Genomic DNA, 55,921 nt, shown 5'->3' with positions numbered 1-55,921 from the left:
AGGCCGGTGAGAATGGCCATCACAATGCCCAGCACGTAGAGCGAGAAGACCGCCAGCGCGCCGTTCTGACCAAAGAAGGCGGCCGCGAAGACGGCGAAGATCGCCAGCCGCGCGCCGCAGGACATAAACGGCGCCATCATAATGGTCATCAGACGTTCGCGCGGGGCGTCGAGGGTGCGGGCGCCCATCACCGACGGCACGTTGCAGCCGAAACCGACAATCAACGGGACAAAGGATTTCCCCGGCAGGCCGAGAGCTTGCATCAGGCGGTCCATGACAAAGGCGGCGCGCGCCATGTAGCCGGAGTCCTCGAGGAAGGAGAGGAACAGATACATCATGCCGATCTGCGGCACCAGCGGCAGTACGGTGTTGATACCGCCGCCGATCCCCTGGGCGAGGAAGACGGTCAGCCAGTCCGGGAAGTGCAGGGTGTAACCCAGCCATTGAATACCGTGAATAAAGACCGCGACCGAGCCGGCGTCGAAAATCGGCTGCAGCGCGCCGCCGATGTTGATGGCCAGCAGGAACATCAGGTACATAACAAAGAGAAAAATCGGCAACCCGAGGAAGCGGTTGAGGATCACTTTGTCCATCGCCGCGGTGAAACGGCTCGGCTCGGCGGTCAGGGTGTTGCTGACGGCGTCGCAAATGGCGGCGATGGTCTGATAGCGCGCGTCAGCGATATGCAGGGCCGGGTCGTCGATCTCGTCGCTGAGATTCGCCAGGGCGATATCCAGTTTATCGGCGGCGTCGCCGGCATAGGCCCGGCTGTAGATGTCGCCCTCCAGCATCTGCAGACCGAGCCAGCGCCGCTGCCGGGCCGGGATCTGCGCTGACATCTGCTGCGCCAGCAGGTCGGCTTCGCGCAGCAGCGGCTGTGGATAGTGGACCAGCTCGATATCGCTGTTCGCCTGATGACGGTCGAGGGCAATCTTCAGCGCTTCGATCCCGCGTCCGCGGGTCGAAACCAGCGGAATGACCGGGCAGCCGAGGCGTGCGGCGAGGGCATCGATATCGATACGCACCTGCTGCTTTTCGGCAATATCCAGCATGTTCAGCGCCACGACGCAGGGGATCCCCAGCTCGAGCAGCTGCAGCGTCAAATAGAGGTTTCGCTCGAGGTTGGAGGCGTCGACCACGTTAATCAGCATGTCGGCGTCGCCGCTGAGGATGTAGTGGCAGGCGATCTGCTCGTCCAGCGAGGTTTGCGAAGAGATGGTGGTCAGAGAGTAGGTTCCCGGGAGGTCGACCAGCGTGACCTGGTGGTCAGTGGTGGCGAACACGCCCTCTTTACGCTCAACGGTGACCCCGGCCCAGTTGCCCACGCGCTGGCGGGCGCCGGTCAGCTGATTAAACAGGGTAGTCTTGCCGGAATTAGGATTACCAATTAAACCAACGGTTAATTTTTTCATATTTCAAACTCTTGTGCCGGGTCAGCCGTTATTGTGCAACCGCTTCCAGTTCGATTAAGGCGAGATCTTTTTTGCGTAATACCAGACTGACGCGTCGGGTTTCAATATGAACAGGATCGCCGAGCGGCGCCACGCGCACCACATGAAAAGAGGATCCGGGCAGCATGCCGAGGGAGAGCAATTTCTGACGGTATGCTGGGCTAATATCGCGGGAAAATCCGGTAATTTTCCACGCACTATCAGGTGTGAATTGCATAGGGCCTACTTGTCTATCGCTAACCGAAGAAGAATTTTCCGGACGCCTGGAGGCAGTTGCGCCGGGGACCGTAGCCAACGAAAAAGAAAAAACATTCTGCAAGCGATGATAATGAGAATGGTTTTTATCATCAATACATATGATGCGCTTTATGCCATTTTTAAAGTGAAATTCACCTTTTTATTGATATGCCGCAAAGTCCGCCTGTGATCAAAAATATGCGAAATATTATTTCGTCGCTCTAATGTTTAATTAAGGTTTCTTAAGTTAACGAAATGAAAATATTAATTTCGCTATCTGCCCGGCGCGGAATAAATGCAGGTTATCAGAAATAACTGAGAGCCATTTGCGCGAAAAGGCGGCTATAGGTCAGTGACAATGAAAAGGAAAACTGCCCCTGAAAAGGGGCAGGGAGGGATTAGCGTTTTTTACCCATCGCCGCGGCGAGGGCATCCATCATCGCGCTGTTGCCGGCAGGCTGCGCGTCGCGACCGCGGGGTTTGGCGGCTTTCGCGGCCGGGCGATTGCCCTGCGGGCGATCCTGACCGCCGCCGCGGCGGGCGTTGCTGTCGCCCGGCTGCTCGTCGAGACGCATGGTCAGGGCGATACGCTTACGCGGCAGATCGACTTCCATGACCTTGACCTTCACGATGTCGCCCGCTTTCACCACCGTATGCGGGTCTTCAACGAACTTGTTCGAAAGGGAAGAGATATGCACCAGGCCGTCCTGGTGAACGCCGATATCAACAAACGCGCCGAAGTTGGTGACGTTGGTCACCGCGCCTTCGAGGATCATCCCCGGCAGCAGGTCGTTCATAGTCTCCACGCCGTCGGCGAACTGAGCGGTTTTGAACTCAGGACGCGGGTCGCGGCCCGGTTTTTCCAGCTCTTTGATAATGTCGGTAACGGTCGGTACGCCGAACTTCTCATCGGTGAAATCGACGGCTTTCAGGTTCCGTAGCTCGCTGCTGTTGCCCATCAGATCTTTCAGCGCCTGCTGAGTCGCCGCCAGAATGCGCTCGACCACCGGATAGGCTTCCGGGTGAACGGTGGAGGCGTCCAGCGGGTTGTCGCCGTGGTTGATACGCAGGAAGCCGGCGCACTGTTCAAAGGCTTTCGGCCCCAGACGGCTGACCTTCAGCAGCTGCTGGCGGTTCTGGAACTGGCCGTTCTCGTCGCGCCAGGCGACGATGTTCTGCGCCATCATGCGGGTCAGGCCGGCAACGCGGGTCAGCAGCGGCACGGAGGCGGTGTTCAGGTCAACGCCGACGGCGTTCACGCAGTCTTCCACCACCGCGTCCAGCTTACGCGCCAGCTGGGTCTGGCTGACATCGTGCTGATACTGACCGACGCCGATGGATTTCGGGTCGATTTTCACCAGCTCGGCCAGGGGATCCTGCAGACGGCGGGCGATGGAGACCGCGCCGCGCAGCGACACGTCGAGGTCCGGGAACTCCTGCGCCGCCAGCTCGGAGGCGGAGTAAACGGAAGCCCCGGCTTCGCTGACGATCACCTTCTGAGCGGTGACCTTCGGGAACTGCTTCTGCACGTCGAGGAAGAAACGCTCGGTTTCACGCGAGGCGGTACCGTTGCCGATGGCCACCAGCTCAACGTTGTACTTCTCACACAGCGCGGCGACGGCGACGGCCGCTTTGGCGGCCTGGCCGGTGTGGGGGTAAATGGTGTCCGTCGCCACCAGTTTGCCGGTACCGTCAACCACGGCCACTTTCACCCCGGTGCGCAGGCCCGGGTCAAGGCCCATGGTGGCGCGCAGCCCGGCGGGCGCGGCCATCAGCAGGTCGTGCAGGTTGCGGGCGAAGACGTTAATGGCTTCGTCTTCGGCGCGCTCGCGCACGGTGCCCATCAGCTCGGTTTCGAGGTGCATCAGGACTTTGATCCGCCAGGTCCAGCTGACGACGCCTTTACGCCAGCTGTCCGCCGGGGCGTTGTTCAGGCGCAGGCCCAGGTGGTCGATAATAATCTGCTCGCCGTGGCTCTCTTTCGGCGGCTCGTCAAACTGCGGGTCGGCGTTTAAAGAGAGCTGCAGGACGCCTTCGTTGCGGCCGCGGAACATCGCCAGCGCGCGATGCGACGGCACGGCGGCGATCGGCTCGTGGTGATCGAAGTAGTCGCGGAATTTGGCGCCTTCCTCTTCTTTGCCGCTGACGACGGTGGAGACCAGGTGGGCGTTTTTCCACAGATAGTCACGGACCTTCGCCAGCAGCGCGGCGTCTTCGGCAAAACGCTCCATCAGAATATAGCGCGCGCCATCCAGCGCCGCTTTGCTGTCGGCCACGTCTTTATCGGCGTCAATATATTTTGCGGCTTCCGTTTCCGGATCGTGGGACGGTTCGTTCCACAGCAGGTCAGCCAGCGGCTCCAGCCCGGCTTCGATGGCGATCTGTCCGCGGGTACGGCGCTTCGGCTTGTACGGCAGGTAGAGGTCTTCCAGTTCGGTTTTGCTGAGCGTGGTATTGATGGCTTTTTCCAGCGCGTCGGTCAGTTTGCCCTGTTCAGCGATGGATTTGAGGATCGCCTGACGACGGTCTTCGAGTTCGCGCAGGTAGCCGAGGCGGGTTTCCAGATTACGCAGCTGCGTGTCATCCAGACCGCCGGTGACTTCTTTACGATATCGTGCAATAAACGGCACGGTGTTCCCTTCATCAAGCAGGCGAACGGCAGCTTCTACCTGTTCGGCTCTGGCCTGAAGTTCACCCGCAATAATGCGGCAGAGCGAATCATTCATCATGGCTTTTAATTCATCTTTAGGGTCAAAAAAACAGGGACTAGTTATACGGACTGGCGGCTGAAAATGCCAGCCGCGCCCGGCGTCTCTCGGAAAGTTCTTGTCTATTTTACGTATTCGATCTCGTTGACATACCAGCTGGCTTCCCCCGCCGGCGTGTTAACGATGGCCAGATCGCCGACCTCTTTTTTTAACAGTGCGCGCGCCATCGGCGAGTCGATGGAGATATAGTCTTTGCGGCCAAAAATTTCATCGTAACCGACGATGCGAAAGCGCTTGATATCGCCTTCATCGTTTTCAATTTCTACCCAGGCGCCGAAGAAGACTTTGCCCTCCTGCTGCGGGGAGTAATCGACGATCTTTAACTGTTCCAGACATTTGGTCAGATAGCGGACCCGGCGATCGATCTCGCGCAGGCGCTTTTTGTTGTACTGGTAATCCGCGTTCTCGCTGCGGTCGCCAAGGCTGGCGGCCCAGGTCACCTTTTTGGTCACTTCCGGGCGCTCCTGGCGCCACAGGTAGTCCATCTCCTGCTTCAGTTTTTCATATCCCTCGCGGGTGATCAGCGGCGTTTTCATCGTGAGTTCAACCTTCTGACAGTCTGTCGTTGCGCACAATTTGTAGCGCGCAATAATACCGACAGGATAAATACTGTGTCTTATGATTAAATGTATACTTAACCTGCTGTTAAATATGCTTTGTAACAATTTAGCCTGGAATGTATACCAGATTTAGCTGGTGAGCGCGCCGGGCTTTTTTGAGAATACGCACTGACTATTGCAGTGAACCTTTGGGAGTACAAACAATGCAAGAGAATTATAAGATTCTGGTTGTGGATGACGACATGCGCCTGCGTGCGCTGCTCGAACGTTATCTGACCGAGCAGGGCTTCCAGGTTCGTAGCGTGGCGAACGCCGAACAGATGGATCGTCTGTTAACCCGCGAATCCTTCCACCTGATGGTGCTGGATCTGATGCTGCCCGGGGAAGATGGTCTCTCGATTTGCCGCCGTCTGCGCAGCCAGAGCAACCCGATGCCGATCATTATGGTGACGGCGAAAGGCGAAGAGGTCGATCGGATCGTGGGCCTGGAGATCGGGGCTGACGACTATATTCCGAAGCCGTTCAACCCGCGCGAACTGCTGGCCCGCATCCGGGCGGTGCTGCGCCGTCAGGCGAACGAGCTGCCGGGCGCGCCGTCGCAGGAAGAGGCGGTTATCGCCTTTGGTAAATTCAAACTGAATCTGGGCACCCGCGAAATGTTCCGTGAAGACGAGCCGATGCCGTTGACCAGCGGCGAGTTCGCGGTCCTGAAGGCGCTGGTTAGCCATCCTCGTGAGCCGCTGTCGCGCGATAAGTTAATGAACCTCGCTCGCGGCCGCGAATACTCTGCGATGGAGCGTTCCATCGACGTACAGATCTCCCGCCTGCGCCGCATGGTGGAAGAGGACCCGGCGCATCCGCGCTATATCCAGACCGTCTGGGGTCTGGGCTACGTCTTCGTCCCGGACGGTTCTAAGGCATGAAACGCGTGCGCTTTTCGCCGCGCAGCTCCTTTGCTCGCACGCTGCTCCTGATCGTCACCTTGCTGTTCGTCAGCCTGGTGACGACCTATCTGGTGGTACTGAATTTCGCGATCCTGCCGAGCCTCCAGCAGTTTAATAAAGTATTGGCCTACGAAGTGCGTATGCTGATGACCGATAAGCTGCAGCTGGAGGATGGCACCCAACTGGTGGTGCCCCCGGCGTTTCGTCGTGAAATTTATCGCGAGCTGGGGATTTCGCTCTATTCCAATGAAGCGGCGGAAGACGCAGGCCTGCGCTGGGCGCAGCATTATGAATTCTTGAGCCAGCAGATGGCTCATCAGCTTGGCGGCCCCACTGAGGTGCGGGTGGAGGTCAATAAAAGCTCCCCCGTGGTGTGGCTGAAGACCTGGCTGTCGCCCAATATCTGGGTGCGGGTGCCGCTGACCGAGATCCATCAGGGCGACTTCTCGCCGCTGTTCCGCTATACCCTGGCGATCATGCTGCTGGCGATAGGCGGCGCCTGGCTGTTTATCCGTATTCAGAACCGCCCGCTGGTGGATCTGGAGCATGCGGCGCTGCAGGTCGGGCGCGGCATCATCCCGCCGCCGCTGCGCGAGTACGGCGCCTCTGAGGTGCGATCGGTGACCCGCGCCTTCAACCACATGGCCGCGGGCGTGAAGCAGCTGGCCGACGACCGTACGCTGCTGATGGCCGGGGTCAGCCATGATTTACGTACTCCGCTGACCCGCATTCGTCTGGCCACCGAGATGATGGGCGAGCAGGACGGCTATCTCGCGGAGTCGATCAACAAAGATATCGAAGAGTGCAATGCCATCATCGAGCAGTTTATCGACTACCTGCGCACCGGGCAGGAGATGCCGCTGGAGCTGGCGGATCTGAATGCGGTGCTGGGGGAAGTGATCGCTGCGGAGAGCGGCTATGAGCGGGAGATCGCCACCGCCCTGCAGGCCGGCGAAATTCCGGTACGCATGCATCCTCTGTCTATCAAGCGCGCGCTGGCGAATATGGTGGTCAACGCGGCCCGCTATGGCAATGGCTGGATCAAGGTCAGCAGCGGCAGCGAAGCGAGCCGGGCGTGGTTCCAGGTTGAAGATGACGGACCGGGGATTAAACCTGAGCAGCGGGAGCACCTGTTTCAGCCGTTTGTGCGCGGCGACAGCGCCCGCAGCACCAGCGGAACCGGGCTGGGGCTGGCGATTGTTCAGCGTATTATCGACAATCACAACGGCCGGCTGGAGATTGGCTCCAGCGAACGCGGCGGGTTACTGATCCGCGCCTGGCTGCCGGTGCACCGGGTGCTGACGCCGATGAAACCGGCCAAAGAGAGCTGATCGCGCCCGCGGTTGGCTGGTCAAAACGCTGCGCAATAAAAAGCCGGGCAAGCCCGGCTTTTTCATCTCTGCGTCCGTTAGCGCTGCGGCCCTGCCGCCACCAGCGCGGCGCCCGCTGGCGTATCGGTATACTTCTCAAAGTTCTCAATAAACAGCTTCGCCAGCTGGTCGGCTTTTTCCTGCCACTGCTCCGGGGAACCATAGGTGCTGCGCGGATCGAGGATCTGGGTATCCACGCCCGGGAGCGCCGTCGGGATCTGCAGATTAAACATCGGCAGGGTAAAGGTCTCCGCGTTGTCCAGCGAGCCATTGAGGATGGCGTCGATGATGGCGCGGGTATCTTTAATCGAGATGCGCTTGCCGGTGCCGTTCCAGCCGGTATTGACCAGATAAGCCTGCGCGCCAGCCGCCTGCATACGTTTGACCAGCACTTCGGCGTACTGCGTCGGGTGCAGCGACAGGAAGGCGGCGCCGAAGCAGGCGGAGAAGGTTGGCGTGGGTTCGGTCACGCCGCGCTCGGTGCCGGCCAGTTTGGCGGTAAACCCGGACAGGAAATGGTACTGCGTCTGATCGGCGGTCAGGCGGGAGACCGGCGGCAGTACGCCGAACGCATCGGCCGTCAGGAAGATCACTTTGGTGGCGTGACCCGCTTTGGAGACCGGTTTGACGATATTATCGATATGGTCGATGGGGTAGGAGACGCGGGTGTTTTCGGTTTTTGAACCGTCATCGAAATCGATCGTGCCGTCGGCGCGCACCACCACGTTTTCCAGCAGGGCGTTGCGGCGGATGGCGTGATAGATATCCGGCTCGGCCGCTTCAGAGAGCTTGATGGTCTTGGCGTAGCAGCCCCCTTCGAAGTTAAACACCCCATCGTCATCCCAGCCATGTTCGTCATCGCCAATCAGGCGGCGTTTCGGATCGGTGGAAAGGGTGGTTTTGCCGGTGCCTGAGAGGCCGAAGAAAATGGCGACATCGCCTTTCTCGCCGACGTTGGCAGAACAGTGCATGGAGGCGATGCCCTTCAGCGGCAGCAGGTAGTTCATGATCGAGAACATCCCTTTCTTCATTTCGCCGCCGTACCAGGTGCCGCCGATCAGCTGAATGCGCTCGGTGAGGTTGAAAGCGATGAAGTTTTCCGAGTTCAGGCCCTGCTCTTTCCACTGCGGGTTGGTGCACTTCGCGCCGTTCATCACGATGAAGTCGGGCGCGAATTCCGCCAGCTCTTCGTCGCTCGGGCGAATGAACATGTTCTTCACGAAGTGCGCCTGCCAGGCCACTTCGGTAATGAAACGTACGCTGAGACGGGTATCGGCGTTAGCGCCGCAGAAGCCGTCGACGATAAACAGGCGTTTACCGGACAGCTGCTGTGTCACCAGCCCTTTCAGATGCTGCCAGGTTTCCTGCGAAAGCGGCTTGTTGTCGTTTTTACCCTTGCCTTTATCAGACCACCAGACGGTATCGCGGGTGGTGTCGTCGCGCACGAGGTACTTATCTTTCGGAGAACGACCGGTAAAAATGCCCGTGTCGACGGCGATAGCACCCAGACTGGTTAATACGCCACGTTCGTAGCCTTCCAGGTTGGGGTCGAGCTCTTCCTGAAACAACATGTCGTAGCTGGGGTTGTGGACGATATCCTGAACGTCATTGATACCATAAGCCTTGAGATCCTGCGGGGTTAAACCATGATTAACGCGCATGTCACTGCTCCTTAGCCAAGATGTACTGCTGTAAATTGTAGGGTTTATTACCGGGTATTGACCGCGACCAGGCTCATAGATTTACGTATCTCGACATTCCGCAGAATGACGAAAAAAACGGTGACTCCTGTCACGAAGTGAAGTGGATTATCTCAGGAAATGGCCGAATGGTGGGGTTAGATGTTTCTCAATGGTTAAAAAGTAATTAAAAAAACTGCTGAAATGTGAATGTAATCGCTTTCCTGGAATAAAATTACGTAACTCTTTCAGCGAGAATCGATTCAACTCGTGAATAAATAAAAGTCAGGCACCGGGCGACAAACCACATCGCCGCCCGGTGCCTGAAGAAGAAGTGAGGATTAATGGACCTGCGGGTCGGCCGGAGAGGCGTTGTTACGGATCTCGGCGATGTCCATGGCGTTGAAGATATAGTGGTTACCGCAGTAGTCGCAGTGCATATCAATCTCGCCTTCGTCGGCAAGGATGCTATCTATCTCTTCGTCCGGCAGCGTCTTCAGCGCGCCGGCGCAGCGTTCGCGGGAGCAGGTGCACTTGAACTCCACGCTCTGCGGATCGTAGACCGTGACTTCTTCTTCATGGTACAGACGCCACAGCACATCGTTCGCCGGCAGGGTGAACAGCTCTTCCGCCTTGATGGTCTCGGTGAGCGTCGCCAGGTGCTCAAAGTCGGCAGTCTGGGCATCCTGGGCCGGCATCACCTGCAGCAGCATCCCGCCCGCCATCGGCTGGCCTTCATGTTCGCCGGTGCGGATGATAAGGCGCGTCGGCAGCTGCTCTGAACGCTGGAAGTAATCTTCCAGGCAGGCGGCCAGCGTATCGCCTTCCAGACCGACCACGCCCTGATAGCGCTCACCCTCTTCCGGGGAGATGGTAATGACCAGATAACCGTTGCCGACCATCGCTTTCAGATCCGCATCGTCCGCAATCTCGCCCTGCACGCGCGCGACGCCGCGCAGCTGCTGCTGGTTATTGCCGTTGATCACCGCCAGCTGTAAAGGCCCATCGCCCTGCAGCTGCACGGTAATGTCGCCGGCAAACTTCAGGGTCGCAGTCAGCAGACTGGTGGCGACCAGCAGCTCCGCCAGCACCGTTTTCACCGGCTGGGGATAAGTGTGATTCGCCAGAATCTGTTCCAGGGTTTCCGACACCGTCACCAGCTCGCCGCGCACGGCATAGTTTTCAAACAGATAACGATGTAATTGATCGCGTTGAGTCATAATCATCTCTCTTTCTGGCGCGAGTTACTCACTCTCGCCGTGTTTAAATCTCATCAGGTCGCGGCGCTCTTTCTTGTCCGGACGTCTGTCAGGGTGCGGCATGGTCAGGGCGTTCATTTTGCGCGCCAGGGCCATTTTTTCACGCTTCTCGATACTCTCCGCCGTCTCTTCATACAGGGTGACGGCTTCGCTTGCCGGGCGGCGCTGCTCGGTGATACCGACGATGCGCACCGTCCGCTCGTCGTTGCCCTGACGCAGCGTCAGCATGGCGTCCAGTTCGACGATTTTCCCTGGTTTGCTGCGTTGTCCGTTGTAATGCACCTTGCCGCCTTCAATCATCTCCCGCGCCAGCGCGCGGGTCTTGTAAAAGCGGGCGGCCCAAAGCCATTTATCCAGTCTGACGGTTGCGGCAGGCTTCTCTTTCATCGCCTCTCCTTCGGGGTAAGCGAAGGGATCAGTCGTCGGTAATCATTCAGCCCCGGATGGCGCAGATACTGCTTTTCCGCCAGCCCGGAGTCGGGATTGGTAATGCCCAGGCAGTAGCGAATGCCAAACTCCCTCGCGGCATCCAAAATCGCCTCGCTGTCGTCGACAAACAGCGTTTTATGCGCCTCAAGGCCGGTTTCCTCCGCCACGGCGCGCCACAGACGCTGATCCTCTTTCGGATAACCAAATGTGTGGGTGGAAAGTAATAAATCAAGGTGCGCATCCAGGCCGGTGTGTTTGAGTTTCACCGCCAGATTGTGGGGATGGGCATTGGTCAACAGAATACGTCGCTTACCGCTGGCCTTGAGCGCATCAAGGAACGGCACGGTATCCTCACGCAGCGTGGCGCGCGGACCCTGTTCGCTGGTCATCGCACAAATATCCAAACCCAGGCGCTCGCTCCAGTAATCCAGACAGTACCAGTTTAGCGTATGCTGCACGGCATGATACTCCTGGTGCATGGCCTCTTTCGCCTGTTGCAGATTGAGGCCGCGGGCGGCCCCCCAGGTTTCCGGCACCAGCGTTTGCCAGAAATAGTTATCGAAAGCGAGATCCAGGAGCGTGCCGTCCATATCCAGCAGAACGGTATCGACCTCCTGCCAGGCGATATCAAAATGCATGATGACTCTCCAGCGAGCGGGAAATGGGCGACAGGGTATCACACCCTGCCGCCGGGGAAATTAATCTTGCGGGTCAGACGAGGGGAGCAGCACCGGGTTCAGGCAGCTTTCGTAATATTTCTGAATCTCTTCCATACGCTGGCGATGGCGTTGATAACGACGCAGCGCCTGCACGCCGTGGTAAGCCATGCATCCCACCATCGACAGCAGCAGCAGGGTGATGCCCAGATAGCGCCACAGGCCGCTGCGGTCGGGAATGCGGTGCAGGTTGATATGCTGGGTGCCGTTGGCGTCAGTAAACAGATTGGTGACGATCCCTTCGGCATGGAAGGGGGTATGCATCAGCATACCGGCCAGCCGCCGCAGTTCGCCCCACTGCTCATGCGCCGGGTAATCATACAGGCTTACCGCCGGCCACGGCTGATTGACCAGCACGCTGCCCTCGTCGCTGGCGATAAGGAAGCCGCCCGGGGCCGGGCTGTTGAGCGCCTGCGCCGCTCGCGAGGTTTCACGCATTACAAAGGGGGCGGTTGAGGTGGTCACCAGATTCTCCAGCGACTCGGCGCTGACTGGCCGCAGGAGCACGTTCACGCCATCCAGTTTCCCGGCGGACGCGCGCTTGATTAACGTCTCCCAGTTACGGGTATTGCCGAGATTAACCAGCGCGTTCTTCAGGCGCAGGCAATCATCGGCAGCCGAACAGAGATCGTTGGTTTTCTGAACGATATCGCCGAAATCATCCAGCAGCACCATGCCAGATTTTTGAATGGCGGAGCGCAGCGCCGGGCTGACGCGGGAGTCGTCGTCGGTTTCCGGGTGCAGCTGACGCTGGACGGACTCCATCAGGGCGGTCGCTTTGCTGACAATGTCAGACTCCGGCAGCGGCAGAGGAGGGGCATCGTTCCACACAATCTGCGAACAATCGAAAGGCAGGAACGGCGAATCCTCTTTGGCCGTCCAACTGCCCGGCGTGCGGATGTTGCACATCCCGGTACCGGTCAGGCGCAGCGTATCGCCAATGCGCACATGGGCCTTTTCCAGCTGGCTGACGGTCGTGGCTTCAATCGTCTGCGCCCCCTTCAGCCACGACAGGGTGAACTTAAACGGCATATTCAGCGGTACGCTGGCCCATAGCATGATCACCACCACCAGGGCGCCGGCGGCGATAATCGCGCTGCGCAGCCAGTACTGCAGCGGGAAATTTTTCACTTCATCATGAAGCGACAAGTAGCGTCCCTGACGGGCCACATGGCGGTTGAGATAGATATCAATATCGGTCTGCTGTCCGAGGTCCTGGGCGATCCAGGGCTGCCAGTGGCGCGGATAGATGAGATCGATAATGCCCAGCGAGATATTATTGATATGTTCCTGATCGTTTTCGCCGAACAGCCCCCAGCGCTTCGGGACGCCGCGCAGGCAGTGGATTTCGCGCAGCGCGGCGCGGCGCGGCGGGGCATAGATCCCCCACAGACCGGCGGCGAGCAGCAGCAAACCGGCGGCCACCAGCCACGGGGTAAAGACGGCTGGCCCAATCAGGCTGAAATAAAAGACCAGGAAAGAGGCGACGATCAGGATCGCTTCCCGCAGACCGTCCGGGCGATTCAGGGCGTGCTCTTCCGGGCTTTCCCGCCGGATCTGCCGCAGCTCTACCTGTTCGCTCTCTTCGCCGCGAATCGAGGCCTGGGTGGCCGAGGCGCGTTCCAGAGCGTAGCTTTGCGCTTCCTGACGATAGTCGCTCAGGGTATGACCGTTAAGGGTGATAACCAGCGGCAGGCTGTCGGTGGGGATCAGCTCGACGCTGTTTTCATCGTTGATATGCTGTTCCCAGAACGGCGGCAGATGTACCTCCACCGAATCGAGAAAATAGCGCCATTTATTCGGCGCGTCGGTGGTGATCCCGTAGCGGGTGATGGCTCGCGTCAACCCATAGACGGTATCGCTCTGTTCGTTTAGCGCCAGAGCGACGGGCGCGCTGGTGGCGCCGGACGCGGGAACCTGCAGGGCGCGGCTCAGTTCGGCAAGATACTTTTCGATGGCCTGGCGCTCATCGGCAGGGAGCGGCCGCGTGGTAGCATCGCTAAAGGCGTGCAGTAGGGGGAGCCGGCGGCGTCTGGCGTGCGAGCGATACCACCATCCAATGAGCAATACGCAGATTAGCAGAGCTGTAAGGAATATCAGAAAGGTGCCCATGCCCATCCCATCATAGTTATATTTTTCTTACGAAATCGTCGGTGAAGGTGAAGACTAACGTCAAGCTGCAGTGTTAGCGGCGCACCTGCTTGCAGGGTAGTGAATATGTCATGCAGCAGTGTATAAGCTTACCAAAAACGTTAAAGCGCAGAAATCGGTAAATTCTCAAACAGAATTCAAGCTATTGACTTTTTTATCTTTATTACTTTCACCTTTGCAGGGAAAAGGTTACAACTCTGTAAATAAGTGGCGATTTGGATTGCCGAAAGCGTGTTGCGTATCGCACAATGACTGCTTAATCACAGCATAGACCGATGACAATGAGCAAATCATTACAAAAACCCACCATTCTCAATGTTGAAACTGTCGCCCGTTCGCGCCTCTTTAATGTCGAAAGCGTCGATCTGGAATTCAGCAACGGTGTGCGTCGCGTTTATGAACGTATGCGGCCTTCCACCCGCGAAGCGGTAATGATTGTGCCGATTGTGGATGATCATATTATTTTGATTCGCGAGTATGCCGTCGGGACGGAATCCTACGAGCTGGGCTTCTCCAAAGGGCTGATTGATCCGGGTGAAACCGTTGATGAAGCGGCCAATCGCGAGCTGAAAGAAGAGGTTGGCTTCGGCGCCAATAAGCTGACGTTCCTGAAGAAGCTCAGTATGGCTCCCTCTTACTTCTCCAGCAAAATGAACATCCTGGTGGCGGAAGATCTCTATCCGGAGTCGCTGCCGGGCGATGAGCCCGAGCCGCTGCCGCAGGTGCGCTGGCCGCTGGCGCAGCTGATGTCGCTGCTGGATGAAGAAGATTTTAACGAGGCCCGCAACGTCAGCGCGCTGTTTTTAGTGCGGGAATGGCTGCAGGCCAAGGGGAGACTTTGAACGAGCGTTCACGCTAAGCAGCAATAAAAAAGCGCCCGCAGGCGCTTTTTTTGTCAGAACAGCTCGTGGGTTTCACCGCCGCCGTCCGTCAGGGTGGTGCCCACCTCATGGACCGCCTGCTGCGTGGGCTGGGTACCCTCAATAAAGTATTCCGCCCGGCTGTTGCCCCCGTTCGCCAGCTGACCGGTGCTGCGATCGATATTCACCGTGACGATTCCCGGCGGCGGCGTTAACGGCTCTTCCGCAACGCCTTCCAGCACGCTCTTCATAAAGCTGTCCCAGGCCGGCTGGGCGCTTTTGGCGCCGCCTTCGTAGCCGGAGATCTGATCTTTAATCGCCCCTGACGCGGTGGTCCGGCCAAGATCGCGACGATGATCGTCAAAGCCGATCCAAACCGAGGTCACCACGCCCGGCCCGTAGCCTGAGAACCAGGCGTCCTTCGAGCTGTTGGTGGTTCCGGTTTTGCCGCCGATGTCATGCCGCTGCAGATCCCGTCCGGCGCGCCAGCCGGTTCCCATCCAGCCCGGTTCGCCAAAGATGTTGCTGTTCAGCGCGCTCTTGATCAGGAAGGCCAGCGGGGTATTGATCACATGCGGCGCGTATTCCTGGGCGCCGCTCTGCGCCACCAGTGACTGATTGGCCTGCTCCAGCTGCGGCTGCGGCGGCACGTTGCCATTCTGCGGTTCCGTCGAGGTGGCGACATCTTCCACATCTTTGTTTTCCAGCACATTGGATTTTGGCGTATCGCCGTAAATCACCGGTAAATCACACTGCGGGCAGGCGATTTTCGGGCGCTCCTCGAAGAGGACCCCACCCTGATCATTCTCAATCTTACTGATAAAGAACGGGTTGACCAGGAAGCCGCCGTTGGCCATCACCGAATACCCGCGGGCGACCTGCAGAGGCGTAAAGGAGGCGGAGCCCAGCGCCAGCGATTCGGTGTGGACAATGTTTTGCGCCGGGAAACCAAAGCGCTGCAGGTACTCGGCGGCATAGTCAACGCCCATGGCGCGCATGGCGCGCACCATTACCACGTTTTTCGACTGCCCCAGGCCCTGGCGTAAACGAATCGGACCGGCATACTGCGGCGGCGAGTTTTTCGGCCGCCAGTCGGAGCCGGCCCCGGCGTCCCAGCGCGAGATTGGCACATCGTTGAGCATGCTGGCCAGAGTTAAGCCTTTATCCATCGCAGCCGTGTAGAGGAACGGCTTGATGTTGGAGCCGACCTGGCGCAGCGCTTGGGTGGCGCGGTTAAACTTGCTCTGGTTAAAGTCAAACCCACCGACAAGGGCAATAATCGCGCCGTTTTGCGGGTTAATGGAGACCAGCGCCGAGTTGACGTCCGGGACCTGCGACAGCCACCAGCTGTCACCCACTTTGCGAACCCAGATCTGCTGCCCGGCCTGCACGACGTCGTTGACTTTACGCGGAGTCGCTCCCTGCTGCGTATCGGAGATAAAGCGACGAGCCCAGCGCACGCCGTCCATCGTCAGTGAAACGGAGTCGCCGTTAGCCAACAGCGCGACGGCCTCCTGGGCAGTCGCGGAGGTGACCACCGCAGGAGAAAGCGGGCCTAAGCCAGGCTGGCGCTTCAGGACGTCGACGATCTTTTTCGCCTCCCACGGCGTTTCGCCGACCTTCCACAGCACGCTGGCCGGGCCGCGGTAGCCGTGACGCATATCGTAATCCAGCACGTTATTGCGGACCGCCTGCTGGGCCGCCTGCTGGTTTTTGCGGGTAATCGTGGTGTACACCCGGTAGCCATCTTCATAGGCCTGCTCGCCATAGCGATTCACCATCTCCTGGCGCACCATTTCGCTCAGATAAGGCGCTGAGAAGGCGATTTTCGGCGCGTGGTAGCTGGCGTCGATGGGTTCGCTGCGCGCTTCATCGTATTGCGCCTGGGTGATGTACCCCTCGCTCAGCATACGCGACAGCACCACGTTGCGACGGGCTGTGGCGCGATCCATCGAATAGAGCGGGTTAAAGGTGGACGGGGCTTTCGGCAGACCGGCAATCACCGCCATTTCGCTGAGGGTCAGCTGGTCGATAGGTTTGCCAAAATAGACCTGCGCCGCGGCGCCGACGCCATAGGCGCGGTAGCCGAGGTAAATCTTGTTCAGATACAGCTCAAGGATTTCATCTTTGTTCAGCAGTTGCTCGATGCGGATGGCCAGAAAGGCCTCTTTAATCTTACGCATCAACGTCTTCTCGGGGCTGAGGAAGAAGTTACGCGCTAACTGCTGGGTGATGGTGCTGGCGCCCTGCGAGGCGTGGCCTGAGAACATCGCCACGCTGGCGGCGCGGAAAATACCCACCGGATCGACGCCGTGATGCTCATAGAAACGACTGTCTTCGGTGGCGATAAACGCTTTCACCAGCTCGGGGGGAATTTGCTGCAACGTTACAGGGATACGGCGCTTTTCGCCGTACTGCGCAATAAGCTCACCGTCGGCGCTATAGACCTGCATCGGGATCTGCAAACGCACATCCTTCAGGGTTGCGACGTCGGGGAGTTGCGGCTCTATGTATTTGTAGAGGCCAAAAATCGAGCCTGCTCCCAGCAGTACGCAACAGACTGCAAGGATCAATAGATACTTTACGAACTTCACCGGTGTTTTCCCATTTAGTTTTATTTGGGCAGTTTATAAACAAACGCGCGGTAGTATAAAGGCAAGCCAGGTGCATTGATATAGCCGGACAGTTTTGCCGGATAAGGAGATCGTAAGCATGGCTTTCAGAAACTGGCGGATCGGAATGCATATCCAACAGGATAGCATTGCCATTGTCGCGCTACTGCATGAGCGCTCACACTGGGCACTGCGCCGCTGGTGGCGCATTCCTCTGCCGCCAGGTCTGGTGCGGCAGGGGATGGTGGCGGACGTTAGCGCCCTCGGCTCACGGCTGGCCGCCTGGCGGCGGGAGCTACCGGCGCAGCATCAGATCAGTATCGCCTTTCCCGCGGCTCGCACGCTGCAAAAACGCCTGCCTTATCCCCAGTTTGCCCTGCGAGAGCGGGAACAGGCGACGTGGATAGCCAGCGCCATGACCCAACAGCTGGCGATGCCCGCCTCCTCTCTATGTATTGATTATGCGCCCACCTCGCGGGATGACGGCTGGCAGGTGACGGCGGCGCAGCGGCTGGATATCAATGTTCTGCGGGAGCTGGCAGGGCGGCTGCGGCTGCGGGTGGCGGCCATCGTACCGGATGCCAGCGCACTCGGCGCCTTTTTCCCCTGGGTGACGGCAGCAGAGCAAGGCCTGGCGTGGCGGGATGAAAAGCACTGGCTATGGGCGACCCAGGAGGCCTGGGGCTGTGACGCCTGCGATGCGATAGGGTCCTTAAGCCAGCTGGCGGGGCAACTTCAGGTTCCTTTGCGCCTGTGCGCTGATGCGGGCGACGAGGCCAGTCGTTTTGATGTCTGGCAGGTGGTTCACCGCCGGCAGCCTCCGCTGCCAGCCGACGGCGATCGCTACGCCATTGCCCTTGGGCTGGCGCTGGGAGGTGGGCGCCATGACGTATGTCGTTAATCTTCTCCCCTGGCGTGACCTGCGTCGCCGCCAGCGCCTGCGCTACGCCCTGTTGTTAGCCACCGGTATCGTGCTGCTGGTGGGGACGACCCTGCAGGCGGGACGAACAGCGGGTCTACAGCGCGACGCCCTGGCGAGGATCCACACGACAGCCGACGCAGCGTTGCTCGCCTCGCTCAAACAGCGCGAACAGGCGATGCGCGAGGCATGGCAGCAGCATCAACGCCAGCGCGAGCAGCGCCAGCGCAGATCGACGATCGCCGCCTGGCAACCCCGACTAATGGCGCTCGCGGCAGGCCTGCCCGCTCAGGCATGGCTGACGCGGCTGGAGTACCAGGGGGCGCGCCTGACGCTGGATGGTCTGGCCCTCAACCTGCAGGCGCTGGCTCGGGTGGAGGCTGCTCTGGCCAGCGTCGCGGGATTCGCGCCGGCTAAAGCCGGCGGAACGCAGCGCGACGCCGAGGGGCGCTGGCGGTTCAGTTTTACCCTGTCGGGAGCGCGCGCCGATGCGGATTAACACCCGGCGCACCCGGGCGGGGCTGTTGATCTTGCTCGCGATGGGGCTGATGGGGGGCGGCGTGGCGCTCTGGCGCGATACCCGCCCGCCGCTGGCGGCGCTGTCCCGCGATGGCGCTCTGCAAACGCAGTGGCGGCGGATCATGGCGCTGCGCATCCCCGCCGGTGAAAGTTCCGGGGAACGCATCGACAAGCAGCCGTTCTCGCCCATCGCCATTCCGCTCGCCGGCGCGAAGCTAATCGCCTGGCATCCGCAGGGGAGCGGCGGTGAGATGGCGCTGGCTCTCCCCTGGCCGACGGTACCCGCCCTGTTCTCATGGCTGGCGCGCTGCGGGATGAACCCGCGTTCGTTCTCGCTGGAGCGCGAGGGGCAGGCGCTGCGCATGCGGCTGCAGCTGGAGGCGGAAGATGGGCGGTAAATGCTGGATTTTGCTGTGGTTGCCGCTGTCGCTGCTGGCGGCCGGGCGCGATCCTTTCCTGCCGGTTGAAGATCCTTGCCGCACGGCGCAGCTGTCGCAATGGCGCTATGGCGGCGCGGCCGGCGATGGCGCAGGCTGGACGGGGTTTTTGCAGGATGGAAGCGGCATGTGGCGACGGGTACGCCTGGATGAGCAATTGCCCACGGGCTGGCGGGTGAGTCGGCTGACGGCCGGCGAGCTGGACATCGTCACGCCTCCGGGATGTGAACCGCCAGCGTGGCGCTGGCAACGTGAAGGAAAACAAGATGATGCGATGGATAAGCCTGCTGCTTCTGCTGCTACCGCTGGCGGTGGTCGCCGCGCGAAATGACAAGCCGGTTTCGCTGGTCGTTGACGACGCGCCAGTGGCCCAGGTGCTGCAAGCCCTGGCCGAAATGAACCATAAGAACCTCGTTGTCGCACCGGACGTCAGCGGCACGCTCTCCCTGCGCCTGCAGAAGGTCCCCTGGACCCAGGCGCTGCGGGCAGTGGCGGATAGCGCAGGCCTCTCTTTGCAACAGCAGGGGACGGTCATCTACGCGCATACGCAGGCCTGGCAAAAGGCCAATCTGGCGCAGCGCGAAGCTGAACAGGCGAAACGTCTGCAGAACCTGCCGCTGCTGGCGGAGAGCGTGACGCTGCATTATGCCGATGCCGAGGAGCTGGCTAAAAGCGGCGGTAAGTTGCTTAGCGCCCGGGGCAACCTGATGGCGGACAAGCGGACCAATCGGCTGCTGATCCGCGATGATGCGCGGCATCTGCCGGCGCTGAAGGCCTGGGCGCAGGAGATGGATCTGCCGGTCGGACAGGTGGAGCTTGCCGCCCATATTGTGTCGATGAGCGAAACCAGCCTGCGTGAACTGGGGGTGAAGTGGCGGCTGGCGGAGGCTGAAAGCACCCCGGGATCCGGGCACATCACCACCCTAAGCAGCGATGTGTCGGTCAACGATGCCAGCACCCGCGCAGGCTTTAACATCGGCAAAATTAACGGGCGCTTGCTTGAGCTGGAGCTTTCCGCGCTGGAGCGCAAGCAGCAGGTCGAGATTATCGCCAGTCCTCGTTTGCTCGCCTCCCATATGCAGCCCGCCAGCATCAAGCAGGGGAGCGAGATCCCCTATCAGGTCTCCAGCGGTGAAAGCGGCGCCACGTCGGTGGAGTTTAAAGAGGCGGTGCTGGGCATGGAGGTGACGCCGACGGTGCTGCAGCAGGGGAGAGTGCGGTTGAAGCTGCGAATAAGCGAGAACACGCCAGGCCAGGTGCTGAAGCAGGATAACGGCGAGGCGCTGGCCATTGATAAACAGGAGATCGAGACCCTGGTGGAAGTCCGCAGCGGCGAGACCCTGGCGTTGGGCGGCATCTTTTCGCAGAAAAACAAAACCGCCCGCGACAGCGTCCCGCTGCTTGGCGATATCCCGGTACTGGGGCGTCTGTTTCGCCGCGACGGGAAAGATAATGAACGCCGTGAACTGGTTGTCTTTATTACGCCACGGATTCTGGCAGTACGTTAAGCAGGTTTTTCATGCTAAACACGTTTCAGGTGTTTGACGTGAGGACGGATTTAGCATACAAGGGGTACCGATTTGAGAGTCGGGTACGACATCAATCCTCCCTTTATTGTCCGGCGATTTTATTCAGTTGCCAAACCAGCCGGAGTATTGAGATAATTTTTAGTCTGACTCTCGCTCTATTGCATATGAGGTTTCAGTTCATGCCCTGCGGCGCTGGGTGTCTGCGAAGCGGGTTTATCATTAACGAATAGTCTTAGTAGTACCGAAAAAATGGCAGAGAAACGCAATATCTTTCTGGTTGGGCCTATGGGTGCCGGCAAAAGCACTATTGGGCGCCAGTTAGCCCAACAGCTCAACATGGAATTTTACGATTCTGATCAAGAGATTGAGAAACGCACTGGCGCTGATGTGGGCTGGGTCTTCGATGTTGAAGGCGAAGAAGGCTTCCGCGACCGTGAAGAAAAAATTATCAATGAGTTGACGGAAAAACAGGGGATTGTGCTGGCGACTGGCGGCGGCTCTGTAAAATCCCGTGAAACGCGTAACCGTCTCTCCGCCCGCGGCGTGGTGGTCTACCTGGAAACAACGATCGAGAAGCAGTTGGCCCGTACGCAGCGCGATAAAAAGCGTCCTTTGCTACAAGTCGATGCGCCGCCTCGTGAAGTACTGGAAGCGCTGGCTGACGAGCGTAACCCGCTGTATGAAGAGATCGCCGATGTGACTATCCGCACAGACGATCAGAGTGCGAAAGTCGTCGCGAACCAGATTATTCATATGCTGGAAAGCAACTGATTCTGGCTTAATAAAAGTGCGTCAGAGTAAAAGTCATTGAGGTGGATGTCGCGTTATGGAGAGGCTTACTGTTACCCTCGGGGAACGTAGTTACCCGATTACCATCGCGGCTGGTTTGTTTAACGATCCAGCTTCCTTCCTGCCACTCAAGTCGGGCGACCAGGCTATGCTGGTCACCAACGAAACGCTGGCGCCGCTTTATCTGGATACCGTCCGCTCTGCGCTGGAGCAGGCAGGGGTCAACGTTGACAGCGTGATCCTGCCCGACGGCGAGCAGTATAAAAGCCTGGCGGTGATGGATACCGTATTTACCGCGCTGTTACAAAAACCCCATGGCCGCGACACCACGCTGGTGGCGCTCGGCGGCGGTGTTATCGGTGATTTAACCGGTTTCGCCGCGGCAAGCTATCAGCGCGGCGTGCGTTTTATCCAGGTCCCTACCACCTTGCTGTCGCAGGTCGACTCGTCGGTCGGCGGCAAAACCGCAGTGAACCACCCTCTCGGCAAAAACATGATTGGCGCCTTCTGGCAGCCGGTTTCCGTGGTGGTTGATCTTAACTGTCTGAAGACGCTTCCGAAGCGCGAACTCGCTTCCGGACTGGCTGAGGTCATCAAGTATGGGGTGATCCTCGACGGCGCATTCTTCAGCTGGCTGGAAAACAACATTGATGCCCTGCTGGCGCTGGATGAAAAGGCCATGGCGTACTGCATTCGCCGTTGCTGTGAGCTGAAAGCGGAAGTTGTGGCTGCCGACGAGCGTGAAACCGGGTTACGTGCTTTACTCAATCTTGGACATACCTTCGGCCATGCTATCGAGGCGGAAATGGGCTACGGTAACTGGCTGCACGGCGAAGCGGTGGCGGCAGGTATGGTGATGGCGGCGCATACGTCCGAGCGGCTGGGGCAGTTCCGCGCGCAGGATACTCAGCGCCTTATCGATCTGCTCAAGCGTGCAGGTTTACCGGTACGCGGCCCGCAGGAAATGAGTGCGCAGGCGTATTTGCCCCATATGATGCGCGATAAGAAAGTACTGGCTGGCGAAATGCGGCTGGTGCTCCCGCTCGCAATAGGAAGCAGCGAGCTGCGCGGCGGAGTGCCGCATGATGTGGTTCTTGGCGCGATTGCTGATACTCAGCAGGCGCAACAATAAGAAGGTCTGGCCGCGTTCGCGCGGCGTTATCATTTCGGGTGATGTGCAATAATCGTGAGCATAAGCCTTTTAGTGGGGTGTTAAATGGATGATTTCAAACCAGAAGACGATATGAAAGCCGATCGCAACGATCGTCGTGCTGGTCGTTCCCGTCAGTCTTCCGAGCGTGATGCCGATCCGCAGATCAATTTTGACGATGTCGATCTTGATGCCGATGAAGGCCGTCCGACGCGCGCCGGCAAGGCCCGTCGTGAGCGTGAAGAGGAAGAGTTCGAAGAAGAACTGGATGCGGAAGATGAGGAGATGCTCGAAGAGCAGCCTGTAGAGCGTCGTCCGCGTAAGCGTAAAAAAGCGCCGGCGAAACCCGCTTCCCGCCAGTACATCATGATGGGCGTGGGGATTCTGGTGCTGTTACTGTTAATCGTAGGTATCGGTTCCGCGCTGAAATCGCCATCTTCGTCCAGCCAGCAGACCGCTTCCGGCGAGAAGAGCATTAATCTGTCTGACGACCAGTCCGCCAGCACGCCAGCTGCCGGCCAGGATCAGACAGCCGCCAATACCACCACACAGCAGGACGTCACGGTACCGCCTATTGCCGCGAACCCGACCCAGGGCCAGGCAGCGGCAGAGCCGCAGGGCCAGCAGCGTGTTGAAGTTCAGGGCGATCTGAATAACGCGCTGACCCAGCAGCAGGGCCAGCTGGACGGCGCCGTAGCTAACTCGACGCTGCCAACTGAACCGGCAACCGTCGCGCCGATCCGTAATGGCGCCAGTGGCGCCGCGGCGCCGCGTCAGACGACCGAACGTCAGACGACAGCAACGCCGCGTCCGGCCGAGCGTAAGCACACCGTCATCGAAGCGAAGCCGCAGCCGAAACCACAGGCGGTGGCGAAAGCGCCGGTAGAAACGAAACCGGTCCAGCCGAAGCATGTTGAAAGCGCGGCCACTACCGCTCCGGCGAAACCGACCGTCAGCGAAAGTAAACCGGCAGCCACCGCGCAGAGCAAACCAGCCACGACCGCAGCGCCAGCCGCAACGGCAGCCGCGGCAGCGCCGGCGGCGAAGAGCGGTAAAACGGCAGGTGACGTCAGCTCGATGAAATCTGCGCCGTCGGGTAACTATACCCTGCAGCTCAGCAGCTCCTCTAACTATGAAAACCTGAATAACTGGGCGAAGAAAGAGAAGCTGGACAGATATGTTGTCTATGAAACGTCGCGTAACGGCCAACCGTGGTACGTGCTGGTGAGCGGTATCTATTCATCGAAAGATGAAGCGAAACGCGCGGTCACCTCGCTGCCGCCGGACGTGCAGGCGAAAAATCCATGGGCAAAACCACTGCATCAGGTTCAGGCTGATCTGAAATAATGCCGTGGGGTAGTCTTAAGCGCAGGATGCTGTCGGAGCTTTCTCCACAGCCGGAGAATGTGTAATTAGTTAGGCAGCATGAAAAAGAATCGCGCTTTTCTAAAGTGGGCAGGGGGGAAGTACCCCCTGCTTGACGATATTAAAAAGCATTTGCCGGAAGGTGAGTGCTTAATCGAGCCCTTTGTGGGCGCCGGGTCGGTATTTCTCAATACCGACTTTTCTCGTTATATCCTCGCGGATATCAACAGTGATTTAATCGGCCTGTACAACATCGTCAAATTGCGCACCGACGAGTATGTCGCTGCCGCCCGCGAGATGTTTACCCCGGAAAACAACGTCGCTGAGCGCTACTACCAGTACCGTGATGAATTCAACCAGAGCCAGGATCCGCTGCGTCGCGCGGTGCTGTTCCTGTATCTGAACCGTCACGGCTACAACGGCCTGTGTCGCTACAATTTGCGCGGCGAATTCAATGTGCCGTTTGGCCGCTATAAGAAGCCCTATTTCCCCGAGGCTGAGCTCTATCATTTTGCCGACAAGGCGCAAAACGCTGAGTTTTACTGCGAATCTTATGAAGAGTGTATGCAGCGTGCGGATAGCCGCACGGTGGTGTATTGCGATCCGCCCTATGCGCCGTTGACGGCGACGGCGAATTTTACCGCCTACCACACCAACAGCTTCAACCTGGAGCAACAGGTGCTGCTGGCGCAAAAGGCGGAATCGCTGATGAAGAAACGGATCCCGGTGCTGATTTCCAACCACCGCACGCCGTTGACGCAGGAGTGGTATAAAAACGCGGCAGAAACGCATATTGTGAAGGTTCGGCGCAGCATCAGCAGCAACGGTGGTACGCGTAAAAAGGTGGACGAGCTCTTAGCGCTCTACCGTCCGCCTAAGACCAAATAAATTTCAAGGAGATGCGGATGAAGCAGTATTTGATTGCCCCTTCGATTCTGTCGGCTGATTTTGCCCGTCTGGGTGAGGATACCGCGAAGGCGCTGGCGGCGGGTGCGGATGTCGTGCACTTCGACGTCATGGACAACCACTACGTGCCGAACCTGACGATTGGCCCGATGGTGCTGAAGTCGCTGCGTAACTACGGTATTACCGCGCCGATCGACGTCCACCTGATGGTGAAGCCGGTCGACCGCATCATTCCTGATTTTGCCGAAGCTGGCGCCAGCATCATCACCTTCCACCCGGAAGCCTCCGAACACGTCGACCGCAGCCTGCAGCTTATCAAAGAGCACGGCTGTAAAGCGGGCCTGGTGTTTAACCCCGCGACGCCGCTGAGCTATCTCGATTACGTGATGGATAAGCTGGACGTGATCCTGCTGATGTCGGTTAACCCGGGCTTTGGCGGCCAGTCCTTTATTCCGCAGACGCTGGATAAACTGCGTGAAGTGCGCCAGCGCATCGATGCGTCCGGCTACGACATTCGCCTGGAAGTGGATGGCGGAGTGAAAGCGAACAATATCGGCGAAATCGCCGCGGCGGGTGCGGATATGTTCGTTGCCGGTTCGGCGATCTTCGGCCAGCCGGACTACAAGAAAGTCATTGATCACATGCGTAATGAATTAGCGAAGGTAAGTCATGGATAAATTACAGGCGATCCGCGGCATCGCGTTTGATCTCGACGGCACGCTGGTGGACAGCGCGCCGGGTCTGACCGCCGCCGTTGATAACGCCCTCTACGCCCTGGAGCTGCCGGTGGCGGGAGAAGAACGCGTCGTGACCTGGATCGGCAACGGCGCCGATGTTCTGATGGAGCGGGCGCTGACCTGGGCTCGTCAGGAGCGTGCAACGTTACGTGCGGCGATGGGCAAGCCTTCCGTCGACGATCATGATATTCCGCAAGACGAACAGCTGCGCATTTTGCGTAAACTGTTTGACCGCTATTACGCCGAAGCGGCGGAAGAGGGCAGTTTCCTGTTTCCGGCAGTGGCCGATACGCTCGGCGCGCTGCAGGCCAAAGGCCTGCCGCTGGCGCTGGTGACCAATAAGCCGACGCCGTTCGTCGCCCCGCTGCTGGACGCGCTCGATATTGCGAAATATTTTACCGTGGTGATCGGCGGCGATGACGTACAGAACAAAAAGCCGCATCCGGAACCGCTGCTGCTGGTGGCGCAAAAGCTCGGCCTGACGCCGGAGGCGCTGCTGTTCGTCGGCGATTCCCGTAATGATATTCAGGCGGCCAAAGCGGCAGGCTGCTGCTCTGTTGGCCTGACCTACGGCTATAACTATGGCGAACCGCTTGCGTTGAGCGAGCCGGACTATCTCTTCGACCAGTTTAATGAACTCTTACCCGCTCTCGGGTTACCGCACAGTGAAACTCAGGAATTGAAACATGACTAAGCCCATCGTTTTTAGTGGCGCACAGCCCTCAGGTGAACTGACCATTGGCAACTACATGGGTGCGCTGCGTCAGTGGGTAAACATGCAGGACGATTACCACTGCATCTATTGCATCGTGGACCAGCACGCCATCACCGTGCGCCAGGATCCGCAGCAGCTGCGTAAGGCGACGCTGGACACCCTGGCGCTGTATCTGGCCTGCGGCATCGACCCGCAGAAAAGCACTATTTTCGTTCAGTCTCACGTGCCGGAACATGCCCAGTTAGGCTGGGCGCTGAACTGCTACACCTATTTCGGCGAACTGAGCCGCATGACCCAGTTTAAAGACAAGTCCGCGCGCTACGCGGAGAACATCAACGCCGGTCTGTTTGATTATCCGGTACTGATGGCCGCTGACATTCTGCTGTACCAGACCAACCAGGTTCCGGTGGGCGAAGATCAGAAACAGCACCTTGAACTGAGCCGCGATATCGCCCAGCGTTTTAACGCCATCTACGGCGATATTTTTAAAGTGCCTGAGCCGTTTATCCCTAAATCCGGCGCGCGCGTGATGTCGCTGCTGGAGCCGACGAAAAAGATGTCCAAGTCCGACGACAACCGCAACAACGTCATCGGCCTGCTGGAAGACCCGAAATCGGTGGTCAAGAAGATCAAACGTGCGGTCACCGACTCCGACGAGCCGCCGGTGGTGCGCTACGACCTGAAAGAGAAAGCGGGCGTCTCCAACCTGCTGGATATCCTCTCCGCGGTCACCGGGAAAACCATTCCTGAGCTGGAGCAGCATTTCGAAGGCAAAATGTATGGCCACCTGAAAGGCGAAGTCGCCGAAGCGGTATCGGGCATGCTGATTGACCTGCAGGAGCGCTATCACCGTTTCCGTAACGACGAAGCGTTTCTCAATCAGGTGATGAAGGACGGCGCAGAAAAGGCCAGCGCGCGCGCTTCTCAAACCCTGAAAGCGGTATACGAAGCGATTGGCTTTGTCGCCAAGCCGTAAGCGATGCAACAGCTAAAAAGGGCGGGATTATCCCGCCCTTTTTTATGCCTGTCGTTCACGCCGTCAGGCGAAGGTTAATGGTTCGAAAACCAGTTCAGTTTATCCCGCAGACCGACCACGCGGCCGACAATGATCAGCGCCGGGCTGGCCATCTGCTGCGCCAGAATATCCAGCTGTCCTAAGGTGCCGCTGACCACTTTTTGCGTCACGGCGGTGCCGTTCTCGACGATGGCGGCAGGCATATCTTCCGCCATGCCGTGGGCGATAAGCTTCTCGCGGATCGCCGGCGCCTGGTTCAAACCCATGTAGAACACCAGGGTCTGCTTCTCCACCGCCAGGTTCGCCCAGTCCAGCTCGCCGCCGGTTTTCAGATGGCCGGTGACCAGGCGGACGCCCTGGGCGAAATCGCGATGGGTCAACGGGATCCCCGAGTAGGCAGAGCAGCCGGAGGCGGCGGTGATGCCGGGCACAACCGAGAAGGGGATCCCCGCCTCGCAGAGGGTCTCCAGCTCCTCTCCGCCGCGGCCAAAGATAAAGGGATCGCCGCCTTTCAGCCGGACCACGCGTCTTCCTTTTTGCGCTTCGCGCAGCAGGATCTGGTTGATCTCCTCCTGCGGCACGCAGTGATAGCCTGAGCGCTTGCCGACGAACACCCGGTCGGCATCGCGGCGCACCAGATTCATAATGTCGTCGGAGACCAGCCGGTCATAGACCACCACGTCGGCCTGCTGGATCTGCTGCAGGCCCTTGAGCGTGAGCAGCCCGGCGTCACCAGGGCCGGCGCCAACCAGGACGACCTCGCCGCGATGCTCTAACGGCTCGGTCAGCAGCTGCTCGGTGGTATCCGCCACCGCCTGCCGATCGTCATTGGCCAGCGACTGCGCCAGCCGGTCGTTAACGAACAGCTTCTCCCAGAAGCGGCGGCGTTCGCCTACGGTGGCAAACTGCTGCTTCACGCGCGCGCGCAGATGGCCGGCGTAGCGGGCCAGCTGGCCAAGATGCAGGGGTAAGACTGACTCCAGCTTCTCGCGCAACAGGCGCGCCAGCACCGGGGATGTCCCACCCGAGGAGACGGCGACCATCAGCGGCGAGCGGTCGATGATGGACGGCATGATAAAGCTGGCCTGGCGCGGGGCATCCACCACGTTACAGAAGATACGCCGCGCTTCGGCCGCGTCGCTGACCTGCTGGTTCACCGACTCATTATCGGTAGCGGCGATGGCCAGCCAGCAGTTGTCCAGCAGCGAGGGGATAAACTCCCCCTGCACCAGGGTTAGCATCTGTGAATCGGCCCACACATGAAACTGAGGGGTAAAGTCGAGCGCATTGACCGTGACGTTTGCGCCAGCATCCAGCAGCAGACGGGCCTTGCGTTCGGCGACATCCCCGCCGCCAACCAGTAAACAATCACGCTGGCGCAACTGGCAGAATATGGGTAAGTGATCCACAGAATAACCTCATAAAAATAAGGGGTAGAAAATGAGTGGTCGTAGAATAGCAGCAAAGGTAATACAAAACATGCGACATATCCCGCACTCATGCGCTGTCGGTCAGAAGTGTTACTTATATCTCCCCCCGTGGCCGGGGGGAGGATGCGGGACTCACGCCTTAAGCTGAACGTGGCCGTCTTTTACCCGGGCGTCGAAACGGGCGATAGAGTGGCTGGCATCTTCCATACACAGGCCGTCGCTCAGGCGGAAACGTTGTTTTTTCAGCGGGCTGGCAACCCACAGGGCGCCGTCATGCTCGGCGATAATGCCGCGAGACAGTACGCTGGCGTTAAAGAACGGATCAATGTTGCTGATGGCGAACACCCTGTCGTCATGATAGGGACGGAAGATCGCCACCTGCTGCTGACCGAGCAGGGCGCAGACGCCGGTGGCGGGCAGGATGTCGTCGATGTTGCAGATGTTTACCCACTGGCTCATGCTTTTTCCTCCACCAGAGTAACCGGGATGCGCTCATACGGCGTGGCCGGGCGATGCTGGTCACGTTCCGGCACCACCTGAACGTTCGGGTCGCGCTGGTCGCTGTTGATAAAGTGTTTGAAGCGGGTCTGCGCCGCCGGGTTATTGACGGTCTCGGTCCACTCGCAGGCGAAGGCGGCGCGCAGGCGAGCCAGCTCCTCTTCCAGATGGTCGTTCAGACCGAGCTTGTCATCGATGATGACGCTGCGCAGATAGTCGATCCCGCCTTCCATGTTGTCCAGCCACGGCGCAGTGCGGGTCAGCTTATCGGCGGTGCGGATGTAGAACATCATAAAGCGGTCGAGATACTTAATCAGCGTCTCGCGATCGAGGTCCGCGGCCAGCAGATCGGCGTGGCGCGGCTTCATCCCGCCGTTACCGCACACGTACAGGTTCCAGCCTTTCTCGGTGGCGATGATCCCGACGTCTTTGCCCTGGGCTTCCGCACATTCGCGGGTACAGCCGGAGACGCCGAACTTCATTTTGTGCGGCGTACGGATGCCTTTGTAGCGATTTTCCAGTTCGACGCCGAAGCCGACGCTGTCGCCGACCCCGTAGCGGCACCAGGTGCTGCCGACGCAGGTCTTCGCCATCCGCAGCGCTTTGGCGTAGGCGTGGCCGGTTTCGAAACCCGCTTCAATCAGCTGCCGCCAGATCTCCGGCAGGTCGTCTTTCTGCGCGCCAAACAGGCCGATGCGCTGGGAACCGGTGATTTTGGTGTACAGATTGAATTCACGAGCGATACGGCCCACGGCGACCAGCCCTTCCGGCGTGATTTCGCCGCCCGCGGAGCGCGGAATGACCGAGTAGGTGCCATCTTTCTGGATATTGGCGAGGAAGTTGTCGTTCGTGTCCTGCAGCGGCGTATGCTGAGGCTTGAGGATGTACTCATTCCAGCAGGAGGCCAGCAGGGAGCCGACGGTCGGTTTACACACTTCACAGCCGTAGCCCTGGCCGTGTTTGGCCAGCAGTTCGTCGAAGGTTTTGATGCCTTCCACGCGGATCAGGTGGAACAGCTCCTGGCGGGAGTAAGCGAAGTGTTCGCACAGGTTGTTGTTGACCTCGATACCCTGTTTCGCCAGCTCGGCGTTGAGCACCTGGGTGACCAACGGGATACAGCCGCCGCAGCCGGTACCGGCCTTGGTTTCCGCTTTCAGCGCCGCGACGGTATGGCAGCCTTTATTGATGGCGGCGATCAGGTCGCCTTTGCTGACGTCGAAGCAGGAGCAGATTTGCGCGCTGTCCGGCAGTTTATCGACGCCGATCGACGGCTTGCCGCTGCCGGCGTGGGCCGGGAGGATCAGCGAATCCGGATTCTCCGGCAACTCGATGGCGTTCAGCACCAGCTGCAGCAGGTTGCCGTAGTCGCTGGTGTCGCCGACCAGCACCGCGCCGAGCAGGGTTTTGTTGTCGGCGCTGACGATCAGACGCTTATACACTTCTTTGCTTTCGTCGAGATAGACGTAGCTGCGGGCGCCCGGCGTGCGGCCGTGGGCATCGCCGATACCGCCCACGTCTACACCCAGCAGCTTCAGTTTGGCGCTGAGGTCGGCGCCGGTGAAGCTGTTTTCACTGCCGAGGAGGTGGTCGACGGCCACCTGGGCCATTTTATAACCCGGCGCGACGAGGCCATACACGCGGTTGTTCCAGCTGGCGCATTCGCCGATGGCATAGATATCCGGGTCGGAGGTCTGGCAGCTATCGTTGACCATGATGCCGCCGCGCTGGGCAACCGCCAGTCCGCACTGGGTGGCCAGTTTATCGCGTGGGCGGATCCCGGTAGAGAAGACGATGAAATCGACCTGCAGCTCGCTACCGTCGGCGAAGTGCATGGTTTTGCGCGCCTCGGTGCCCTGCTGAACGATCTCTTTGGTGTTTTTGCTGGTGTGAACTTTCACGCCCATGCTTTCAATTTTGCGCCGCAGCTGCTCGCCGCCCATCTGGTCGAGCTGCTCGGCCATCAGCATCGGCGCGAATTCGATAACATGGGTTTCGACACCGAGGTTTTTCAGGGCGCCTGCGGCTTCCAGGCCGAGCAGGCCGCCGCCGACCACCGCGCCGCGTTTGCTGCGACGGGCGCAGGATTCAATGGCGTTAAGATCTTCAATGGTGCGATAGACGAAGCAATCCTGAGTTTCCGCGCCTTTAATCGGCGGGATCCAGGGGTATGAGCCGGTCGCCATAATCAGCTTGTCGTAGAACACCGTGCGCCCGGCGCTGGAGTGGATCACCTTCTCCTGGCGGTTGATGGTGATGGCCCGTTCGCCGACCAGCACCTTGACGCCGTGTTTCTCATAGAAACCTTCGCGGACCAGTGACAGCTCTTCTGCGGTATGGTGGGAGAAATAAGACGACAGGTGGACACGGTCGTAGGCGATACGCGGTTCTTCACAGAACACGGTAATGTCGAACTGTCCGGCAGGCGCCTTATCGAGAAGCTCTTCGATAAAGCGATGGCCAACCATGCCGTTACCGATAATAGCGATTCTGACTTTGCTCATTTTTGCCTCGATTTCTTTTCTATTACCGCCTACCTTAACGATTCAGCCATCAGGCTTATTGATGCAAATCAATGACAACTTCACCTACCACTTAATGGGTATATAATTGATTTGTCTGTAATTTTCTAAGTTGTGGAAAACGCTGGCTTTTCCTTTTTGCCGATTTTGTGTACAAGAATTGGGTAGGTCGCGATTGGGGTTGAGTAGAAAACAAGCCGTATTGAATAGAGAGGGTAATATGACAGCAGCGCCGCTTTGGTTGATTCAGAACGTACGCCTGGCAGACCGCGACGGCCTGTGGCAGATAGCGATAGATAAGGGCCGCTTTGGCGAGATCACACCGATGGGGGAGGCGCGGGACGAAAGCTACGAGGTGCTGAACGCTCGCGGCGGTCTGGCGATCCCGCCTTTTATTGAGCCGCATATCCATCTGGATACCACCCAGACGGCCGGTGAGCCGAACTGGAACCAGTCCGGCACCCTGTTCGAGGGGATTGAGCGCTGGGCGGAGCGGAAAGCGCTGCTCAGCCATGAGGACGTTAAAGCCCGGGCGTGGAAAACCCTCAAGTGGCAGATCGCCAATGGCGTGCAGTTTGTCCGTACCCATGTCGATGTCTCCGATCCAACGTTGACGGCGCTGAAGGCGATGCTGGAGGTCAAAAAGGAGGTGGCGCCATGGGTCGAGCTGCAGATTGTCGCTTTTCCGCAGGAGGGGATCCTCTCTTACCCCAACGGCGAGGCGCTGCTGGAAGAGGCCCTGAAGCTGGGGGCGGATGTCGTCGGGGCGATCCCGCACTTTGAGTTCACCCGTGAATATGGGGTGGAATCGCTGCATATCGCCTTTCGACTGGCGCAGAAATATGACCGCCCGCTGGATATTCACTGCGATGAAATTGACGATGAACAGTCGCGCTTTGTTGAAACCGTTGCCGCGCTGGCGCTGAAGGCGGGGATAGGGCCGCGGGTGACGGCCAGCCATACCACCGCCATGCACTCCTATAATGGCGCCTATACCTCGCGCCTGTTCCGCCTGCTAAAGCTCTCCGGCATCAACTTTGTCGCCAATCCGCTGGTCAATATTCATCTGCAGGGCCGGTTTGACGAATACCCGAAGCGACGGGGCATTACCCGGGTGAAGGAGCTGATGGCGGCGGGGATCAACGTTTGCTTTGGTCATGATGATGTCTTTGACCCGTGGTACCCGCTGGGGACCGGTAATATGCTGCAGGTCCTGCATATGGGGCTGCACGTTTGCCAGCTGATGGGCTACCAGCAGATTAACGACGGCCTGCAGCTTATCACTGACAACAGCGCCCGCACGTTTGGCCTGACCGATTACGGCATCGTCAGCGGCAACCCGGCTAACCTGATCATCCTCCCGGCGGAGAATGGCTTTGAGGCGGTACGCTGCCAGGTGCCGGTGCGCTGGTCAATTCGCCAGGGAAGGGTGATCGCGATTACCCAGCTGGCGCAAACCTGGATCCAGACCGACCGCGGTGGCGAGGCGCTCTCTTTTATGAGGAACAGCCCCCTTGCGGACGCAAAGGGGCCGAAGGCTTAGTGAGACGCCGCCTGCGCGTTGTTCTGGCGGTGACGGGAGACGAAGCCGAGGATAAAGCACATCACGAACACCACGGCGTAGAGGCCGTTAGCGGTGTGCAGCGCTGCCAGCGGACCGCTGGCAGCCACAATCGGGCCGGTGACCACGAAAGTCAGCATGGTGCCGATGGTGCCGCAGGTGAGGATAAAGTTCACCAGCTTTGGTGAAGCGACTTTAGTTTGCTGCGAACCGAGCGTAATGATCGAGGTGTAGATGGCGCTGGAGAAGAAGCCCAGGGTCAGAATAAACCACGGCATATGCTCCGGCGAACCATTGATAAACAGGTACATCAGCACCGTCGCGAGGCCGGCGAGGATGGTTAAGATGCGCTGCAGGTCGAAGAAGCGCAGGATAAAGCTGAATGACCACATGCCGATCATGTAGGACATCCAGAAATCGCTCACCAGTTTACCGGCATCGCCGAGGCTCATGCCCAGGCTCTTGGCATATTCCGGTACCCAGGAGATAAAGCCCAGCTGACCGAGGATGTAGCACAGCGCCGCGACGGAGAGGAACAGCACGCCGATGCCCCACTTCTCTTTCACCACCGGCTGGCTGTTTTCGCTCTGCGCTTTTTTGCCGAGCACCGGGAAGTCACAGCCGAATGTCAGGACGAAAATAGCGACATACACCAGACCGATACAGGCGTAGACCCAGTACCACTCGATGCTGCGCGCCAGCAGGACCGCGGCGACCATCGGAAAAATCATTCCCGCCATGCTAAAGAAGGAGTCGGTAAACAGCAGACGCGCCCCGCGCTGACGGCCTTCATACATATGGGTGATCAGGAAGGTCCCGATCGACATGGTGATCCCGCTGACCAGGCCGAGAACGAACATCGACGCGGAGAACAGCGCCAGGCTGTGGCTGAGCATCAGGCCGGCCACCGCCAGCACCATTAAAATAAAGCCAAAACGCAGCTGAGTTTTCAGCGGCACGATCTCCATCAGCCAGGCATTGAGGAAGATGGAGATCAGAATACCGGCGTTCAGGAAGGTAAAGGTGTTGCTCATACTGGAAACGGGCAGATGGAAATAATCCGCAATGTTACCCATCACCATCCCGGTGACGATCACCAACGCGCCGGTCAGGGCGTAGGAGAAGAAGCTGATCCATGTGAGCTTAATACGGTTGCTGTTAGTCATGACTGGCCTGTGAATAGAAAGGTAAAGCGCGTTGACGCTGCGCCGGGCGGACAGATTTTAGTCGTTCAGGTGATGTAATTAAATGTTTATTGTGAAATACGTTATCTTTTGCATGTTTTAATGTGACCTGCATCACGCTTTTTCGACGACAGGGAGAACGTTTGCGCGGTTACAATTATTACAGCTAAGTAAAATTTGGTAAAAGGCTGGCCCAGGATGCAAAGGCTCTTTAGAATCAAGGCACTCGCTTTTATTCTGCTCCGTTAAGGAATTTCCATGCTCAAATCAACACTGGCGGCGATGGCTGCCGTTTTCGCCATTTCAGCTTTCTCCCCGGCCATGGCGGCAAAGGGCGATCCGCATGTGCTGCTGACCACCTCGGCAGGTAACATTGAGCTTGAGTTAAACAGCCAGAAAGCCCCGATTTCCGTGGATAACTTCCTGAAGTACGTTAACAGCGGCTTCTACAACAACACCACTTTCCACCGCGTGATCCCGGGATTCATGGTGCAGGGCGGCGGCTTTAACGAGCAGATGCAGCAGAAACAGCCTAACCCGCCGATCAAGAATGAAGCAGACAACGGCCTGCGCAACACCCGCGGCACTATCGCGATGGCGCGTACCGCCGATCAGGATAGCGCCACCAGCCAGTTCTTCATCAACGTGGCGGATAACGCCTTCCTCGACCATGGCCAGCGCGACTTTGGCTATGCGGTGTTTGGCAAGGTAGTCAAAGGCATGGACGTTGCGGATAAGATCTCCCAGGTCCAGACTCATAACGTCGGCCCATACCAAAATGTGCCGACTAAACCGGTTGTTATCCTCTCTGCGAAAGTGCTGCCCTAATCCTCCCGCGGCGCGGTGGTTTATCGCCGCGCCCGGTTGCCTCCCGGCATAACCTGTAATTGCTGCTTATACTTGTGGCACACAGGGGACGATAAGGGGGGCGACGATGCGTCCACTCACCGATAAGCAAAAATCCCGGCTCTGGGAACAGACACGTAATAGCAATTTTCAGGCCAGCCGTCGCCTCGAAGGCGTATCGGTGCCGCTGGTTACGCTGACTGCCGAGGAGGCGCAGGCTCGCCTCGCGACGCTGCGGAGGGAGTATGAGCGATAAATTTGGCGATGAACGCGATCCTTACCTCTATCCGGCGCTGAACGTCCTGCGCAACCGACTCGGCATCCGCCAGGCTAAAACGCTGCAGCAGGCTGCCCTGGAGATGACGTCCCTGCGGGCGGCCACCCTGCCGCTGGGCCCGCGGGTGCGCGGCTTACCCTATCTGTGCGCTATTCATCATCAGCTGTATCAGGATCTGTTTGACTGGGCGGGTAGGCTGCGTGAAGTGAACCTCTACCTGGGCGATACGCCGTTCTGCCACTTTGCCCGCATCGAAGAGGAGGGGAATGCCCTGATGCAGGCTCTGGAGCAGGAGGATTATCTCTGCGGTCTGCCGCGGGATACCTTTATCGAACGCCTGAGCTGGTTCTATGGTGAAATTAATGTGCTGCACCCTTTTCGTCTCGGCAATGGCCTGACCCAGCGCATTTTCTTTGAACAGCTGGCGATACATGCCGGCTACCTTCTTGACTGGCGTGACGTTGATCCTGCCGCCTGGAGCACCGCCTGTCAGCAGGGCGCGATGGGCGATCCGGACCCGCTGGCGGCGATCTTTCGCAAAGTGGTAAGCGAAGCGCGGGAATCTGAGTAGAATAGCCCGGTTTGATTGTTCCGGAGCCGCTATGATCCTGCTTATCGATAACTATGACTCTTTCACCTGGAATCTGTATCAGTACTTTTGCGAACTGGGGGCGGAAGTGCTGGTCAGGCGCAACGATGCGTTGACGCTGGAGGAGATAGCGTCGCTGGCGCCGGAGAAGATAGTGATTTCGCCTGGTCCCTGTACGCCGGATGAAGCGGGGATTTCCCTCGCGGTAATCCGTCACTATGCAGGGAAAACGCCGCTGCTGGGCGTCTGCCTCGGGCATCAGGCGATAGCCCAGGCGTTTGGCGCGACCATTGTGCGGGCGGCGCAGGTGATGCATGGAAAAACCTCGCTTATCGAGCATAACGGCGAAGGGGTGTTTCAGGGGCTGAATAATCCTTTGACGGTGACCCGCTATCATTCGCTGGTGATTGACCCGCCGACGTTGCCGCCTGAGTTTATCGTCACCGCCCGCAGCGCCAGCGGTGAGATTATGGGGATCCGTCATCGCGACTGGGATCTCGAGGGCGTGCAGTTCCATCCGGAAAGCATCCTCAGCGAACAGGGCCATCAATTGCTGGCGAACTTTATTAAGCGGTGATTTCGGTTGCCATTGACTGATTTTTTATGCATATTTTGTGATTAGATTATCATAATCGCATCTGCATAACGAAGAGGGATGGGCAAGACATGGCAACTGAACAACCGGCAATCACCCGCGCCACATTCGATGAAGTTATTTTGCCAATTTATGCACCGGCAGAATTCATCCCGGTAAAGGGAAAAGGCAGCCGCGTCTGGGATCAGCAGGGCAAAGAGTATGTTGATTTCGCCGGCGGTATCGCGGTGACGGCGCTCGGCCATTGCCACCCGGCGCTGGTGGCGGCGCTCCACGAGCAGGGCGAAACGCTGTGGCATACCAGCAACGTCTTTACCAATGAGCCAGCGCTGCGCCTGGGACGTAAACTTGTCGATGCCACCTTCGCCGAGCGAGTGGTGTTTATGAACTCCGGTACCGAAGCCAATGAAACGGCCTTTAAGCTGGCGCGTCACTATGCGGTGACCCGCCATAGCCCGTACAAAACCAAAATCATCGCTTTCCATAATGCCTTTCATGGTCGCTCCCTGTTTACCGTCTCCGTCGGCGGGCAGCCGAAGTACTCCGATGGTTTCGGCCCGAAACCGGCGGATATTGTCCATGTTCCCTTCAACGACCTGCAGGCGGTAAAAGCGGTGATGGATGACCACACCTGCGCAGTGGTGGTGGAGCCGATTCAGGGCGAAGGCGGCGTGACGGCAGCGACGCCGGCGTTCCTGCAGGGGCTGCGCGAACTGTGCGATCAGCACCAGGCGCTGTTAGTCTTTGATGAAGTGCAGTGCGGAATGGGGCGTACCGGATCGCTGTTTGCCTATATGCACTATGGCGTAACCCCGGATATTCTCACCAGCGCCAAAGCGCTGGGCGGCGGTTTCCCGGTCAGCGCCATGTTGACTACCCACGAGATCGCCAGCGCCTTCCATGCGGGTTCCCATGGCTCAACCTACGGCGGCAACCCGCTGGCCTGCGCGGTCGCCAACGCCGCTTTCGATCTGATCAATACCCCGGTGGTGCTGGATGGCGTGAACGCCAAACGCGAACTGTTCGTCAAACACCTGCAGCAGCTGGATGCCGAGTTTGATCTGTTCAGTGATATTCGCGGGATGGGCCTGCTGATTGGCGCCGAACTCAAGCCGCAGCACAAGGGCCGCGCGCGTGATTTCCTCTATGCCGCCGCGGACGCCGGCGTCATGGTGCTTAACGCCGGGCCGGACGTGATGCGTTTTGTTCCCTCGCTGATCATCGAAGAGCAGAATATTGCCGAGGGGATGGCACGCTTTGCCCAGGCCGTGGCAAAGGTGATTAACGGCTGATCTTCCGCAGCCAGATGCCGTGATGCGGCCGCTGACGCCATGCCACTGACGAAATGGTGTGCATGGTGTTCAGATGGCCCAGAATGCGTTGCAGATGCTGCTCCAGGGTGCTTAACGGACCGATCGGCACCTCGCTTTCCGGTGACTCCATAATATTGACATCCCCTGCGCTGCCGGGGCCATCGCTGTCCAGCCGCTGCTGACAGCGCTGCAGGGCAATCTCACAGGATTCGAGATAGCGCTGGGCAAGATCCGGGGTGAGCATCGTATGCTCCCGGGCCAGAGTGGTCATGGCGTTGATGTGTTCGACGATAAACTGGCTGTGCGTCACCCATAGCTTCATATCTTCCAGGTAGTGGGTATTAAACCCGGGCTCCTGCATCGCCTGATTCAGGGAGTTGTAGAGCGCGTTGTGCGCCTGATTGACGCGCATGCGTTGGTAGGCCAGCGCGGGCGCTTTGGGGTCGGGGCTGAGGATCAGGCGAATCGCCTGCTGGTCGGCCTCCAGCGCATCGTGGGCGTTTTTTTTCAGCAGGCCGCTCTGCCACTGCGGCCACAGCCAGACCATCCCGCCGAAGGCGATCAGGCAGCCGATCAGCGTATCGATCAGCCGGGCGATAATAAACTGTTCGCCGTTGAGCGTCAGCAGCTGCAGGGTATATACCGCCGTCACCGTAAACCCCACCATCGCCCAGCCATAGTGTTTGCGGATGATCAGATAGCTGAGCAGGGTGATCAGCAGCATCCCGCTCAGGGTATAGCTCTCCGGAACGTGAAAGTGCAAGGTCAGCCCGGCGATGATCAGGCCGGCGAGCGTCCCCGCCGCCCGGTGGACAATACGAACCCGCGTGGCGCCATAGCCGTTCTGTGTCACGAAGAGGACGGTCATCAGGATCCAGTAGGGCTTCGGCAAATGCAGGGCGTTGCCCATCAGGCTGGCGATGCTCAGCATCACGCTGATGCGGGCGGCGTTGCGCAGCGCGGGCGACTTCAGCGACAGATAGTTCTTTAGCGCGGGAAACAACGGTAAACGACGCTCTTTGTCAGCCATCAGATCCCGGGCATACAGCGGGCGCTGGGTATGCAGCACCCGGGCGATGCGGCTGAAGTGCCAGGCGCAGAAGTGGCCGACCGGGTTGTCCGGATGCTGGTGGGCGATCTTTTCCAGGGCGCCGATCTGTTTATCCATCTGGAAACGCTGCGGAAAACGATGATAGAGCATGTCATCCGCCAGCACCCGCAGGCGGGCGGCGACGGTCTGCGCATTCCAGCGGATCACCGCTTCGGCATGGCTGCGCTCAACCAGCTTTTGCACCTCTTCCGGCTGATGCAGGCTGACCGAAATATGCTCCTGTAGATCCAGCCCCATCTGGAACGCCCGCAGAAGACGTTTGTGGTCGTTACGTTGGTTGGCGGCCAGCATATGCATCTGCTGATAGCACTGGGTGATTAAATCGACCACCTTCTGCTGGCGGATGAGCAGCGGCGGCAGGGCGGTCGAGGGATCGGTATGCTGGGTCAACAGGCTATATTTGGCTTCGCAATAATTGGCCAGTTCCCGGTAGAGCAGACTGAGCGACTCCCGCAGCGGCTGTTCGCGCCACAGCCAGAACCAGAACCAGTTAAACACGCCGTACCATAGCGTGCCGAAGGCGTAGATCAACAGCGGCTCCCAGACGGGCATATTGCCCGCCAGGCTCAGGGTAAAGATGGCGGCGATCAGCGACGCGGGCAGCAGGCGCGCGTGCAGCGAACTGATTTCCGCGGTGACGCCGAGCAATAGCGCCAGGCCGCTGAGAATAAGCGGCAAAGGTATGGTCTGGGCGAGCAGCAGCTGCACCACCAGGCTGCATCCGGCAAACAGACAGCCGCCGATAATCAGACGCTTAAAAAAGCGCTTATGCGGAGTGTCGAGACCGGCGATGTTGCAGCAGGCGGGAACTAAGGAAAACAGGAGCCCCTGCTGGAGATGGCCGAGCAGAAGACCGATGGCCACAGGCAGACACAGCACCAGCGTTTGCCGCAGTGCATAGTTGACTTCCGGGTGGTAAATCAGCCTGCGCCACATGAGGGAAAAACAAAAACGGCGTACTGCAGGAGCAATACGCCGCTTAGCAACTTAACGGGTGCCGTAGACGACGATAGTTTTACCGTGGGCGGAAATCAGGTTCTGATCTTCCAGCATTTTCAAAATACGGCCAACGGTTTCACGAGAGCAGCCGACGATCTGACCAATTTCCTGACGGGTAATTTTAATTTGCATACCGTCCGGGTGGGTCATGGCATCGGGTTGCTTCGCCAGGTTCAGCAGCGTCTGGGCGATACGGCCCGTCACGTCGAGGAAGGCGAGGTTGCCCACTTTCTCAGACGTCACCTGCAGACGGCGAGCCATTTGCGAAGAGAGACGCATCAGAATGTCCGGGTTCACCTGGATCAGCTGACGGAATTTCTTATAAGAGATCTCGGCCACTTCACATGCGGTTTTCGCCCGTACCCAGGCGCTACGCTCCTGACCCTCTTCAAACAGGCCTAATTCACCGATGAAATCGCCCTGGTTGAGGTAGGAGAGGATCATCTCTTTACCTTCTTCATCCTTGATGAGTACAGCCACGGAGCCTTTAACGATGTAGTACAGCGTTTCTGCTTTCTCACCCTGGTGGATCAGCGTGCTCTTTGATGGGTACTTATGAATGTGGCAATGAGACAAGAACCATTCAAGGGTAGGGTCTGTTTGCGGTTTGCCAAGCACCATGCGCGGTTATCCTCTGTTATAAGCTATCTCCGGGCGCCGACACTACACGGCGTCCGGGCATGCAATCGTATTGTTTCCCTATACCTGGGAAGCTGGCTGATGATTTTTCGACAGCCTGTAATGTGAACTCCTCTGCATACATGCAGTACATCAATGTATTACTGTAGCATCCAGACTGTTTTAGCATAGCTTTCGCCGCATGTCTCCTGGTGTCTCGCTTCAGCATGACGCAGGTCGCCTTCCGTTGCGAGAATTGTTATGTGCGCGTAATCTGACAGGAATATTGCGATACTGGAGTTAAATTTTATGCAAGCGCGTGTGAAATGGGTTGAAGGGTTAACCTTTATCGGGGAGTCCGCGTCAGGACACCAGATTCTGATGGATGGCAACTCCGGAGATAAGGCGCCCAGCCCGATGGAGATGGTGCTGATGGCGGCGGGCGGTTGCAGTGCGATCGATGTGGTCTCCATTTTGCAAAAAGGTCGTCACGACGTGACCAACTGCGAAGTGAAGCTGACCTCTGAGCGTCGGGAAGAGGCGCCGCGCCTGTTCACGCATATTAATCTGCACTTTATCGTCACCGGTAAGGCGCTGAAAGATGCCGCAGTCTCCCGCGCGGTGGATCTGTCGGCAGAGAAATACTGCTCGGTGGCGCTGATGCTGGAAAAAGCGGTGAAGATCACCCACTCCTATGAAGTGATCGAGGCGTAGTCTTCGCCTGCTGATGTGAATGATCTCAACCCCGGCCTGGCCGGGGTTTTTTCTGTTAGCCGATCTTTCGGCCTTCCATCAGACGCTCGACCAGCGGCGCCATAATAAGCTCCATCGCCAGCCCCATTTTACCGCCCGGCACCACCAGGGTGTTCATGTGCGAAATAAACGAGCCCTGTAGCATCGCCAGCAGCCAGGGGAAGTCGATGTTCTGCAGATTGCGGAAATGGATCACCACAAAGCTCTCGTCCAGAGAGGGGATCGCTTTCGCGGCAAACGGGTTGGAGGTGTCCACCGTCGGCACGCGCTGGAAGTTGATGTGGGTGCGGGAAAACTGCGGGGTGATGAAGTTAATGTAATCTTCCATCGATCGGACGACGGAGTCCATCACCGCCTCCCGGGAGTGGCCGCGTTCGCTGGTGTCGCGAATGAGTTTCTGGATCCACTCCAGGTTAACGATAGGCACGACCCCGACCAGCAGGTCGACATGGCTGGCGACATCATGCTGCGGCGTGACAACCCCGCCGTGCAGCCCCTCATAGAACAGCACGTCCGTCGGCTCCGGCAGCGGCTGCCATGGGGTGAAGGTTCCCGGCACCTGATTCCACGGCACGGCTTCGTCATAGGTGTGCAGGTATTTACGCGACTGGCCTTTGCCATGGCGGCCATAGTCGACAAAGGTCTGCTCCAGCAGGCCGAAGTCGTTCGCCTCCGGGCCAAAGTAGCTGATATGTTTGCCCTGATCCCGCGCTTTGCGGATCGCCATGTCCATTTCCGGGCGGGTGTAGCGATGAAAGCTGTCGCCTTCCACCTCCGCGGCGTGCAGATTTAGCTGCGCGAAGATTTTGCGAAAGGCGAGGCTGGTGGTGGTAGTGCCCGCGCCGCTGGAGCCCGTGACGGCGATCACCGGATGTTTGGCAGACATAACAACTCCCTGGTTAAACGATGTAGTGGCGTCGCCTTAGCCGTTAAACAGGGCGCGCGGCATAATATTGACCGTCTCATGCAGTTCCGACCACACGAGGACCGCCTCTCCGCGTTTCAGCTGCTGTTTTACATCGGCGACTTTATCGGCAAGTGAACGTTCATGTTCACCATAATCGGTGCCTTCGCGTAACACAAAGCTTTCAATCAGGTTATCCAGCGTTTCGGGATCCAGATCCTGCCAGGGAATAATCATACGGGAACCTCCAGCCAGCGGTTTAACCAGTCGGGAATGCGTCTTTCCAGCCACATCTCCGGTTTACGCAGGGTGCCGCCGACGAAGCCGACGTGGCCGCCTTGTTCAGTCAATTGATACTCAACGTTCGCCGGCAGTTGCTCCTGCGGGGGAATGGAGTGGTGGTCCATAAACGGGTCGTCTTTCGCATGGATGATGAGCGTCGGCTTAGTGATATCGCTGAGCCGCGGCATAGCGCTGCATTGCCGGTAATAATCCAGCGCATCGGCGAAACCATGGATTTTGGCGGTGATCATGTCGTCAAATTCCCGGATGCGGCGCATCCCTTTGAGCTGGCGTAAATCGACGGGCAGCGAGCCAGGATACGCTTTCAACTTACGTGAGGCGTTGGCTTTTAACAGATTGAGCAGATAGCGCTGATAAACTCGCGAGAAGCCCTTATCCATATGATAGCTGCAGGCTTCCAGCATGAAAGGCGCGGAAACGATCACCGCCGCATCCAGCGGGCAGCGGTCGCCTTCTTCTGCCAGCAGGCAGCCCAGCATGTTGCCGCCCAGCGAATAGCCGACGGCGGCGGTCGGCGCGGGGCCAAACTCGCGCTGCAGCCAGTGGAGAAACCAGGTGCCATCTTCCGTTTCGCCGGAGTGATAGATGCGGTGATTGCGGTTAGGTTCGCCGCTGCAGCCGCGAAAGTGCATGACCACGCCCAGCCAGCCGCGCTGCATCGCCGCGTGGATCAGGCCATGGGCATACGGGCTGTGCAGACTTCCTTCCAGACCATGAAAGACGACGAGGCGCGGCTTGTGGCGCGCCTGGTGCGGGTCTTCGCTCCAGGCGAGATCGACAAAATCGCCGTCCGGCAGCTCAAGGCGCTGCCAGTGCGGGGTAAAGCGCAATTTACGGCGGATCAGCCGCGGCAGCATGGTTTGCAGATGACGATTGCCCACGCCGCGCATGGGATGGAACTCACGCGAATCGTTTTCGGGGGGCGTCATGTCTGTGGGGATGATTTCAACCATAGCACCAGAATAATTAATAAACGTGATGATGACTATACCGCGCAGGGCGCGCGGGAGTTAGCCAATATGTGGTCTTGTGGCCAATGACGCCCGGTGACACCGAAAACAAACCATTGATGTCATTGATGGCCTGAGCATGGGAATGGCAGAAACCCATTCTGCCCGCGCCGTCGCAGGCAGAATGATGAGGCGGCGTTAGCCTTCCTGAAGCATGCGCTCCAGCTGCTCTTGTGCCTCCAGCCAGGCCATTTCGCACTCTTCCAGCCCGGATTTCGCGCTGGCCTGCTGCTGCAGGCATTCAGTCAGTTCCGCTTTCCGCGAGGCGTCGTAGAGTTCGCTGTCGCCAAGTTTCTCTTCCGCACTGGCCAGCTGCGCGTTGAGCTTGTCCATCTCTTTCTCCAGACGGGCGATCTCTTTGCGCAGCGGTTGGGTCTGGCTGCGCAGCTCCGCTTCCCGACGCTTCTGGTCTTTGCGCGCTTGCGCGCTGTTGCCGCTCTCTTTTGGCGCGTCGCCGCTCTGGGACTCCTGTTTTTGCGAGTCGCTGAGCCACTGCTGATAATCGTCCAGATCGCCGTCGAACGGTTCGACTTTGCCATCGTGGACAAGGTACAGATCGTCGGTGGTGGAGCGGATCAGGTGGCGATCGTGCGATACGACCACCAGTGCCCCTTCAAAGTCGATCAGCGCTTCGGTTAAGGCCTGACGCATATCGAGGTCGAGATGGTTGGTCGGTTCGTCGAGCAGCAGCAGGTTAGGGCGCTGCCAGACGATCAGGGCCAGCACCAGACGCGCCTTTTCTCCACCGGAGAAGCGGCGGGTCTCTTCGCTGACCTTATCCCCCTGGAAACCAAAGCCGCCAAGATAATCGCGCAGCTTCTGCTCCAGCTCCTGCGGCGCCAGGCGCGCCAGGTGCTGCAGCGGCGACTCATCGGCGCGCAGGAACTCCAGCTGATGCTGGGCGAAGTAGCCGAGCTTGATGCCTTTGGCGAGGCCGATCTCGCCGCTCACGGGCTGGAGTTCGCCAGCCAGCAGCTTAATCAGCGTCGATTTCCCTGCGCCGTTGCGGCCCAGCAGGCCGATACGCGACCCCGGCACCAGATTGAGCTTAATGGAGTCGAGGATAATACGCTCGCCATAGCCGGCGCTGACTTTCTCCATCTTCAGCAGCGGGTTTGGCAGGCTCTCCGGCTGGCGGAAGCTGAAGTGGAACGGGTTATCCACGTGCGCCGGGGCGATGAGTTCCATCCGCTCCAGCATTTTAATTCGGCTCTGCGCCTGCTTGGCTTTGGTGGCTTTGGCGCGGAAGCGATCGATATAGCTTTGCAGATGCGCGACACGCTGCTGCTGGCTTTCGTACATCGCCTGCTGCTGAGCGAGCCGGGTGGCGCGCTGCACTTCAAACGAGCTGTAGTTGCCGGTGTACTCAAACATCGTCTGCTGTTCGATATGGATAATTTTGTCGACGATAGGATCGAGGAAATCGCGATCGTGGGAGATCAGGATCAGCGTCCCCGTGTAGCCCTTCAGCCACTTCTCCAGCCAGATCACCGCATCAAGGTCGAGGTGGTTAGTCGGTTCATCGAGGAGCAGCAGATCGGAGCGGCAGATCAGCGCCTGCGCGAGGTTTAGACGCATACGCCAGCCGCCTGAAAAATCGCTGACCGGCCGCTCAAGCTGTTCATTGCTGAAACCCAGGCCGTGCAGCAGGCTGGCGGCGCGGGAGCGGATGCTCCAGGCGTCGATGGCGTCCAGCTTGCCGTGGACGGTGGCGATGGCATGGCCGTCGTTGCGCTCGTTAGCCTGCTGGAGCGCGGCTTCCAGCTGGCGATATTCGCGATCGCCGTCAATGACATAATCGATTGCCGGCTGCGGCAGGGCCGGGGTTTCCTGATTCACCCAGGCCAGCTGCCAGTTGCCGGGAAAGGTCATACTGCCGCCGTCAGCGCTTATCTCGTTTTTCAAAAGCGATAGCAGCGTCGATTTCCCGCAGCCGTTTTTCCCCACCAGACCGACCTTCTGGCCAGGGTTGATGGTAGCGGTGGCGTTGTCCAGCAGGACGCGAACGCCGCGACGAATTTGTAACGAGGAGAAAACAATCATAAGGCGCCGTATGTTCAGACTATGTTAATTTGTCATTATGATAATGTAGTGTGGAAGCGAATCGCTTCACCGGGCCGCCATGGTAGCCCAAAACGAAGACGATACACAAAGTCATTCTGGCTGTGTCAAAACGCCAGGGCTGTGCAGGCCGCCAGAAGACCTACGGGAGGGGAATGATGTCTCAGACAGCGAAAGTGTTGCTGCTGTATGCCCACCCAGAATCTCAGGATTCCGTGGCCAACCGGGTTTTATTACAACCGGCCTTACAGTTGCCAAACGTCACCGTGCACGATCTCTACGCGCACTATCCGGATTTTTTTATCGATATTGCTCACGAACAGGACCTGCTGCGCCAGCATGAGGTGATCGTTTTCCAGCATCCTTTATATACCTGGAGCTGTCCGGCGCTGCTCAAGGAGTGGCTGGATCGTGTCTTAAGCCGCGGCTTCGCCAGCGGCGCCGGAGGGAACGAACTGGCGGGAAAGTACTGGCGCAGCGTGATCACCACCGGCGAACCTGAGAGCGCCTACCGTCGCGATGCGAATCGCTATCCGATGAACGATATTTTACGTCCTTTTGAACTGACCGCCGGCATGTGCCGTATGCACTGGATGAGCCCCATTATCGTCTACTGGGCCCGGCGGCAACAGCCAGAGGAGCTGCGCAGCCGCGCCCTGGCCTATCGGGACTGGCTGGCCAACCCCCTTGCCGCCGGAGGTGTCCATGGCGGGATTTGATTTGCTGCTGGCGGGGGTGCTGTTTTTGTTCGCGGCCGTTATCGCCGTCCCTCTGGCTTCAAGACTGGGGATTGGCGCGGTGCTGGGCTATCTGCTGGCCGGGATCGCCATAGGTCCGTGGGGGCTCGGGTTTATCAGCGATGTGGATGAAATTCTCCATTTCTCTGAACTCGGCGTGGTGTTTCTGATGTTTATCATCGGCCTGGAGCTCAATCCCGCCAAGCTATGGCGGCTGCGAAGCTCCATCTTCGGCGTTGGCGCGGCGCAGGTGATGCTCAGCGCGGCGATCCTCGGCGGTCTGTTGATGACGACAGGATTTTCATGGCAGGCGGCGGTGGTCGGCGGGATCGGCCTGGCGATGTCCTCTACCGCGATGGCACTGCAGCTGATGCGCGAGAAGGGAATGAGCCGCAGCGAATCAGGGCAGTTAGGCTTTTCGGTCCTGCTGTTTCAGGATCTGGCGGTGATCCCGGCGCTGGCGCTGGTGCCTCTGCTGGCGGGTTCCGCGGATGAGCATGTTAACTGGCTAACGGTCGGCATGAAGGTCCTGGCGTTTGCCGGGATGCTGATTGGCGGACGCTATTTACTGCGGCCGGTGTTCCGCTTTATCGCCAGCTCCGGGGTCAGGGAAGTGTTCACTGCCGCCACGCTGCTGCTGGTCCTTGGATCAGCCCTGTTTATGGAGGCGCTGGGGCTGTCGATGGCACTGGGTACCTTTATCGCCGGCGTGCTGCTGGCGGAAAGTGAGTATCGCCATGAACTGGAGATCGCCATCGATCCGTTCAAGGGGCTGCTGCTTGGGTTGTTCTTTATCTCCGTCGGTATGGCGCTGAACCTTGGCGTGCTGTACACCCATCTGCTGTGGGTGGCGGTGAGCGTGGCGGTGCTGGTGGCGGTAAAAATGCTGGTGCTCTATCTGCTGGCCCGTCTCTATGGCCTGCGGAGTTCCGAGCGTATGCAGTTTGCGGGCGTATTAAGCCAGGGCGGCGAGTTCGCGTTTGTTCTCTTTTCGCTGCCCGCTTCTCAGCGGTTGTTCCAGCACGACCAGATGGCGCTGCTGCTGGTGGCCGTCACCTTGTCGATGATGACCACGCCGCTGCTGATGAAAGGGATCGATAAGATACTGTCGCGACGCCTGAATCCAGCAGAGGATACCGATGAGGCGCCGTGGGTAGAGGACGATAAACCGCAGGTGATTATTGTTGGCTTTGGCCGTTTCGGCCAGGTCATCGGTCGCCTGCTGATGGCCAATAAGATGCGTATTACGGTGCTGGAGCGAGACATCAGCGCGGTGAATCTGATGCGCAACTATGGCTATAAAGTCTATTTTGGCGATGCCACCCAGCTGGAACTGCTGCGCTCGGCGGGGGCGGAGGAGGCGCAGTCGATCGTCATTACCTGTAATGAGCCGGAAGACACCATGCGGCTGGTGGAGATGTGTCAACAACACTTTCCACATCTGCACATCCTGGCGCGCGCTCGCGGGCGCGTCGAGGCGCATGAGCTTCTGCAGGCCGGCGTGACGCAGTTTTCCCGTGAGACTTTCTCCAGCGCGCTGGAGCTGGGGCGTAAAGCGCTCATCACCCTCGGGATGCATCCTCACCAGGCCCAGCGCGCGCAGCTGCACTTCCGACGCCTCGATATGCGAATGCTGCGTGAGTTAATGCCGGTGCATACTGATACGGTACAGATATCACGCGTGCGGGAAGCCCGGCGCGAACTGGAAGAGATTTTTCAGCGCGAAATGCAGAAAGAGAGCCGGCAGCTGGACGGCTGGGACGAGTTTGAATAAAGGTAAATCATATGGCAGTACGTAAACGTTTTATTGCCGGGGCGAAATGTCCGGCGTGCCAGGCGCAGGATTCACTGGCGATGTGGCGTGAAAATAATGTCGATGTTGTTGAATGCGTTAAGTGCGGTCATCAGATGCGTGAGGCGGATAAAGAGGCCCGTGAGCATGTACGCAAAGAGGAGCAGGTGATTGGCATTTTTCATCCCGACTAGCGTTATCCGTCGGCTTTTTTTAAGCTAAAGGGTACACGGCAGCAGAATTCCGCTACAATCTGCGCCACTATTCTTCCCATCTCAGGAGATATCATGAAAGTAGCAAAAGACCTGGTGGTCAGCCTGGCCTATCAGGTACGTACAGAAGACGGTGTGTTGGTTGATGAGTCTCCGGTAAGCGCGCCGCTGGATTACCTGCACGGTCACGGCTCCCTGATTTCCGGCCTGGAAAACGCGCTGGATGGCCACGAAGTGGGCGACAAATTTGACGTAGCCGTTGGCGCTAACGACGCTTACGGTCAGTATGACGAAAACCTGGTGCAGCGTGTACCGAAAGACGTCTTCATGGGCGTTGATGAACTGCAGGTTGGCATGCGCTTCCTGGCGGAAACCGATCAGGGTCCGGTACCAGTAGAGATTACTGAAGTTGAAGACGACCACGTTGTGGTTGATGGCAACCACATGCTGGCAGGTCAGAACCTGAAGTTCAATGTGGAAGTTGTCGCCATCCGCGAAGCGACCGCTGAAGAGCTGGAGCACGGTCACGTGCACGGCGCGCATGGTCATGATCACGACCACGATCATGGTCACGATGGCTGCTGCGGCGGTCACGGTCACGACCACGATCATGGCCACGACCATGGTAAAGGCGGCTGCGGCGGCCACGGTGGCTGCGGTTGCCACTAATCTTCGCGCTTCGGCGCGAAGACAACAAAAAAGCGGGGAGACCCGCTTTTTTTACGCCTCAATAATGCGGCGGCGGCGTCTCTTCGGCCTGGGAGGCGATATGGGAGGGTTGGGTCGCCTTCAGCTTCTCGATCATCAGACGCATATGCTCGCGCATCTTCGCCATCTCAATCTCGTGGGCGGTCACGGTTTTATTGAGGTCTTCGATGGTGATTTCCTGAAACGCCAGCCGGCTTTCCAGCTCCGCAAGGCGCGTTTCTAATGTGCTATCGTGCATGGGTAACCTCTTTAGTCTGATCCTGCGGGCGGATTCTACTTAAGTTTCCCCCGGCGCGCAGCATCGCTGCGTCCTACAGGAAACTTATTCATACAAAAATAGTCCTAAAAGTGGCGATATTCAGGAACGTCCGTATGTAGATTTTAACGGCGACGTTCTATAGTACGTTTTTTGCTTTTTACGATAACCCTGGGGTGAGAGGCCCCGGCCCTGGAGAAATGGATGAAATCACTGTTTAAAGTAACGCTGCTGGCGACCACAATGGCCGTCGCCCTGAATGCACCGCTGACCTTTGCTGCAGATACCGCGGCGAAAGCAGCCCCGGCGGCTGAGAGTAAATCGGCATTTAAAAATGACGATCAGAAATCGGCCTATGCGCTGGGCGCGTCCCTGGGGCGTTACATGGAAAACTCCCTGAAAGAACAAGAAAAACTCGGCATTAAGCTGGATAAAGCCCAGCTGATCGCCGGCGTACAAGACGCGTTTGCCGATAAGAGCAAACTGTCCGACCAGGAGATCGAACAGACTCTGCAGGCCTTTGAAACGCGCGTGAAGACCGCGGCTCAGCAGAAAATGGAAAAAGACGCCACTGAGAACGAAACCAAAGGTAAAGCTTTCCGTGACAGCTTTGCCAAAGAGAAGGGCGTGAAAACGTCGAAAACTGGCCTGCTGTATAAAGTCGAGAAAGAAGGCACTGGCGATGCGCCGAAAGACAGCGACACCGTGGTGGTTAACTACAAAGGTACGCTGATCGACGGCAAAGAGTTTGATAACTCTTATACCCGCGGCGAGCCGCTCTCTTTCCGTCTCGACGGGGTGATCCCGGGCTGGACTGAAGGCCTGAAGAACATCAAGAAAGGCGGCAAAATCAAGCTGGTCATTCCGCCAGATCTGGCCTACGGCAAAACCGGCGTCCCGGGCATCCCGGCCAACTCTACGCTGGTCTTTGATGTAGAGCTGCTGGATATCAAACCGGCGCCGAAGGCAGATGCTCAGCCGGAAGCCGCTGGCGATGCGAAAGCCGCGGACGCGAAAGCTGACGCTAAGAAGTAATCGGGTTCAGGCCGCCGTCTCGTCAGAGGCGGCGGCTTTTTTATTGAGCGCAGATATAATTAAAACTGGAAAGATCCTCAGGCGCTGTATTACTTTAGATAGCTTAATAATGATGATGAGCCTGCCCTGACAATAACGACAGGCTCCTGAAAAGGAGTGCTTTTTTTCATGTCCAGGTCGCTTTTAACCAACGAAACCAGCGAGCTTGACCTGCTGGATCAACGTCCCTTTGACCAGACCGATTTCGATATTCTTAAATCTTATGAAGCGGTGGTGGACGGGTTGGCGATGCTCATCGGTTCGCACTGTGAAATCGTGCTGCATTCTTTGCAGGATCTGAAATGCTCTGCCATCCGTATCGCCAATGGTGAACATACCGGCCGCCAAATCGGTTCACCGATTACCGATCTTGCGCTGCGCATGCTGCACGATATGACGGGCGCCGATAGCAGCGTTTCCAAATGCTACTTTACCCGCGCCAAAAGCGGCGTCCTGATGAAGTCGGTGACGATTGCCATCCGCAACCGCGATCACCGGGTGATTGGTCTGCTGTGCATCAATATGAATCTGGATGTGCCTTTTTCCCAGATCATGAGCACCTTTATTCCGCCAGAAACGCCCGAGGTTAACTCGCCGGTAAACTTTGCTTCCTCGGTTGACGATCTGGTCGCCCAGACTCTGGAATTCACCATCGAAGAGGTGAATGCCGATCGCAGCGTGTCCAACAATGCTAAAAACCGTCAAATCGTGCTGAATCTCTACGAGAAAGGGATCTTCGATATTAAAGACGCCATTAACCAGGTGGCCGATCGTCTGAACATCTCCAAGCACACCGTCTACCTCTATATTCGCCAGTTCAAAAGCGGCGATTTCCAGGGGCTGGATAAGTAATGCGTTTTGCCCTCACGGTGACCGGCCCTGCCTATGGCACGCAGCAGGCGAGCAGCGCCTGGCAATTTGCTCAGGCCGTGCTGCAGGAAGGCCATGAGCTGGCGTGCGTTTTTTTCTATCGCGAAGGCGTGCTTAACGCTAACCAGCTGACGGCGCCCGCCAGCGATGAGTTCGATCTGGTGCGCGGGTGGCAATCCCTCCACGATGAGCACGGCGTCGCGCTGCATATCTGCGTGGCGGCCGCCCTGCGTCGTGGCGTAACGGACGAGCGCGAAGCGCAGCAGCTCGCTCTGCCTGGCCATAATCTGCAGCCGGGTTTTACGTTGAGCGGACTTGGCGCGCTGGCGGAAGCGGCGCTTACTTGCGATCGGATGGTACAGTTTTGATGAAACGTGTGGCTTTCGTTTTTTCCTCCGCGCCGCACGGCAGCGCCGCCGGCAGGGAAGGCCTCGACGCCTTATTAGCCACCTCCGCCCTCACCGACGAGATTGGCGTATTTTTCGTGGGCGACGGCGTGTTTCAGCTGTTGCCCGCTCAGCGGCCTGGCGCTGTGCTGGCCCGCGATTACATCGCCACTTTTAAACTGCTGTCGCTATATGATATCGACCAGTGCTGGCTGTGCGCCGAGTCGGCGCGAGAGCGCGGCCTGGACCCCGCGACACCGTGGGTGGTGGATGTCGAATGCCTGGCGCCGGATGCCCTGCGCGCCCGTCTGCATGAATTTGATGTGATTTTGCGTTTCTGAGGCCCCCATGCTCCATACGCTCAGTGTTTCTCCCTGGCATGCCGATATCGCAGCAATGCTTCGCTTGATGGAGCAGGGTGACGATCTGTTACTGCTGTCTGATGGCGTCGCGGCGGCTATCGCCGGCGGTCGCTTCCTTGAGATCCTGCAATCCGCCCCCATAACCCTTTACGTGCTGCAAGACGACGTTGACGCCCGCGGGCTAACTGGTCAAATTGCGGACAGTGTCGGCAGGGTTAGCTATACTGATTTCGTCAGACTCACAGTCAAACATGCCGGTCAGTTGGCCTGGTGATGGCGGGATCGTTGTATATTTCTTGACACCTTTTCGGCACCGCCCTAAAATTCTGCGTCCTCATAATATATGAGGCGATTTATTACGTGTTTACGAAGCAAAAGCTAAAACCAGGAGCTATTTAATGGCAACAATTAACCAGCTGGTACGCAAACCACGCGCGCGCAAAGTTGCAAAGAGCAACGTGCCAGCGCTGGAAGCCTGCCCGCAGAAACGTGGCGTATGTACTCGCGTATATACCACCACTCCTAAGAAACCGAACTCCGCACTGCGTAAAGTTTGCCGTGTGCGTCTGACTAACGGTTTCGAAGTCACCTCCTACATCGGTGGTGAAGGTCACAACCTGCAGGAGCACTCCGTGATCCTGATCCGTGGCGGTCGTGTTAAAGACCTTCCGGGTGTTCGTTACCACACCGTTCGTGGTGCGCTTGACTGCTCCGGCGTTAAAGACCGTAAGCAGGCTCGCTCCAAGTACGGCGTGAAGCGTCCTAAGGCTTAATGGTTCTCCGTTAAGTAAGGCCAAACTGATTTATCTTAATGTCATACTAAACTCTTAGAGTTTTGGACAATCCTGAATTAACAACGGAGTATTTCCATGCCACGTCGTCGCGTCATTGGTCAGCGTAAAATTCTGCCGGATCCGAAGTTCGGATCAGAACTGCTGGCTAAATTTGTCAATATCCTGATGGTAGATGGTAAAAAATCTACTGCAGAAACTATCGTATACAGCGCGCTGGAGACCCTGGCTCAGCGTTCTGGTAAATCTGAACTGGAAGCCTTCGAAGTTGCGCTCGAAAACGTGCGCCCGACTGTCGAAGTTAAGTCCCGCCGCGTAGGTGGTTCTACTTATCAGGTTCCAGTTGAAGTTCGTCCGGTCCGTCGTAATGCCCTGGCAATGCGTTGGATCGTTGAAGCTGCTCGTAAACGCGGTGATAAATCCATGGCTCTGCGCCTGGCGAACGAACTCACTGATGCTGCAGACAACAAAGGTACTGCAGTTAAGAAACGTGAAGACGTTCACCGTATGGCCGAAGCCAACAAGGCGTTCGCTCACTACCGTTGGTAATCCCTTCGGAGTCATAGTCACCAGGCGGGCGCTTCAGATGAGTCGCCCGCTCTGGATAACTTAACTGAACGCCTAAAGAAATAAACGAGGAATCAAATGGCTCGTACAACACCCATCGCACGCTACCGTAACATCGGTATCAGTGCGCACATCGACGCCGGTAAAACCACTACTACCGAACGTATTCTGTTCTACACCGGTGTAAACCACAAAATCGGTGAAGTTCATGACGGCGCCGCTACCATGGACTGGATGGAGCAGGAGCAGGAACGTGGTATCACCATCACTTCCGCTGCGACTACTGCATTCTGGTCTGGTATGGCTAAGCAGTATGAACCGCACCGTGTAAACATCATCGACACCCCGGGGCACGTTGACTTCACTATCGAAGTAGAACGTTCCATGCGTGTTCTTGATGGTGCGGTAATGGTTTACTGCGCAGTTGGTGGTGTTCAGCCGCAGTCTGAAACCGTATGGCGTCAGGCAAACAAATATAAAGTTCCGCGCATCGCGTTCGTTAACAAAATGGACCGCATGGGCGCTAACTTCCTGAAAGTTGTTGGTCAGATCAAAACCCGTCTGGGCGCGAACCCGGTTCCGCTGCAGCTGGCAATTGGTGCTGAAGAAGGTTTCACCGGCGTTGTTGACCTGGTGAAAATGAAAGCCATCAACTGGAACGATGCAGACCAGGGCGTAACCTTCGAATACGAAGATATCCCGGCTGACATGCAGGATCTGGCTGACGAATGGCACCAGAACCTGATCGAGTCCGCAGCTGAAGCTTCTGAAGAGCTGATGGAAAAATACCTGGGTGGTGAAGAACTGACTGAAGAAGAGATCAAAAAAGCTCTGCGTCAGCGCGTTCTGAACAACGAAATCATCCTGGTAACCTGTGGTTCTGCGTTCAAGAACAAAGGTGTTCAGGCGATGCTGGATGCGGTAATTGACTACCTGCCATCCCCTGTTGACGTTCCGGCGATCAACGGCATCCTGGACGACGGTAAAGATACTCCGGCTGAGCGTCACGCAAGCGACGACGAGCCGTTCTCTGCACTGGCGTTCAAAATCGCTACTGACCCGTTCGTGGGCAACCTGACCTTCTTCCGCGTGTACTCCGGTGTGGTTAACTCTGGTGATACCGTACTGAACTCCGTGAAAGCTGCACGTGAGCGTTTCGGTCGTATCGTACAGATGCACGCTAACAAACGTGAAGAGATCAAAGAAGTTCGCGCGGGCGACATCGCTGCTGCAATCGGTCTGAAAGACGTAACTACTGGTGACACCCTGTGTAACCCGGATGCGCCGATCATTCTGGAGCGTATGGAATTCCCTGAGCCGGTAATCTCCATCGCCGTTGAGCCGAAAACCAAAGCTGACCAGGAAAAAATGGGTCTGGCTCTGGGTCGTCTGGCTAAAGAAGACCCGTCTTTCCGCGTATGGACTGACGAAGAGTCTAACCAGACCATTATCGCCGGTATGGGTGAGCTGCACCTCGACATCATCGTTGACCGTATGAAGCGTGAATTCAACGTTGAAGCGAACGTCGGTAAACCTCAGGTTGCTTACCGTGAAGCAATTCGCGCGAAAGTTACCGATATCGAAGGTAAACACGCCAAGCAGTCTGGTGGTCGTGGTCAGTACGGTCACGTTGTGATCGACATGTACCCGCTGGAGCCGGGCTCTAACCCGAAAGGTTACGAGTTCATCAACGACATCAAAGGTGGTGTAATTCCTGGCGAATACATCCCGGCCGTTGATAAAGGCATCCAGGAACAGCTGAAAGCTGGTCCGCTGGCAGGTTACCCGGTAGTTGATATGGGTATCCGTCTGCACTTCGGTTCTTACCACGACGTTGACTCCTCTGAGCTGGCGTTTAAACTGGCTGCGTCTATTGCCTTTAAAGAAGGCTTTAAGAAAGCAAAACCAGTTCTGCTTGAGCCGATCATGAAGGTTGAAGTAGAAACTCCGGAAGAGAACACTGGTGACGTTATCGGTGACTTGAGCCGTCGTCGCGGTATGCTGCGCGGTCAGGAATCCGAAGTAACCGGCGTTAAGATCCACGCTGAAGTACCGCTGTCCGAAATGTTCGGTTATGCAACTCAGCTGCGTTCTCTGACCAAAGGTCGTGCATCATACACCATGGAATTCCTGAAGTATGATGATGCGCCGAACAACGTTGCTCAGGCCGTTATTGAAGCCCGTGGTAAATAATCCACAGGATTAAAACCTAAGTCCCGTGCTCTCTCCGAAGGGGAGAGCACTATAGTAAGGAATATAGCCGTGTCTAAAGAAAAATTTGAACGTACAAAACCGCACGTCAACGTTGGTACTATCGGCCACGTTGACCATGGTAAAACTACCCTGACTGCTGCCATCACTACCGTTCTGGCTAAAACCTACGGTGGTTCCGCTCGCGCATTCGACCAGATCGATAACGCGCCGGAAGAAAAAGCTCGTGGTATCACCATCAACACCTCTCACGTTGAATATGACACC

Annotated in this window: 56 protein-coding genes (1 of these 56 cut by a window edge); 35 read left to right on the top strand and 21 right to left on the bottom strand. The window is 58.0% G+C overall.

The genetic code is table 11. The annotated features are described in order from the left end of the window. The 4 genes from feoB to greB all read right to left on the bottom strand — a co-directional run. On the bottom strand, positions 1–1,412 hold the 5' portion of the coding sequence (gene feoB / locus AC6CWS_RS20190; protein ID WP_032454235.1) for a Fe(2+) transporter permease subunit FeoB. The gene continues 907 nt to the left of window position 1, outside the view; 1,412 of the gene's 2,319 nt are visible here — the first part of the coding sequence; it begins with the start codon at positions 1,410–1,412; its stop codon lies off the left edge, out of view. A gap of 28 nt (positions 1,413–1,440) precedes the next feature. Next, positions 1,441–1,668 carry a ferrous iron transporter A gene (gene feoA, locus AC6CWS_RS20185; RefSeq protein ID WP_002920506.1) on the bottom strand — a complete coding sequence of 76 codons (228 nt, stop codon included), beginning with the start codon at positions 1,666–1,668 and terminating at the stop codon, positions 1,441–1,443. Positions 1,669–2,086: 418 nt separating this feature from the next. Further along, positions 2,087–4,417, bottom strand: coding sequence for a Tex family protein (locus AC6CWS_RS20180; protein WP_065883144.1), 2,331 nt, complete (start codon positions 4,415–4,417; stop codon positions 2,087–2,089). Positions 4,418–4,518: 101 nt separating this feature from the next. Continuing rightward, positions 4,519–4,992 (bottom strand): transcription elongation factor GreB, encoded by a 474-nt coding sequence (gene greB / locus AC6CWS_RS20175; protein WP_002920503.1) that lies wholly within the window; start codon positions 4,990–4,992, stop codon positions 4,519–4,521. A gap of 227 nt (positions 4,993–5,219) precedes the next feature. On the opposite strand from greB, the gene ompR reads away from it, so the two are divergent. Both ompR and envZ read left to right on the top strand, forming a co-directional pair. After that, positions 5,220–5,939 (top strand): osmolarity response regulator transcription factor OmpR, encoded by a 720-nt coding sequence (gene ompR, locus AC6CWS_RS20170; protein ID WP_001157751.1) that lies wholly within the window; start codon positions 5,220–5,222, stop codon positions 5,937–5,939. After that, positions 5,936–7,291: a two-component system sensor histidine kinase EnvZ gene (envZ, locus tag AC6CWS_RS20165; RefSeq protein WP_023291203.1), complete on the top strand. Its 1,356-nt coding sequence runs from the start codon at positions 5,936–5,938 to the stop codon at positions 7,289–7,291. Before ompR ends, envZ begins: the two co-directional genes overlap by 4 nt. Positions 7,292–7,368: 77 nt before the next feature. On the opposite strand, the gene pckA is transcribed toward envZ, so the two are convergent. The 5 genes from pckA to AC6CWS_RS20140 form a co-directional block, all read right to left on the bottom strand. Beyond that, on the bottom strand, positions 7,369–8,991 hold the full coding sequence (gene pckA / locus AC6CWS_RS20160) for a phosphoenolpyruvate carboxykinase (ATP) (protein ID WP_065883140.1): 1,623 nt from the start codon (positions 8,989–8,991) through the stop codon (positions 7,369–7,371). 359 nt (positions 8,992–9,350) lie between these two features. Further along, positions 9,351–10,235, bottom strand: coding sequence for an Hsp33 family molecular chaperone HslO (gene hslO, locus AC6CWS_RS20155; protein WP_074442664.1), 885 nt, complete (start codon positions 10,233–10,235; stop codon positions 9,351–9,353). An 18-nt stretch (positions 10,236–10,253) separates the two neighbouring features. Beyond that, the gene (gene hslR, locus AC6CWS_RS20150; protein WP_065883138.1) at positions 10,254–10,655 is read right to left on the bottom strand and encodes a ribosome-associated heat shock protein Hsp15; all 402 of its coding nucleotides are present in this window, start codon (positions 10,653–10,655) and stop codon (positions 10,254–10,256) included. Next, positions 10,652–11,335: a GMP/IMP nucleotidase gene (gene yrfG, locus AC6CWS_RS20145; protein ID WP_004202162.1), complete on the bottom strand. Its 684-nt coding sequence runs from the start codon at positions 11,333–11,335 to the stop codon at positions 10,652–10,654. The genes hslR and yrfG overlap by 4 nt, the downstream gene beginning before the upstream one ends. A gap of 60 nt (positions 11,336–11,395) precedes the next feature. Next, positions 11,396–13,525: an intracellular growth attenuator family protein gene (locus AC6CWS_RS20140; protein WP_065883136.1), complete on the bottom strand. Its 2,130-nt coding sequence runs from the start codon at positions 13,523–13,525 to the stop codon at positions 11,396–11,398. A 320-nt stretch (positions 13,526–13,845) separates the two neighbouring features. On the opposite strand from AC6CWS_RS20140, the gene nudE reads away from it, so the two are divergent. Next, positions 13,846–14,406 carry an ADP compounds hydrolase NudE gene (gene nudE, locus AC6CWS_RS20135; RefSeq protein ID WP_065883132.1) on the top strand — a complete coding sequence of 187 codons (561 nt, stop codon included), beginning with the start codon at positions 13,846–13,848 and terminating at the stop codon, positions 14,404–14,406. A 53-nt stretch (positions 14,407–14,459) separates the two neighbouring features. On the opposite strand, the gene mrcA is transcribed toward nudE, so the two are convergent. After that, positions 14,460–17,018, bottom strand: a complete 2,559-nt coding sequence (mrcA, locus tag AC6CWS_RS20130; protein WP_048298492.1) for a peptidoglycan glycosyltransferase/peptidoglycan DD-transpeptidase MrcA — start codon at positions 17,016–17,018, stop codon at positions 14,460–14,462. 118 nt (positions 17,019–17,136) lie between these two features. On the opposite strand from mrcA, the gene AC6CWS_RS20125 reads away from it, so the two are divergent. From AC6CWS_RS20125 to trpS, 12 genes are all read left to right on the top strand, one after another. Continuing rightward, positions 17,137–17,937, top strand: coding sequence for a type IV pilus biogenesis protein PilM (locus tag AC6CWS_RS20125; protein ID WP_065883129.1), 801 nt, complete (start codon positions 17,137–17,139; stop codon positions 17,935–17,937). Further along, positions 17,921–18,454 (top strand): PilN domain-containing protein, encoded by a 534-nt coding sequence (locus tag AC6CWS_RS20120; protein WP_065883126.1) that lies wholly within the window; start codon positions 17,921–17,923, stop codon positions 18,452–18,454. Before AC6CWS_RS20125 ends, AC6CWS_RS20120 begins: the two co-directional genes overlap by 17 nt. Further along, positions 18,444–18,872 (top strand): HofO family protein, encoded by a 429-nt coding sequence (locus AC6CWS_RS20115; RefSeq protein WP_065883124.1) that lies wholly within the window; start codon positions 18,444–18,446, stop codon positions 18,870–18,872. Before AC6CWS_RS20120 ends, AC6CWS_RS20115 begins: the two co-directional genes overlap by 11 nt. After that, a complete protein-coding gene (locus AC6CWS_RS20110) occupies positions 18,862–19,242 on the top strand; it encodes a HofP DNA utilization family protein (RefSeq protein WP_023291194.1) in 381 nt (126 codons plus the stop codon). The genes AC6CWS_RS20115 and AC6CWS_RS20110 overlap by 11 nt, the downstream gene beginning before the upstream one ends. Next, positions 19,178–20,419 carry a DNA uptake porin HofQ gene (gene hofQ, locus AC6CWS_RS20105; RefSeq protein WP_032429004.1) on the top strand — a complete coding sequence of 414 codons (1,242 nt, stop codon included), beginning with the start codon at positions 19,178–19,180 and terminating at the stop codon, positions 20,417–20,419. Before AC6CWS_RS20110 ends, hofQ begins: the two co-directional genes overlap by 65 nt. Before the next feature lie 270 nt (positions 20,420–20,689). Further along, entirely contained in the window at positions 20,690–21,211 is a 522-nt protein-coding gene (gene aroK / locus AC6CWS_RS20100; protein WP_002920267.1) for a shikimate kinase AroK, read from the top strand. A gap of 55 nt (positions 21,212–21,266) precedes the next feature. After that, the gene (gene aroB / locus AC6CWS_RS20095) at positions 21,267–22,361 is read left to right on the top strand and encodes a 3-dehydroquinate synthase (protein WP_044524957.1); all 1,095 of its coding nucleotides are present in this window, start codon (positions 21,267–21,269) and stop codon (positions 22,359–22,361) included. Positions 22,362–22,445: 84 nt separating this feature from the next. After that, complete coding sequence (gene damX / locus AC6CWS_RS20090) at positions 22,446–23,726, top strand: cell division protein DamX (protein ID WP_065883123.1); 1,281 nt, start codon at positions 22,446–22,448, stop codon at positions 23,724–23,726. Between the two features lie 78 nt (positions 23,727–23,804). Then, the gene (gene dam / locus AC6CWS_RS20085; RefSeq protein WP_004202178.1) at positions 23,805–24,632 is read left to right on the top strand and encodes an adenine-specific DNA-methyltransferase; all 828 of its coding nucleotides are present in this window, start codon (positions 23,805–23,807) and stop codon (positions 24,630–24,632) included. Between the two features lie 17 nt (positions 24,633–24,649). Next, entirely contained in the window at positions 24,650–25,327 is a 678-nt protein-coding gene (gene rpe, locus AC6CWS_RS20080; protein ID WP_065883121.1) for a ribulose-phosphate 3-epimerase, read from the top strand. Then, entirely contained in the window at positions 25,320–26,081 is a 762-nt protein-coding gene (gene gph, locus AC6CWS_RS20075) for a phosphoglycolate phosphatase (protein ID WP_023291189.1), read from the top strand. Before rpe ends, gph begins: the two co-directional genes overlap by 8 nt. After that, on the top strand, positions 26,074–27,078 hold the full coding sequence (gene trpS / locus AC6CWS_RS20070) for a tryptophan--tRNA ligase (RefSeq protein ID WP_002920253.1): 1,005 nt from the start codon (positions 26,074–26,076) through the stop codon (positions 27,076–27,078). Before gph ends, trpS begins: the two co-directional genes overlap by 8 nt. A 74-nt stretch (positions 27,079–27,152) precedes the next feature. Here the strand turns inward: trpS and cysG are convergent, their stop codons facing one another. The 3 genes from cysG to nirB form a co-directional block, all read right to left on the bottom strand. Then, complete coding sequence (gene cysG, locus AC6CWS_RS20065; protein ID WP_065883119.1) at positions 27,153–28,526, bottom strand: siroheme synthase CysG; 1,374 nt, start codon at positions 28,524–28,526, stop codon at positions 27,153–27,155. 153 nt (positions 28,527–28,679) lie between these two features. Then, entirely contained in the window at positions 28,680–29,006 is a 327-nt protein-coding gene (nirD, locus tag AC6CWS_RS20060; RefSeq protein WP_023291187.1) for a nitrite reductase small subunit NirD, read from the bottom strand. Then, positions 29,003–31,546 carry a nitrite reductase large subunit NirB gene (nirB, locus tag AC6CWS_RS20055; RefSeq protein ID WP_065883118.1) on the bottom strand — a complete coding sequence of 848 codons (2,544 nt, stop codon included), beginning with the start codon at positions 31,544–31,546 and terminating at the stop codon, positions 29,003–29,005. Before nirB ends, nirD begins: the two co-directional genes overlap by 4 nt. A 238-nt stretch (positions 31,547–31,784) precedes the next feature. On the opposite strand from nirB, the gene AC6CWS_RS20050 reads away from it, so the two are divergent. Then, entirely contained in the window at positions 31,785–33,107 is a 1,323-nt protein-coding gene (locus AC6CWS_RS20050) for a cytosine deaminase (protein ID WP_065883116.1), read from the top strand. Here AC6CWS_RS20050 and tsgA read toward each other — a convergent pair. Then, positions 33,104–34,291, bottom strand: coding sequence for an MFS transporter TsgA (tsgA, locus tag AC6CWS_RS20045; protein ID WP_065883115.1), 1,188 nt, complete (start codon positions 34,289–34,291; stop codon positions 33,104–33,106). The genes AC6CWS_RS20050 and tsgA overlap by 4 nt on opposite strands. Positions 34,292–34,567: 276 nt before the next feature. On the opposite strand from tsgA, the gene ppiA reads away from it, so the two are divergent. The 5 genes from ppiA to argD all read left to right on the top strand — a co-directional run bounded on the left by ppiA (position 34,568) and on the right by argD (position 37,908). Beyond that, on the top strand, positions 34,568–35,137 hold the full coding sequence (gene ppiA / locus AC6CWS_RS20040; protein WP_002920238.1) for a peptidylprolyl isomerase A: 570 nt from the start codon (positions 34,568–34,570) through the stop codon (positions 35,135–35,137). A gap of 106 nt (positions 35,138–35,243) precedes the next feature. After that, complete coding sequence (gene ficA, locus AC6CWS_RS20035) at positions 35,244–35,411, top strand: FicA/YhfG family antitoxin (RefSeq protein WP_004202194.1); 168 nt, start codon at positions 35,244–35,246, stop codon at positions 35,409–35,411. Continuing rightward, positions 35,401–36,003: a putative adenosine monophosphate-protein transferase Fic gene (locus AC6CWS_RS20030; protein ID WP_032454217.1), complete on the top strand. Its 603-nt coding sequence runs from the start codon at positions 35,401–35,403 to the stop codon at positions 36,001–36,003. The genes ficA and AC6CWS_RS20030 overlap by 11 nt, the downstream gene beginning before the upstream one ends. A gap of 31 nt (positions 36,004–36,034) precedes the next feature. Next, the gene (gene pabA, locus AC6CWS_RS20025) at positions 36,035–36,598 is read left to right on the top strand and encodes an aminodeoxychorismate synthase component 2 (RefSeq protein ID WP_044524952.1); all 564 of its coding nucleotides are present in this window, start codon (positions 36,035–36,037) and stop codon (positions 36,596–36,598) included. A gap of 89 nt (positions 36,599–36,687) precedes the next feature. Further along, positions 36,688–37,908, top strand: a complete 1,221-nt coding sequence (argD, locus tag AC6CWS_RS20020; RefSeq protein ID WP_102004397.1) for a bifunctional acetylornithine/succinyldiaminopimelate transaminase — start codon at positions 36,688–36,690, stop codon at positions 37,906–37,908. Here the strand turns inward: argD and AC6CWS_RS20015 are convergent. Both AC6CWS_RS20015 and crp read right to left on the bottom strand, forming a co-directional pair. Continuing rightward, positions 37,898–39,976, bottom strand: a complete 2,079-nt coding sequence (locus AC6CWS_RS20015; protein WP_065883111.1) for a YccS/YhfK family putative transporter — start codon at positions 39,974–39,976, stop codon at positions 37,898–37,900. The genes argD and AC6CWS_RS20015 overlap by 11 nt on opposite strands. Before the next feature lie 51 nt (positions 39,977–40,027). Beyond that, positions 40,028–40,660: a cAMP-activated global transcriptional regulator CRP gene (crp, locus tag AC6CWS_RS20010; RefSeq protein ID WP_000242758.1), complete on the bottom strand. Its 633-nt coding sequence runs from the start codon at positions 40,658–40,660 to the stop codon at positions 40,028–40,030. Between the two features lie 306 nt (positions 40,661–40,966). Here crp and AC6CWS_RS20005 point away from each other — a divergent pair, with 306 nt between their 5' ends. Further along, the gene (locus AC6CWS_RS20005; RefSeq protein ID WP_023291180.1) at positions 40,967–41,371 is read left to right on the top strand and encodes an OsmC family protein; all 405 of its coding nucleotides are present in this window, start codon (positions 40,967–40,969) and stop codon (positions 41,369–41,371) included. A 55-nt stretch (positions 41,372–41,426) separates the two neighbouring features. On the opposite strand, the gene AC6CWS_RS20000 is transcribed toward AC6CWS_RS20005, so the two are convergent. The 4 genes from AC6CWS_RS20000 to AC6CWS_RS19985 form a co-directional block, all read right to left on the bottom strand. Continuing rightward, positions 41,427–42,296, bottom strand: coding sequence for a phosphoribulokinase (locus tag AC6CWS_RS20000; protein ID WP_004202201.1), 870 nt, complete (start codon positions 42,294–42,296; stop codon positions 41,427–41,429). A gap of 36 nt (positions 42,297–42,332) precedes the next feature. Beyond that, positions 42,333–42,551: a YheU family protein gene (locus AC6CWS_RS19995; RefSeq protein WP_002920151.1), complete on the bottom strand. Its 219-nt coding sequence runs from the start codon at positions 42,549–42,551 to the stop codon at positions 42,333–42,335. Further along, positions 42,548–43,546 carry a hydrolase gene (locus AC6CWS_RS19990; RefSeq protein WP_072096663.1) on the bottom strand — a complete coding sequence of 333 codons (999 nt, stop codon included), beginning with the start codon at positions 43,544–43,546 and terminating at the stop codon, positions 42,548–42,550. The genes AC6CWS_RS19995 and AC6CWS_RS19990 overlap by 4 nt, the downstream gene beginning before the upstream one ends. A gap of 219 nt (positions 43,547–43,765) precedes the next feature. Next, complete coding sequence (locus AC6CWS_RS19985) at positions 43,766–45,670, bottom strand: ABC transporter ATP-binding protein (protein WP_065883109.1); 1,905 nt, start codon at positions 45,668–45,670, stop codon at positions 43,766–43,768. A 173-nt stretch (positions 45,671–45,843) separates the two neighbouring features. Between AC6CWS_RS19985 and kefG the strand changes: the two genes are divergently transcribed. The 4 genes from kefG to slyD all read left to right on the top strand — a co-directional run bounded on the left by kefG (position 45,844) and on the right by slyD (position 49,098). After that, on the top strand, positions 45,844–46,407 hold the full coding sequence (gene kefG, locus AC6CWS_RS19980) for a glutathione-regulated potassium-efflux system ancillary protein KefG (protein ID WP_004202208.1): 564 nt from the start codon (positions 45,844–45,846) through the stop codon (positions 46,405–46,407). After that, positions 46,394–48,199, top strand: a complete 1,806-nt coding sequence (gene kefB, locus AC6CWS_RS19975; protein WP_004202210.1) for a glutathione-regulated potassium-efflux system protein KefB — start codon at positions 46,394–46,396, stop codon at positions 48,197–48,199. The genes kefG and kefB overlap by 14 nt, the downstream gene beginning before the upstream one ends. A gap of 11 nt (positions 48,200–48,210) precedes the next feature. After that, a complete protein-coding gene (locus tag AC6CWS_RS19970) occupies positions 48,211–48,411 on the top strand; it encodes a YheV family putative zinc ribbon protein (RefSeq protein WP_002920143.1) in 201 nt (66 codons plus the stop codon). Between the two features lie 93 nt (positions 48,412–48,504). Further along, complete coding sequence (gene slyD / locus AC6CWS_RS19965) at positions 48,505–49,098, top strand: peptidylprolyl isomerase (RefSeq protein ID WP_004202213.1); 594 nt, start codon at positions 48,505–48,507, stop codon at positions 49,096–49,098. A gap of 58 nt (positions 49,099–49,156) precedes the next feature. Here slyD and AC6CWS_RS19960 read toward each other — a convergent pair whose 3' ends face one another. Then, complete coding sequence (locus AC6CWS_RS19960) at positions 49,157–49,375, bottom strand: protein SlyX (RefSeq protein WP_002920136.1); 219 nt, start codon at positions 49,373–49,375, stop codon at positions 49,157–49,159. A 222-nt stretch (positions 49,376–49,597) separates the two neighbouring features. On the opposite strand from AC6CWS_RS19960, the gene fkpA reads away from it, so the two are divergent. From fkpA to AC6CWS_RS19915, 9 genes are all read left to right on the top strand, one after another. Beyond that, complete coding sequence (gene fkpA, locus AC6CWS_RS19955) at positions 49,598–50,428, top strand: FKBP-type peptidyl-prolyl cis-trans isomerase (RefSeq protein ID WP_004202215.1); 831 nt, start codon at positions 49,598–49,600, stop codon at positions 50,426–50,428. Positions 50,429–50,596: 168 nt separating this feature from the next. Then, positions 50,597–51,319: a helix-turn-helix transcriptional regulator gene (locus AC6CWS_RS19950; protein WP_002920130.1), complete on the top strand. Its 723-nt coding sequence runs from the start codon at positions 50,597–50,599 to the stop codon at positions 51,317–51,319. After that, a complete protein-coding gene (gene tusD / locus AC6CWS_RS19945) occupies positions 51,319–51,705 on the top strand; it encodes a sulfurtransferase complex subunit TusD (RefSeq protein WP_002920128.1) in 387 nt (128 codons plus the stop codon). Before AC6CWS_RS19950 ends, tusD begins: the two co-directional genes overlap by 1 nt. Further along, on the top strand, positions 51,705–52,064 hold the full coding sequence (gene tusC / locus AC6CWS_RS19940) for a sulfurtransferase complex subunit TusC (RefSeq protein ID WP_032454214.1): 360 nt from the start codon (positions 51,705–51,707) through the stop codon (positions 52,062–52,064). Before tusD ends, tusC begins: the two co-directional genes overlap by 1 nt. Positions 52,065–52,071: 7 nt before the next feature. Next, positions 52,072–52,359 carry a sulfurtransferase complex subunit TusB gene (tusB, locus tag AC6CWS_RS19935; RefSeq protein WP_004202221.1) on the top strand — a complete coding sequence of 96 codons (288 nt, stop codon included), beginning with the start codon at positions 52,072–52,074 and terminating at the stop codon, positions 52,357–52,359. A gap of 124 nt (positions 52,360–52,483) precedes the next feature. Next, complete coding sequence (gene rpsL, locus AC6CWS_RS19930; RefSeq protein WP_002920115.1) at positions 52,484–52,858, top strand: 30S ribosomal protein S12; 375 nt, start codon at positions 52,484–52,486, stop codon at positions 52,856–52,858. 96 nt (positions 52,859–52,954) lie between these two features. Beyond that, positions 52,955–53,425 (top strand): 30S ribosomal protein S7, encoded by a 471-nt coding sequence (gene rpsG, locus AC6CWS_RS19925; RefSeq protein ID WP_002920113.1) that lies wholly within the window; start codon positions 52,955–52,957, stop codon positions 53,423–53,425. Positions 53,426–53,521: 96 nt separating this feature from the next. After that, positions 53,522–55,636, top strand: coding sequence for an elongation factor G (gene fusA / locus AC6CWS_RS19920; RefSeq protein WP_023291175.1), 2,115 nt, complete (start codon positions 53,522–53,524; stop codon positions 55,634–55,636). Positions 55,637–55,705: 69 nt separating this feature from the next. Continuing rightward, positions 55,706–55,921, top strand: a 216-nt coding sequence (locus tag AC6CWS_RS19915; protein WP_227545090.1) for a GTP-binding protein, incomplete at its 3' end; no start/stop codon positions are given.

Source organism: Klebsiella sp. M041 (assembly GCF_059759695.1).
The sequence above is the reverse complement of the archived record's forward strand: the minus strand, read 5'-3'. Positions and strand labels throughout refer to the sequence as shown.

Excerpts from the sequence above, each read along its gene's own strand:
- tusB (WP_004202221.1), top strand. The coding sequence starts at position 52,072 with ATGCTCCATACGCTCAGTGTTTCTCCCTGGCATGCCGATATCGCAGCA.
- AC6CWS_RS19950 (WP_002920130.1), top strand. The coding sequence starts at position 50,597 with ATGTCCAGGTCGCTTTTAACCAACGAAACCAGCGAGCTTGACCTGCTG.
- feoA (WP_002920506.1), bottom strand. The coding sequence starts at position 1,668 with ATGCAATTCACACCTGATAGTGCGTGGAAAATTACCGGATTTTCCCGC.
- tusC (WP_032454214.1), top strand. The coding sequence starts at position 51,705 with ATGAAACGTGTGGCTTTCGTTTTTTCCTCCGCGCCGCACGGCAGCGCC.
- dam (WP_004202178.1), top strand. The coding sequence starts at position 23,805 with ATGAAAAAGAATCGCGCTTTTCTAAAGTGGGCAGGGGGGAAGTACCCC.
- AC6CWS_RS19990 (WP_072096663.1), bottom strand. The coding sequence starts at position 43,546 with ATGACGCCCCCCGAAAACGATTCGCGTGAGTTCCATCCCATGCGCGGC.
- kefG (WP_004202208.1), top strand. The coding sequence starts at position 45,844 with ATGATGTCTCAGACAGCGAAAGTGTTGCTGCTGTATGCCCACCCAGAA.
- damX (WP_065883123.1), top strand. The coding sequence starts at position 22,446 with ATGGATGATTTCAAACCAGAAGACGATATGAAAGCCGATCGCAACGAT.
- pckA (WP_065883140.1), bottom strand. The coding sequence starts at position 8,991 with ATGCGCGTTAATCATGGTTTAACCCCGCAGGATCTCAAGGCTTATGGT.
- kefB (WP_004202210.1), top strand. The coding sequence starts at position 46,394 with ATGGCGGGATTTGATTTGCTGCTGGCGGGGGTGCTGTTTTTGTTCGCG.
- AC6CWS_RS20015 (WP_065883111.1), bottom strand. The coding sequence starts at position 39,976 with ATGTGGCGCAGGCTGATTTACCACCCGGAAGTCAACTATGCACTGCGG.
- pabA (WP_044524952.1), top strand. The coding sequence starts at position 36,035 with ATGATCCTGCTTATCGATAACTATGACTCTTTCACCTGGAATCTGTAT.
- rpsL (WP_002920115.1), top strand. The coding sequence starts at position 52,484 with ATGGCAACAATTAACCAGCTGGTACGCAAACCACGCGCGCGCAAAGTT.
- AC6CWS_RS20125 (WP_065883129.1), top strand. The coding sequence starts at position 17,137 with ATGGCTTTCAGAAACTGGCGGATCGGAATGCATATCCAACAGGATAGC.
- hslR (WP_065883138.1), bottom strand. The coding sequence starts at position 10,655 with ATGAAAGAGAAGCCTGCCGCAACCGTCAGACTGGATAAATGGCTTTGG.
- fkpA (WP_004202215.1), top strand. The coding sequence starts at position 49,598 with ATGAAATCACTGTTTAAAGTAACGCTGCTGGCGACCACAATGGCCGTC.
- argD (WP_102004397.1), top strand. The coding sequence starts at position 36,688 with ATGGCAACTGAACAACCGGCAATCACCCGCGCCACATTCGATGAAGTT.
- AC6CWS_RS19985 (WP_065883109.1), bottom strand. The coding sequence starts at position 45,670 with ATGATTGTTTTCTCCTCGTTACAAATTCGTCGCGGCGTTCGCGTCCTG.
- AC6CWS_RS20120 (WP_065883126.1), top strand. The coding sequence starts at position 17,921 with ATGACGTATGTCGTTAATCTTCTCCCCTGGCGTGACCTGCGTCGCCGC.
- fusA (WP_023291175.1), top strand. The coding sequence starts at position 53,522 with ATGGCTCGTACAACACCCATCGCACGCTACCGTAACATCGGTATCAGT.
- nirD (WP_023291187.1), bottom strand. The coding sequence starts at position 29,006 with ATGAGCCAGTGGGTAAACATCTGCAACATCGACGACATCCTGCCCGCC.
- AC6CWS_RS20030 (WP_032454217.1), top strand. The coding sequence starts at position 35,401 with ATGAGCGATAAATTTGGCGATGAACGCGATCCTTACCTCTATCCGGCG.
- AC6CWS_RS20140 (WP_065883136.1), bottom strand. The coding sequence starts at position 13,525 with ATGGGCACCTTTCTGATATTCCTTACAGCTCTGCTAATCTGCGTATTG.
- envZ (WP_023291203.1), top strand. The coding sequence starts at position 5,936 with ATGAAACGCGTGCGCTTTTCGCCGCGCAGCTCCTTTGCTCGCACGCTG.
- nirB (WP_065883118.1), bottom strand. The coding sequence starts at position 31,546 with ATGAGCAAAGTCAGAATCGCTATTATCGGTAACGGCATGGTTGGCCAT.
- trpS (WP_002920253.1), top strand. The coding sequence starts at position 26,074 with ATGACTAAGCCCATCGTTTTTAGTGGCGCACAGCCCTCAGGTGAACTG.
- ficA (WP_004202194.1), top strand. The coding sequence starts at position 35,244 with ATGCGTCCACTCACCGATAAGCAAAAATCCCGGCTCTGGGAACAGACA.
- rpe (WP_065883121.1), top strand. The coding sequence starts at position 24,650 with ATGAAGCAGTATTTGATTGCCCCTTCGATTCTGTCGGCTGATTTTGCC.
- AC6CWS_RS20180 (WP_065883144.1), bottom strand. The coding sequence starts at position 4,417 with ATGATGAATGATTCGCTCTGCCGCATTATTGCGGGTGAACTTCAGGCC.
- aroK (WP_002920267.1), top strand. The coding sequence starts at position 20,690 with ATGGCAGAGAAACGCAATATCTTTCTGGTTGGGCCTATGGGTGCCGGC.
- AC6CWS_RS20000 (WP_004202201.1), bottom strand. The coding sequence starts at position 42,296 with ATGTCTGCCAAACATCCGGTGATCGCCGTCACGGGCTCCAGCGGCGCG.
- AC6CWS_RS19995 (WP_002920151.1), bottom strand. The coding sequence starts at position 42,551 with ATGATTATTCCCTGGCAGGATCTGGATCCCGAAACGCTGGATAACCTG.
- tusD (WP_002920128.1), top strand. The coding sequence starts at position 51,319 with ATGCGTTTTGCCCTCACGGTGACCGGCCCTGCCTATGGCACGCAGCAG.
- hslO (WP_074442664.1), bottom strand. The coding sequence starts at position 10,235 with ATGATTATGACTCAACGCGATCAATTACATCGTTATCTGTTTGAAAAC.
- ompR (WP_001157751.1), top strand. The coding sequence starts at position 5,220 with ATGCAAGAGAATTATAAGATTCTGGTTGTGGATGACGACATGCGCCTG.
- ppiA (WP_002920238.1), top strand. The coding sequence starts at position 34,568 with ATGCTCAAATCAACACTGGCGGCGATGGCTGCCGTTTTCGCCATTTCA.
- slyD (WP_004202213.1), top strand. The coding sequence starts at position 48,505 with ATGAAAGTAGCAAAAGACCTGGTGGTCAGCCTGGCCTATCAGGTACGT.
- AC6CWS_RS20115 (WP_065883124.1), top strand. The coding sequence starts at position 18,444 with ATGCGGATTAACACCCGGCGCACCCGGGCGGGGCTGTTGATCTTGCTC.
- AC6CWS_RS19970 (WP_002920143.1), top strand. The coding sequence starts at position 48,211 with ATGGCAGTACGTAAACGTTTTATTGCCGGGGCGAAATGTCCGGCGTGC.
- greB (WP_002920503.1), bottom strand. The coding sequence starts at position 4,992 with ATGAAAACGCCGCTGATCACCCGCGAGGGATATGAAAAACTGAAGCAG.
- hofQ (WP_032429004.1), top strand. The coding sequence starts at position 19,178 with ATGATGCGATGGATAAGCCTGCTGCTTCTGCTGCTACCGCTGGCGGTG.
- nudE (WP_065883132.1), top strand. The coding sequence starts at position 13,846 with ATGAGCAAATCATTACAAAAACCCACCATTCTCAATGTTGAAACTGTC.
- AC6CWS_RS20005 (WP_023291180.1), top strand. The coding sequence starts at position 40,967 with ATGCAAGCGCGTGTGAAATGGGTTGAAGGGTTAACCTTTATCGGGGAG.
- AC6CWS_RS20110 (WP_023291194.1), top strand. The coding sequence starts at position 18,862 with ATGGGCGGTAAATGCTGGATTTTGCTGTGGTTGCCGCTGTCGCTGCTG.
- gph (WP_023291189.1), top strand. The coding sequence starts at position 25,320 with ATGGATAAATTACAGGCGATCCGCGGCATCGCGTTTGATCTCGACGGC.
- tsgA (WP_065883115.1), bottom strand. The coding sequence starts at position 34,291 with ATGACTAACAGCAACCGTATTAAGCTCACATGGATCAGCTTCTTCTCC.
- yrfG (WP_004202162.1), bottom strand. The coding sequence starts at position 11,335 with ATGCATTTTGATATCGCCTGGCAGGAGGTCGATACCGTTCTGCTGGAT.
- AC6CWS_RS20050 (WP_065883116.1), top strand. The coding sequence starts at position 31,785 with ATGACAGCAGCGCCGCTTTGGTTGATTCAGAACGTACGCCTGGCAGAC.
- crp (WP_000242758.1), bottom strand. The coding sequence starts at position 40,660 with ATGGTGCTTGGCAAACCGCAAACAGACCCTACCCTTGAATGGTTCTTG.
- rpsG (WP_002920113.1), top strand. The coding sequence starts at position 52,955 with ATGCCACGTCGTCGCGTCATTGGTCAGCGTAAAATTCTGCCGGATCCG.
- aroB (WP_044524957.1), top strand. The coding sequence starts at position 21,267 with ATGGAGAGGCTTACTGTTACCCTCGGGGAACGTAGTTACCCGATTACC.
- AC6CWS_RS19960 (WP_002920136.1), bottom strand. The coding sequence starts at position 49,375 with ATGCACGATAGCACATTAGAAACGCGCCTTGCGGAGCTGGAAAGCCGG.